The organism is Pseudomonas sp. GM78, assembly GCF_000282475.1.
In the GTDB taxonomy this organism is placed as follows: domain Bacteria; phylum Pseudomonadota; class Gammaproteobacteria; order Pseudomonadales; family Pseudomonadaceae; genus Aquipseudomonas.
In genome coordinates this window covers 1-57,542 of the sequence record NZ_AKJF01000137.1, presented here as the reverse complement: position 1 = coordinate 57,542, position 57,542 = coordinate 1, and the positions used below count along the sequence as shown (strand labels likewise).

Sequence of the window (57,542 nt, the reverse complement as noted above, 5' to 3'; positions counted from 1 at the left end):
GCGTACTGCAATCCTGGGCTGATGGCGAATGGTTCGTTAAGCGCCCTACCCTGGCCGACAAGATCAGCCTGCGCGTGTTCAAGGTGACTGGCGAGACCAACACCGACGACCTGTCCCCTGCGCCTGATGCCTGGATTTCCAACCAGATCCCAAAGCATCTTTTTTTGAAAATCAGCATCCATCACCCTCTGGACTGGGACCGTCAGAGGTCGGGGCGACGAGGCTAAGGACGGCGGGGAAAACTAAGTCTATGAACATCAATCGATGAACAATCGCGCTAATTTCGAAAACATTGAGTTAGCAATCTCCGACCCGTGAGCTGCTTATGAACATCTAACATCGCCCATAAGTTAAATTGCATATCCTCTCCGTTTCCCTACCGTCCACTTTTCCCTTGTCATACATTGCGCCAGTCCTGCGAACTAAAGCGGCAGTCGCTATTTGATGCGACTCCAGACGTCTCTTCGCTGAACCCGTTGAACACCTTTGCCAAGGCTGCCTGAATCCGACTCCAAAGTGCCTATGGGCGCACCGTTCGAGGGTTCTGATGACGATCAGACACTTGATGCCAAAAAGAGGCGGAGAATTGATTCTGGCAAGCGATGAGCAGACATTTTATTTGCGATTTACTCTGATACGCTGCCGAAACACTCGTTTACAGGAGTTGCTCGCATGATTGGCAAGTTGATTTCGACGGGTTTCAGTTTGGCCACCTTGCCCGCCCGCCTGACTTTTCGCAGTGTCCGCGCCTTGGCCATGACGCCTGCCGAAGCCAGCCGTCTGCTCGCGGACATGCGTCAGGCATCGGATCAGGCGGTGCAGGAACTCCAGGGGCTGTTGGCCAACGTCGATGCGGACATGACCCACAAAACGGCGCACCTCAGTGCTGCCGACAAGCGCCTGGCAGCCGAACTGGCCCTGCACGCCGCCGAACAACACCTGAATATGGCCGCGATCAACATTCTGCGGGCCGTCTGGCTGACGCTTCACTCGACGCCGCACTTGCCGCCAAGCAAGCCTGATAAGCGGCTTGAACAGACACGTAACGACTAACAGACCGTCCGGCGGATCGGTCGATCCGAGCGAGAAATGGAAGCTCAGCATCCTTGAATCGGCGCTTCATGTGCAGGCCGGGTCAACAAGCTTTGGAGTCCACCATTACGCTGACGCCTCACTCGATGCGACGCGTTCGGCTACATGCCGTAAAGAGTCGAAATTGATATTGGCACCGGAGTCGATCGCGATCAGCGTCTGATCCCGCACACCCGTTCGCGCCACGTATTTCTTGATGCCAGCAACGGCCAGAGCGCCAGAAGGCTCAGTGATAGAGCGCGTATCGTCGTAGATATTCTTCATCGCAATGCAAAGCTCATCGTTACTAACAGTCAGTACCTCGTCGACGCAAAACCTGCACACCTCAAAACCGTGTGCGCCGATCTGTGCGACCGCTACACCATCAGCAAAGGTGCCCACACTTGGCAGCACCACTCGATCATCGGCCTGTAGGGCTGCGTACAAACAGGCTGAATGTTCCGACTCGACCCCAATGATGCGCACCTCTGGCCGCAAGTATTTGACGTAAGCCGCGATGCCGGCGATCAAACCGCCACCGCCTACCGGAACAAAAATGGAATCCAGTGCCCCTTGATGCTGACGCAGAATTTCCATGGCGACCGTGCCCTGCCCGGCAATGACATCCGGATCATCGAAAGGTGAAACAAACGTTTTGCCGGTTTGGCTTGCCAGGTCTAGCGCATGAGATAAGGCAAACGGAAAACTTTCTCCGTGCAGCAGCGTCTCGGCACCGCGACTGCGCACGCCGCCCACCTTCAACTCTGGCGTCGTAGCGGGCATTACGATGGTTGCCTCGATGCCCAACTCCCGAGCCGCCAGTGCCACGCCCTGGGCGTGGTTGCCGGCGGACGCGGTAATCACGCCGCGAGTTTTTTGCTCATCGCTCAGGTTAACCAGCTTGTTGTAGGCGCCACGAATCTTGAAGGAAAAGGTCGGTTGCAGATCTTCGCGCTTGAGCAGGATCTGGTTACCCAATGCCAAGGATAATGCGGGTGCCGGCTGCAGGGGCGTATGCACGGCCAGTTCGTACACCGGCGCGGCGAGGATCTTTTTGACGTACTGCTCAAGTAGGGTTTGTTGGTCGAGTGTACTGGGCATGATCGTCTCCTGACATTGATCAGAGCCCCGAGACAGAAAATGAAAACCCGCCTCTAGGGCGGGTTGGGTGCTGCAGTCGTGAGCTAGCCCGCCAAATGAGGAATGGCGGTAATAATGCTTGGCTGGCAGCGCAATACGATGGAAGTCATGTTCAGAAATTAGCTGGCGGCTGATTGCAAGTCAACAGCCAAACTCCACAAGCCTCGGCTGTCATACGCCCGGTTTGTTGTCCCGGGAAAAGAAACATTAGATCCGTCGCCCAGATAATTGACGCCTGGCTCACAATCAGTGCATCGAGGAAACCGTTATGGCGTGTTTACCATGGACGCCGTTTCAACAGGAGGACTGCAAATGGATCTGAAATTCAGTCACGTAGATGTACTGGTCAAGAATCTCGACGAAGCCTGTGCTTACTACGCGCAGGTACTTAACGCCAGGATCTCCAAAACCCTCGTCTGGAAACGAGGTGGTCTGCATGTGCGCTACGCGATTGCGCTGATGGGCCAAGAGCGTTTCATGCTGGTACAGCCGTTGGCGGGGAATCTGAAAGAGCTATTGGATACGTCCGGTGAAGGGATGATTTACCGCCACTGCTACTCGACACCGGACATTGAGAAAGCCTATGACGAATTGATGGCCGCCGGTGTTCAGCCAGAAGACGAAAATGGAAAGCCATTGGCTCGTGCGAACCTGCAATCCCCGTCTGGCGCACGCATCATTTGGTTGCCCAAACGCTTCGGGCACTTCTCTATTGAGATACTGGAAGATAAAGCGCTAGAGGCATTTATCGAGGCTGCGTTTTCCTAAAATTGGAGCTCCGATCAACTGGCCGTTTTGCCATGGAGATCGCGGGAAGCTCCTTCGAGGGTTTTCCACAAGCTGCGCATCGTAGGGTTCTCATTCGTAATGGAGCAGTAGGAGCGTATCTCCAGTCGCGTGCTCCATTCATCACCACCCGCTTTTACCAACTGTCCTCGCTGAAGCTCGTCCATGACAGCGCTTTGTGGCAACCATGCCACCCCATAACCCTCGACTGCCATTCGCATCAGTAGCATCGTCATATCCGCCTCGTAGCACCGCTCCAACATGCATGCAGTCGGGCCATTCTTTATGACGATGTCGGCAACGCGACCTAGAAAAGTCGTGGCTGTATAAGCGAGGTGAGGAACTGTTTTGCTGGAGGTACCCGGTAAGGGATACAGCGGATTCCCTTCGCTGTCAGGTGCGCACACAGGAATGAACGCGTCATGACCCAAGGTCAAACTTCCGAACTTTTCCGAATCGAGAAGAATTGGCGCCAAGGGGTGATGATAGACAATCATCAGATCACAACTCCCCTCCTCCAGAGATATGACCGCGTCGTGGATGTTGGCGGCAACGACCCGCGCATTGAATTGCTCATTGTGCTGCTGAAATTGCTTCAGCCATTTCGGCAGGAATGTCATCGACAGACTGTGGCCGGCAGTGACCTGGATGGATCGCCCTGGCATCCGCTCTACCTCGCGAAGGCTTGAGCGCAGCCTCATTAACCCCGCCAATGCCTCGCGACTTTCTTCACAAAATGTGCGGCCAGCAGAGGTCAGTTGGACAGGATAGGTGCCACGATCGACCAACTCCGCACCTACCCATTCTTCAAGTGACTTTATACGCCTCGACAAAGCCGACTGGGTCACACAACGAACCTCCGCAGCCCGAGAAAAATTCTTCCACTCCGCGACCGCCAGAAGGTCATCCAGCCATTTGATTTGCATACCGACACCTCATGTCCCGAATGGGCAGTTTACTGCGCCCCAGTGAGGAACAAGCAGCAGATTCGAAAACTATTCCAAAAGCGCATGAGGCTATCGGGATTACTCATCACGCCCTTCCAAGCCCGACCCTAGAATCGAAAACGTTGGAGCGAGGCCACAGAGCTTCGACCGAATGACACTTGTCTCCTGCCAAGTAAAAAAAGCAAAAAAACCACTTGAGGAAAGCTCCGTGAAGAAAAATAAACTTCCGCGTCGGATCGCAATTGGCATCGCCTTAGGCGTGCTTGTCGGTTGGGCGTGCCACCACTTCGCAGGGAGCGAACAAAGCGCCAAAGAGATCGCGTCTTACTTCTCGATGGTCACCGATATATTTTTACGCATGATCAAGATGATCATCGCGCCTCTCGTGTTCGCCACCTTGGTCGGCGGCATTGCCAGCATGGGAAACTCTCGCTCCGTTGGGCGCATTGGCCTGCGAGCCATGGCCTGGTTCGTTACCGCTTCGGTGATATCGTTGGCAATCGGCATGGGACTGGTGAACCTGTTCCAACCCGGTGCAGGACTGAACATGGAGGTCGTCCAGCACGCGGCGAGCCCCGTGGTGAACACCGGGGATTTCAGCCTCAAGGTTTTCATCAGTCACGTGTTTCCCCGCAGCATTGCTGAAGCAATGGCCAACAATGAAATCCTGCAAATCGTGGTGTTCTCGTTGTTCTTCGGGTTTGCCTTGGCGGGTGTGAAGCGGGCCGGTTACACAACGATTGTCGATGGCATCGAAGAGCTGGCCAAGGTGATGTTCAAGGTCACGGACTTCGTTATGGCTTTCGCGCCAATAGGCGTCTTCGCAGCCATCGCATCGGCCATCACTACTCAAGGCCTCGGTTTGATAGTCGATTACGGAAAATTGATTGCCGAGTTTTACCTGGGCATCGTGATTCTGTGGTGCGTGTTGTTCGCTGCCGGCTACCTGTTCCTGGGGCGCTCAGTGTTTACCCTGGGCAAGCTCATCCGCGAACCGGTTCTGTTGGCATTTTCCACTGCCAGTAGCGAGTCCGCGTATCCAAAAACCATGGAAGCATTGGAGAAATTTGGCGCACCGAAGCGCGTATCCAGTTTCGTCCTTCCGTTGGGGTATTCATTCAACCTTGATGGCTCGATGATGTACCAAGCGTTCGCCATCATGTTCATTGCTCAGGCCTACAACGTCGACTTGAGCTTCACACAGCAACTACTCATTTTGCTGACGCTGATGATCACCAGCAAGGGAATGGCAGGTGTAGCCCGAGCATCGGTGGTTGTGGTGGCGGCTACGTTACCCATGTTCAATCTTCCCGAAGCCGGCATTTTATTGATCCTCGGCATTGACCAATTCCTTGACATGGCCAGGACTGCCACCAACGTGGTTGGCAATAGCATCGCGACGGCTGTGGTTGCCAAGTCAGAACCCCATGAAGAGGCTGAAGACGCGCCAGGCACCATATCTGCGCTCCCAACCCCCACTGTAGCCACCGCTTGAGAGCATAGACATGAAAGGTCAATCGAAGCCGTCCAGCAAGTCATCGTTTGCTCGCAAACTAGGTATCGTCGGCGGACTTGGTTCACTGGCCGGCGGCGATCTTTTCTACAAGCTGGTGAAGTCCCGAGCGGTTTTGGAGGATCAAGGCCGCTATCACTTCCTGTTTGAGCAACACCCCTTCAAGGACGTCCTGATGCCCCTGGATCGGGGAACCAGCATGACCTCCAGAAAGTTCTATGTTTTCCAGGTTTGTCAGACATTCGAGGCCAGCGAGGTCAATGCAGTTGTACTGCCTTGTTTTGCCAGTCACACCTTTCGTGAGGAGATCCAGGAGGAAATTGGCATACCCGTTCTGGATATGATGGCGGCGCTACGAAAGCACGTGGATCATGTCGCTGAACGCGGCAGTACGTTGGGAATCATCGCGTCTGACTATGTTCGGCACTCAGGACTGTTTGAGCGCTATTTCGGCAATGACTTCAAGCTCGTTTATCCAAACGATAACAAGCAATCCGGGTTGATGGGCGCCATGTACGGGATTAACGGCATCAAGGATGGATACCTTGACGGTGTGCCGCTCGAATGTGTCTATCAGGCCTGCCTGTCGCTTCAGGATCAGGGAGCCACAATCATCTTGCCTGGCATGACTGAGCTTTCATTGGTTTGTGGTGATCTGCAACGGCGTGGTCTCACTGTACTGGATATCAACGAGATCTATGCCGCTTTCGCCACCTTGGAGAAAGGCCAATCGACCCGCCCACCTTTCAAGCTTGGGATAGTGGGCGGCGTTGGGCCGGCGGCAACTGTCGACTTCATGGGCAAGGTCGTTGCGCATACACCGGCAGGTCGCGATCAGGAACACATCAAAATGGTGGTGGAACAGAATCCCCAAATCCCTGATCGCACCGCCAACCTGCTGTATGACGAAACCGATCCGACGATGGCGATGTACGCAACATGCAAGCGACTTGAAAGCTCGGGTGCCAATGCCATTGCGATTCCATGCAATACCGCTCACGCATTTGTAGAGCGCATCCAGGCGCATTTACGTGTACCCATTGTGAATATGCTGACAGAGACCATTGAAGCCATCGTGCAGCGTTACGGTGCTGGTAAAACCGTCGGGCTGCTCGCTACGTCCGGCACAATCAAAAGTCAGGTTTACCATGAGGCAGCGAGGCTAGCTGGGCTTAAAATAATTACCCCTGGTGTTGACTACCAAGCGTTGGTGATGGAATCGATATACGGAGATCACGGCATCAAAGCAGGTTTCACAGAGGGTATATGCAAAGACCAGCTCCTGATCGCCGCAGAGCACTTATGTGAACTGGGCGCTGATGTGCTGATCCTGGGATGCACGGAGCTACCTCTGGTGCTGGAGCATAGCGAATCCTGCATGATCAAAAATCATGAGGTCGCATTGGTTGACCCGACAACCATTTTGGCATTGAAGTGCATTGAGCTTGCCCGAGAAAATACGCTAAAGCCTGGTCAGCCAGCTGGCTTGCCGATTACTTCTACCTCTGAACCCCTCCCGAAGCGATAGGTCTGCTCTTATATGACCTTCGGGAATAAATCCAATGTCCACTCAACACACCCTTGTCATGCTCGCTCGAGGCGGATATGCCGCTCGGGGCATTCTGTATCTGATCATAGGTATCTTCGCTCTGCTGGCGGCTCAAGACTCGACAAAACCGAAGGACAGTCAAAAAAGCCTGGAGGCGTTGTTAACCCAGCCATTCGGATATGTCCTGGTTGGGCTAGTGGTGGCTGGTCTACTCGCCTTCGCAGGGTGGCGTCTGGTGCAAGCGATTCGCGACGTCGATCATCACGGTACGAAACTCAAAGGGTTGGTTATTCGCGCAGGTTTGTTAGTGGGAGGTTTGATCAACGGCGCTCTTGCGTTTTTTGCATTGGGGCTGCTCATTAGCGGCGTCAGAAGCTCGGGCAGTTCCGCAGGTGGGGAGACGAAGGATTTACTGGCGCATCTTTTGTCTTGGGATCACTCAAACGTGCTGGTTTACCTCGTGGCGCTCGTCCCTCTAGGCGTAGGAATCGCTCACATCATCAAGGGATGGAAGGCGTCGTTCGAGAAGTACTTTGAGGCTGACGAAGACGTGATGCGCTATGTACGCCCGGTGTCTCGGTTTGGACTCATAGCCCGAGGAGTGGTGTTTATCGAGATAGCCCTGCTCCTGGTGATCAGCGGCTCCCGTTATCAAACCACTGATCCACCAGGCATGAAGGAAGCCCTCGATGCTCTGCAGAATCTGCCCGTTGGCGGTTTGATCTTGATGGTGATGGCGTTGGGGTTGATCGCCTTTTCGGCTTACAGTTTTTCAGAAGCCGCTTGGCGCAAAATCAATATGGATGTGCCGGGAGTACCGAGATCATAGTCGCCAGGTGCCCCTGATGGATGCAGTCCGCGAGAAATTGTGAATTTTTCGCCCTGGGCACTCTCTCTATTTCGAGTGCTTTGGCGACTGCAGTATGGCAATCAGATGTTCTGAAGCCAGTGCTTACTTATCGGGATTCATACGCCTTCACAACTCAAGATCACTGACCCTAGACAAGGAATGATCATGACCTTTTATATTTTCCTTTTGGCCTGCGCAGCGGCGGCAAGCACAGGCATCTTTTTTAAACCCGGTCAGTGGTACGAATCTCTCGCTAAACCCGGCTTCACGCCACCCAATTGGTTATTTCCAGTCGCTTGGACGACGATTTATCTGTTACTCGCCTGGGCCGGATATCGGTTGACCCAGATACCTGGTAGCCAGGTAGTGCTGGCTTTATGGGCTGCGCAGATTGCGCTTAATACGCTATGGACACCGGTGTTTTTCGGTGCGCAACGCATTCTCGCCAGCATGTTGATCCTGACGCTGCTCTGGCTGGTGGTCGCTGTAATGGTAGTGATGGCTTTGCGGCTTGACGTGATCACCGGCTTGATCCTGTTTCCTTACCTGGCTTGGCTTTGTTTAGCCGGTGCGTTGAATTTTTCCATATTGAGCAAAAACCGATGAGTTGATCTGGACCTGTCATAAATCCGCTCTCCCCTGACAAAAACGAGCCTTTTGTTTACGTTCGACGATCCCTGCAATCCTTGAGGCGCGCCGCTCCTCGATCAGGCGCGTAATTGAGCAGTGAAATACGCTTCATTCCGAATTAATGATTTAACTAGATAGTTAGCTATCTATATAATGCACAGATCATATCAACGGGACACTTAACGTGAAGCAGAGTCAACGCCTCTCGGGCATATCAAAATTCATTCTGGTCGGGTTGGGCGTGATCATCGCCCTCCTCGGCTTGGCACTGGCTACTGGTGGCATGAAATTGGTCAGCCTGGGAGGGTCCTGGTACTTCCTGGTGGGTGGGCTGGTGATGGCCATTTCCGGTCTGCTGATCGCTCGCTTCAAAACGGCCGGTGCCTGGTTGTTCGCCGCGTTTCTGGTGGGCACGGCGATCTGGGCTGTGTGTGATGCCGGGCTGGTTTTCTGGCCGGTATTCTCACGCCTGTTCATGTTCAGCGCCGTTGGCCTGGCGGTCACGCTGGTCTACCCGCTGCTCAAGCGTGCCAATGGTAGCGTCCCAGGTCGCGGTGCCTATGGCATCGCGGCTGTGTTGGCGATTGCGCTGGCGGTGGCCGCTGGCAACATGTTCGTTGCGCACCCGACTGTTGCCGCCACGGGCACTGGCCCGGGCCTGACGCCGGTTGAGCCGGACAAGGCGCAAAAGGACTGGGCTCACTACGGTAATACCGAAGGCGGCAGCCGCTTCGCAGCACTGGATCAGATCAATCGCACTAACGTCGACAAGCTGAAAGTCGCGTGGACGTACCACACCGGTGACGTCGCCGAGAGCGATGGCAATGGCGCCGAAGACCAGCTCACTCCGCTGCAGATCGGCAACAAGGTGTTCATCTGCACCCCACACAACAACCTGATCGCACTGGATGCCGACACCGGTAAGGAACTCTGGAAAAACGCGATCAACGCGAAGTCGAAAGTCTGGCAGCGTTGCCGTGGCATGGCTTATTTCGACGCCACCTCCGCAATCGCTCAGCCGAGCAATTCGGCGATCATCGAAGCCAAACCGGCGCCAGCTGCCAATTGCCAGCGTCGTCTGCTGACCAACACCATTGATGCCCGCCTGATCGCAGTTGATGCTGACACCGGCGAGTTCTGCCAGGGTTTCGGCAACAACGGTCAGGTTGATCTGAAGGCAGGCCTGGGTGAAGTTCCGGACAGCTATTACCAGTTGTCTTCCGCACCGCTGATGGCCGGCACCACCGTGGTGGTTGGCGGTCGCGTGGCCGACAACGTGCAAACCGACATGCCGGGCGGCGTGATCCGTGGGTTCGATGTGATCACCGGCGCCATGCGTTGGGCATTCGACCCGGGCAACCCGCAGGATCGCAACGCGCCGGCCGACGGCAGTACTTACGTGCGCAGCACGCCGAACAGCTGGGCGCCGATGTCCTATGACCCGGCGACCAACACGGTTTTCTTGCCAATGGGCAGTTCGTCCACCGACATCTATGGTGTCGAGCGCAGCAAACTCGATCACACCTACGGCGCCTCGATCCTGGCGCTGGACGCCAGCAGCGGTGAAGAACGCTGGGTCTATCAGACCGTTCACAACGACCTCTGGGACTTCGACCTGCCGATGCAGCCGAGCCTGATCGACTTCACCAAGGACGGCAAAACCGTCCCGGCGCTGGTCATCGGCACCAAGGCCGGGCAGATCTATGTGCTTGACCGTGCCACCGGCAAACCGCTGACCGAGGTTGAAGAAGTGCCGGTCAAAGCGGCAAACATCCCTGACGAACCGTACTCGCCCACCCAGCCGAAATCGGTGGGCATGCCGCAAATCGGTGCTCAGCACCTGAGCGAATCCGACATGTGGGGCGCGACCCCGTACGATCAGTTGCTCTGCCGTATCGACTTCAAGAGCATGCGTTACGACGGTTTGTACACTGCGCCGGGCCTGGACAAATCGCTGAGTTTCCCAGGCTCACTGGGCGGCATGAACTGGGGCAGCATCTCCACTGACCCGGTGCACGGTTTCATTTTCGTCAACGACATGCGTCTGGGTCTGTGGATTCAGATGATCCCATCGCAGAACAAAGGTCAGGCCACTTCCGGTGGCGAAGCGTTGAACACCGGGATGGGCGCGGTTCCACTCAAGGGTACGCCTTACGCAGTGAACAAAAACCGCTTCCTGTCGGTGGCCGGCATTCCTTGCCAGGCGCCACCGTTCGGCACGCTGACCGCCATCGACATGAAGACGCAGAAAGTCGCCTGGCAGGTTCCGGTCGGCACCGTTGAAGATACAGGGCCGCTGGGCATCCGCATGCACCTGCCGATCAAGATCGGTCTGCCAACCCTTGGCGGTACCCTGTCGACTCAAGGTGGCTTGATCTTTATCGCCGGCACTCAGGACTTCTACCTGCGCGCGTTCAACAGCGGCAACGGTGAGGAAGTGTGGAAAGCGCGTCTGCCCGTCGGCAGCCAAGGTGGCCCGATGACCTACGTTTCGCCGAAAACCGGCAAGCAATACATCGTCATCACCGCCGGTGGTGCGCGCCAGTCGACCGATCGCGGCGACTACGTGATGGCTTACGCCCTGCCGTAAGCCGCTGTGCCCGCCTCACTGGCGGGCAAGCTCTCTGTGCGCGGCACCTTCGGGTGCCGCGCCGCTCTGCGAAATCATTCAAGATTCCACCTGGAAGACTCACATGTTTTTGGCTGTTCGCTTTTCTCATGCAGGCTGGCTCCACGGCTTGCTGCTGGGCCTGACCTGTAGCGCCACCCTGCCCGCCTTCGCCGATACCGATTCGAACCTTTCGACCCGCAATACCCTGACCGGCGATTGGGGTGGTCTACGCCACCAGATGGACGAAAACGGCATCAAGTTCACCGGCGACTACAGTGGCGAAACCGCTTACAACGCCGATGGCGGCCTGCACCGTTCGGCTCGTTACTCGCAGAACATCAAGCTCGGCGCGCAGTTCGACCTGAGCAAACTGTATGGCGTGGATAACGCCGGCAAGATTCAGCTGGCTATCAACGACCGACGCGGCAATAGCGCCTCCGAGGATCTGGTCGGCAACCGCCTGCCCATCCAGGAAAACTACGGCGGTCTCTACACTCGCCTGACTGAACTCAGTTACGAGCGCAGCCTGTTCACCCCGGCGCTCAACGTGAAGCTGGGTTACATGGCCATGGGCAACGACCTCGGTGGCCTCGACAGTGGCATTCTCTGCAACTTCATGAACGCCGGTTTCTGCGGCCATCCGCTGAACATGTCTGGCGGTAGTGGCTGGACCAACTACCCCAACGCCCACTTGGGCGTGCGCATGAAGTACGACCTGTCCTCGTCTTGGCAACTACGTGTGGCGGCCTTCAATGTCGATCCTGAGAGTAACGGCAATTCCAGCCGTGCCTGGCATCTGGGCCCGAAACATACGACCGGCACTGTGGTACCGATCGAACTGGTGTACAAGCACGCGGGTGAGTTGCCCAGCGAGTACAAGGTTGGCTACTACTACGACAGTTCCGACGTGAAACGCATCGGCAGCGATAAAGAAGTGTCCGGCCGCAGCGGTCATTACCTGCTGATTGATCAGGCTGTGTGGAGCTCGCAATCGTCCGAGGGCCGCAGTCTGCACGCCTTCGGCCAATACTCGGCGGCCAGCGAAGCGGCTTCGCCGTTCAGCAAGTGGTACGGCACCGGCGTGGTTCTGTACAAACCGTTCGAGGGTCGCCCGCGTGACACCGTCGCTCTGGGCTATGGCCGGGCTGTACCTAACCCGCGCAGCCGCGATGTGCAGGAGGACGCCGCGCTGGCCAATGGCACAACGTTCCCGAATCTGGACAGTGCCGAACAACTGATCGAGCTTGGCTACGGCTACCAAGCCACTCCTTGGTTGACGCTGCGCCCGAATGTGCAATACATCATCGAACCCGGCGCGTTTTCCGGCCAAGACATTGACAATGCGCTGGTGCTCGGTTTGCAGGTGAAAGCTGCGCTCTGAACTTTCGATCAGGGAACCTCAAAGAAACAGCCCTGTCGACCGTCTCCCTGCGATTGACGCCAGGGTCTTTTACTCATTCCCGTTCAACTACTCACGGTTTCGTTCGCTAATCGCACGACATTACATGCCAGGACACCCTCCTTGCCCCATTGTTTGGCACGCTATGCACACCTTAGCCGTCACGATGATCCAATCGAGTTTTTTCCATCAGATCATTCTGTTCAGCCACACAAAAACGGGAGTACGTCTTGATCAACAAAACATTTGAATCCGTCGCTGCAGCACTGGACGGCATTGCCGACGGTTCGGTCATCATGGTGGGTGGCTTCGGCACTGCCGGCATGCCGTCGGAGTTGGTCGATGGTGTCATTGCTTCGGGCGCTCGCGAGCTGACCATCATCAGCAACAATGCCGGCAACGGTGAGATCGGTCTGGCCGCATTGCTCAAGGCCGGGCGCGTTGCCAAGGTCATCTGTTCGTTTCCGCGCCAATCCGATTCCTATGTATTCGACGAACTCTACCTGGCAGGCAAGGTGCAGCTTGAGGTTGTGCCACAAGGCAATCTGGCCGAACGCATTCGCGCGGCTGGCTCTGGAATCGGTGCGTTTTATTCGCCAACTGGATATGGCACGTTGCTGGCCGAAGGCAAGGAAACCCGAGTGATCGACGGTCGCAATTATGTGCTGGAAATGCCGTTGCATGCCGATGTCGCACTGATCAAGGCTGAAAATGGCGATCGCTGGGGCAATCTCACCTATCGCAAAGCCGCGCGTAATTTTGGTCCGATCATGGCGATGGCAGCGAAAACGACAATCGCCCAGGTCAAGCGGATCGTCGAGTTGGGAGAGTTGGACCCCGAACACATTGTCACGCCGGGGATCTTCGTTCAGCGCGTGGTCGCAGTGCCGCACGCCCCTATTTCGAATGCCAACGTCAACTGAGGCCCGCCATGACTGTTATGAAAAAACTATCGCGTAGCGAAATGGCCCAACGTGTGGCCGACGATATTCTCGAGGGCTCTTACGTGAACCTGGGCATTGGCGTGCCCACGCTGGTGGCCAACTACCTCGGTGATAAGGAAGTGTTCCTGCACAGTGAAAACGGTGTACTGGGCATGGGCCCGAGTCCTGCACCGGGGGAAGAAGACGATGACCTGATCAACGCGGGCAAACAGCATGTGACGTTGCTGGCCGGTGGTGCCTATTTTCACCACGCCGACTCGTTCTCGATGATGCGCGGTGGGCACATCGATATTGCCGTGCTTGGCGCCTTCCAGGTTTCGGTCAACGGCGACCTTGCCAACTGGCACACCGGCGCCGAAGGTTCCATTCCCGCAGTGGGTGGCGCGATGGACCTCGCGACAGGCGCGCGTCAGGTGTTCGTCATGATGGATCACCTGACCAAGACTGGCGAAAGCAAATTGGTGCCGCAATGCACCTACCCGCTGACCGGCATTGGCTGCGTGACTCGGATTTATACCGACCTGGCTATTCTGGACGTCACTGCGAAAGGCTTGAAGGTCCGGGAGATTGTCGCTGATATCAGCTTTGAGGACTTGCAAGCGCTCAGTGGCGTGCCGTTGATTCGATAACGGATCAAGTTTGCGTGGTCACGCAGCAATGTGCCGGACGGTTTCAAGCTCGTCCGGCAACGGGTGTTCACAGGCTCAAACGAGCATCAACATGGCGCTGTATTGGCTGCAAGCAATAATAAAAGTAGCGGGGCAAGGAAGGTAATATATTTAAACTCCATTTTTGAGGTTGAACCAGATAATAACTCAAGGCTTTAAGGTGAAGCCCAGGTATCATAAAGCTAATGCAATTGGCATAAAAATTCGCTTGTTCGATTTCCTTCACTCCCGCCACGACAATAAAAACGAATCCCGAAAAAACCAAAAATAAGTACGACCCAATTATGTCGTTAAATACGTTATTCGTTTCTTGTACGCAAAACTCTACAAGTCACTTTCTGCCAAAAGACTGGCGCCAAAAAAACTTAATGTTTTTGCCGGCGCATTTGAACTATGGGCAGTCGCTACCAGTGCCGGCTAGCACTCTCAATACCTTTTCGTAATAAGCGTAACTCACTTTTAATAGAAGCAGCCTCATTTTGCGTGGCTAAACTTCTGTTCAAGGCCCTTCACAAGTGGATTCAACGGATTGTAGGTGTAATTGGTTTGCGCAAAAATACTTTAGCGCAAGTTCAGTTTTCAACTATGAACTGGATCTCCCTCTGGCTCTAGACTTTAACTCTAAATAGGTGGACCACTCTTGCTCCAGTAGAAGTTACCGGCTAGCTGATGCAGTTGAAGATTTATCGGCGGTTGGACCAGGGTGAAATAGCGTTTATTCCTCCTTTTCGCCAACGAGGACCGAAACGATGACGGATATCCAGCAGCTGGTTCCACGGGTGCCAAAGCCTCCCATGAGGCGGCTGCGCGTATACGCTTTCGATCCACAGTCTTCGGTCGAACTGAAGACTGCGATCATTAATGACGCGGTCATTGAGCTTCCATGGGAAACACGTTGGGAAGACCAGTTGGAGCCAGGGCCCATTAACGACTATCTCGAGGTGATCGATTACGATCCCAGTTCAGACCTTTTTTACGCCCCTGTCGATCTCAACGCGCCCTTTCTGCTGGCTCAAGATGGGTTACCACCGTCCGAAGGTTGCCCACAGTTCCATCAGCAGATGGTGTTCGCGGTTGCGATGCGCACGATCCGTAATTTCGAGCGGGCGCTTGGGCGAGTGGTCTTGTGGGCTGGCGACAGGAATGCATCTAAAGACACTCCGGATCGGAGCTTCACACGTCGGTTGCGGATCTATCCCCACGGCCTTCGCGAAAAGAATGCCTATTACAGCCCCAGCAAGCGCGCGCTGCTTTTCGGGTACTTCAAGCATCCAGAAGGCGATACCGCTTCCAGTAGCTGGGTCTTCACTTGTCTGTCGCAAGACATCGTTGCCCATGAGACAACACATGCGATTCTTCACGGAATGCGGCAGCGCTCGATCGAATCCACCAATCTCGACTCACTGGCCTTTCATGAGGCTTTTGCCGATATCATCGCGCTGCTCCAGCATTTCAGTTTGACGAATGTCGTACGGCATCAGCTGGCACAGAGTAAAGGTTCGCTGCGCGAGCCGGGCCTGTTGAATGGACTTGCACTTCAGTTTGGTCACGCTACGGGACGCCGCGGGGCGTTGCGCTATGCACTGCAGTATCTAGGGTCTCCCGTAACATCGGCCGGTGCTACATCCCGGGCCGATAAGAAAGGCAGTGGCGAAATCAAGCCACCCAAGAAACTCTCTGAAACGTTCGAAGCGCACGAGCGTGGTGGCTTTCTCGTTGCTGCCATCTTTGATGCATTCGTCACCATTTACGAGTATAAGACTGCTGATCTCTTTCGCCTCGCGCGGTCGAGTGCCGCACCCAATCAGGATTATCTCTCTGCAGAACTCGTTGACCGTTTGGCTGTTGAGGCCGGAAGAGCCGCGGACCAGGTGCTTCGCATGTGCGTGCGTGCGCTGGACTATACCCCCCCTGTTGACCTGCACTTTGGCGAATATTTGCGGGCAATTATCACGGCCGATACTGATCTGGTGGCTAACGACCCGATGCGTTATCGCATCGCTTTCGTCGAAGCCTTTAGAAAGCGTGGCATCACCGTGCCCGGTTGCATCTCGATGGCACCTGACAGCTTGCTATGGGATGAGCCGGATCTTTCTGAGACCCCCGAGTTTGGTGAAGCCGGCGGGAATCCCGAAGAGGGGCTCAGCAACGTCTTCTCCGAACTGTTGGCCACACTCAAACTGTCCATTTCACTCGGGCCCATGCACACGTCTAGTGTGCATGGAGCCTCTGGCGGGGGGCGACGCAACCTCCGCGAAGCCGCTGTCGGCGTAATCCAGCGTAACCAGTTACTCATTCACGAGTGGTTCAAGGAAGACAGTGCGTTCGACGAGGGGTGGGAGAAGCTGGTCGGCATGCGTCTGCTTGCCTTCGATGATCCTCGTCGCAAGGCACCGCTGACCAACGTCCCTACATTGTGGACAGGCAAAGCGAATGAGAATGGCGAATTTTCCAAGGTTCCGAAGTTCGAGGTGCATTCAGCGCGGATCGCTCGGCGAGCCGGACCCGAAGGGCAAGAGACGCATCAACTCATCATCCAGATGACGCAGAAACGACGTGGGTACGACGATTCGATCGACCAAGAGAAGGCGGATGCCGGTGACACTGCTGTCCTCGCGCGTGACCCTGACTTCTGGTTCCGCGGCGGCGCGACCATTCATATTGACCTGCGCGATGGCAAGCTGATTCGGATCATCAGAAAGAATGTTTGCGACGACAAACGCTTGGCTGCCCAGCGTGACTTCCGTACAGGCAAAACGTCGGGACAGGCGATTGGCTCACGTGTAAGCGCCAATCTTGAGCCATTTGCCTTCCTGCACAGGAGCTTCGAATGACTCGACAAAAGAAAGGCGCCCCCGCTAACGCGAAGAGCCAGATAATCGTACGCATGTACCGGGCGTTGGGTGCTCAAGGGCGCGAATATGCCGGCTTTCTGGGCGATTGTTTCCTTATCCGCGTGCTCAACGGCAATGAACCACCTGCACATATCCTGATCGACTTTGGCATTCTGATGGGCAGTGCGCAGGCCGAAGCACGTATGCGGCAAATTGCTACCGATATCGTCAAGACGACAGGTGGCACCTTCGCGGCGGATGGCAGCGTACTGACAAAAGGTTCGCTCGATTTGCTGGTCATCACACACGAACACTGGGACCACATCTCTGGTTTTTCGCAGGCGCAAGACATCATCTTCGGCGGCCTTGCCATCAATAAACTCTGGATGGCCTGGACCGAGGATGACAACGATGCCTTTGCCAATCAGCTACGCCAGGATCGCGACAAGCGCGGGGTTGCATTGGCGGCTCTTTCCGAAATCATTCAGCAGGCTGCGGCGAGTCCAACCCCATCGCTGTTTGCCGCCGATCGGCAGGTTGCACTTTCCGGCCTCGACGCTTTTTTAGGGCCACTTGTTGCAAACAGTGGGGCCGAGCCGGTCGATGCCGCGCTCGGTGCCGCGCCGGTCAAAACCAAGCGGCTTAAAGGCCGCGACATCATGGAAAAGGTCAAAGCTGAGGCGCTCTCCAGGGAATTCCTGTCACCCGGTCAGGTTATCGCCGCTCCTGGAGCACTGAAGGCCTTTGTTCTCGGCCCTCCGCGCGATTGGGAGAAGCTGAAAAAGGACAAACCTTCGTCGGGTCCGGCGAAAGAGACGTATCTGGATAACAGGGCCTTTGAGGATCTTCTGTTTCGCTTGGTCGACGGTGAGTCCCACGACCCCGATAACGACTTGCCGTTCGCAAACCGATCACATCGCATCCGTACAGACCAGGTTCGCGCGGCGGACAGTGCGTCGAGCGCCATCGATGTAAACACCGACACCGGTATTCTCCGATGGCTCAATCAGCACTACTGTGCTGGGTCCGACAGAGACGGACGCGATCAATCGCGTCGGGCAATCGATTCCGATTGGCTCGGTGCCGCCGGCCCGCTTGCTATGCAACTCGACTCTGACACCAACAATACGAGCCTGGTGCTTGCGTTTGAGCTTCCCGACGAAACCTTCATGCTTTTTCCTGGCGATGCACAGGTTGGCAATTGGTTGTCTTGGCACGATCAGAACTACAAGGACGACACCCGTGAGCTCTCGGCGACTCAGATTCTCGGGCTTGTGCGCTTTTACAAGGTCGGGCACCACGGCAGTCACAACGCAACGCTGAAGGACAAAGGCCTCGACCTGATGACTCACCGAGAGCTGGTGGCAGCTATTTCCACTGACGAGGCTTTCGGCAACCAGCAAGGCGCCAAAGGTTGGCAGATGCCTAATCCTCATCTGAAGGAGGCCATCCTGGCCGCCACCAAAGGGCGAACGTTTCGCAACGATGACTCCCTCAATGCGGACTACACGCCGTTCAAACACTCTCTGAATTCCACAGATCTCTATCTTGAGTACACCGTGTTTTAATCCGACGGAGCAAGCACCATGGTTTTCGATCTGGAGCACGCCAAACAATTTCTTGCCACCGCCAGCTTACCGCCGCAAATCGCGAGCGTTGAACTCGGCGCCCTCTGGCGGGAGAGATAGATCATGGCCAAATGCCCCTTTGCCGAACAGCGCCCCATTACCGGTACCAGCGGGAGCTACACGGGCGGCGTGTTCAAAATTGTCCATCACACGACGGAGGGTGGTAGCGCAGAGGGCGCCTTTACCGCGTTCAAGTCCAACCGGTCGGACCCGCACTTCACGGTGGACGCCAGCAAAATTTACCAGCATATCGACACCGACACAGCGGCGCGCTCGCTACGCAATGCAGAAGGCGGTGTACAAACCAACCGAGATCGAGCCCTGCAGATAGAAGTTGTCGGTTTCGCCGGTAAACCCAAAAACAAAGCGACGCTGAAGAACCTGGCCCGCCTCTGCCGTTGGCTCGAGCAGATTCATGACGTCCCGTTGGTTTGGCCGGCGGGGCTGCCCAAGCCCGCAAAAAACGGCAAGGATCCGGGCGGTCATTTGCGCAGTACGGAGAACTGGGCCAAAGGCGGACATTTCGGACACTGCCATGTACCCGAAAACACACACTGGGATCCCGCATATACAAAGACCGAGGTCGAGTACCTGATGGCGGCAAAATTTGATGCCGCCGGCAAGTTAACCAATGCCCAGGATCCTGCCGTTGTAGCACTGGAAAATCAGCCGATGGCAATAGACGGCGATACGACGTTCGAGATCATGGCGGATCATGCCGATGTTGGGGAGGCACCAACGAGGAATGTACAGCCCGTCAATGTCGCACTGAGTGAGCAACCGGAACCTGCAGCGCGTCGCCCGGAGTCAGGCGCGGGACTGTGTCTATCCGGCGGTGGTTACCGCGCAATGCTGTTTCACGTGGGAAGCCTTTGGCGCCTCTATGAAAGCGGTCAGCTCTTTGGGCTGCAGCGTATTTCGAGCGTGTCGGGCGGCTCGATCACCAGCGCGGTTCTCGCACTGGCCTGGAAGCATCTACCTTTTGATGGTGCTCGGGCGCCCTTCGAGGCCCGTGTGGTCGGGCCCATTCGTGAGCTTGCAAGACGCACGCTTGACGCCGAAGCGATCATCGGCGGCATTCTGCTTCCCGGCAGTATTGGGGATAAAGTCGCTGCGGCCTATGACAAGTACCTCTTCCACGGGGAAACATTGCAGGCCCTGCCTGATACCCCTCGCTTTGTAATCAATGCCACCAACGTGCAATCCGGCGTGCTGTGGCGTTTCTCCAAACCTTATATGGGTGACTATCGCGTTGGCCGCATCGAAAATCCTGATTTTTCGATCGCCCGGGCGGTCGCAGCCTCTTCAGCCTTTCCACCAGTGCTATCACCGCTGACCATCGAACTTCATCCGGCCGCATTTAAACCTGGCTCGGGCGACGACATGCAACGTCCACCTTTTACCTCTGATGTCGTACTGGCCGACGGCGGCGTTTATGACAACCTGGGCCTGGAGACCGTTTGGAAACGCTACGAAACGGTGCTTGTCAGCGACGCTGGCGCCAAAATAAAACCAGAGGAAGAGCCTAAACACGATTGGCCACGCCACGCCTATCGCGTCCTGGATCTGATCGACAATCAGGTGCGTAGTCTTCGCAAACACGCGCTCATAGCGAGCTATCAAGCCAAACCTGATGATGCCGGCAAACGCCTGGGAACGTATTGGGGAATAGGCACCCCGTACGATCACTATTCGGGTCGCGCACTCACTCTCAGCTGCAAACCTGCGCGCACTCAGGAGCTGGCCGGCATCGCTACGCGTCTGAAGCGGCTGGATGAGGAGTTGCAGGAACGATTGATCAATTGGGGATACGCGGTTACGGATGCGGCTTTACGCACATACGTCGATCCCCAGCTGAATAAACCCAACGCGTTTCCCTATCCCGATAGCGGTGTCTGATACGAGACATCGAATGTTGTCCCCTCCCGCATTTCGTAAGGAGACCAGGCATGCCTTCTTTACGTCTCATCCTGCTTTTTGATGGCACCGACAACACGCCCAAGGATCGCACCAACGTCTGGCGTACCTATGGGTTGCTCGCGGAAAAAGACGTGAATGGTGTTCCCCAGAAAAAGGAATACATCACGGGAGTCGGTACCGACGTTGGCGAATTCGTCCGAGGCAGCATCTTTGGCCAGGGCGTTGCCCGCAAAATTCGTGAAGGCTACGAATGGCTGGTCGAGAATTATCAGGACGACACGGAGATTTACGTCTTCGGCTTCAGCCGCGGCGCGTTCGCCGCTCGCAGCCTCGTGCAGATGATCGCCATCTGCGGACTTGCACGCCCGGACACGCTCAAGGAATGGAGCACCAAGGAAATTTTCGACCGCTATGCAGATATTTCGCAGCAGGATAGCGAGGTCATCCGCCCCATGTGGCGATTGCGCTACTGGCAGGGCCACCCGGCGGAGGCGCCTCCCGGCTGGCATCCCGACCGTTTGGAGGCCCGCCTCATCGATGACGTCTACGTGCGTGCGGTGAAGATCCGTATGGCCGGCCTGTGGGACACCGTTGGCGCCATCGATGCCGACGCCCTGCAAAACAAAGACGCACACCGCGGCAAATCCGCCGCTCACAACGTGCGACCCACACGTGCTCAGGGATACGGCTACCATGCCCTCGCCATCGACGAACACCGCCCAATGTTCGAGGCCTCCCTGTGGCGCGCCTTCGCCGAGACGGGAAAGGAAGCGCAAACACTTGACGATTTCACTGAATGCTACGAGCAACGCTGGTTTATCGGTGCGCACTCCGACGTTGGTGGCGGCTACCAGGACGATGATCTACCCAATATCACCCTGCAGTGGATGATGCAGAAGGCCACTGCGCTCGGCCTTGCGTTCACTCACACCATCGAGCCCCGCCCTGGCGCGTGGCACGACCCCATTCACGACAGTTTCAAAGCCTTCGCAGGTCAAATCCTCAACATCTGGGACGAAATCAAAAACGGCGACCAGCGTAATTACCGGGATATCGGCAGGCTACCCCGCAGTATCGTCACGTCTGGAGGTACGGCCGGCTCCCTGTGCACCATTAACGAAACCATTGATGATTCCGTGCTACGCCGCTGGCAGGAGGACCCGACCTACCGCCCGCCCAAGCTGGTGGAGTACTTTGTTCGAAACCCCGGTAAGCTTCCCCACGGTACAACCACGGCGCAACGCACTCAGCGCATCTACGCCGAAAAATACTGGAACCCGACCGGTGTGTTCCTGCGCGCCGGCGTCCGTTACCGAGCCCACGTCGTGCCCGGGGTTGGCGAACCCTTACGCGATCTCAAGTACATCGCGCGCAGTATCGACGGCGAGGACTGGGACAGCGTCGCCCACAGGGCTGCCTCACTCGTCCATGGCAAACGCAAGGATGACGCCAAATGGTTCGCCCTCATTGGCACCGTGGACAAGTACCACCCTTGGGTAATGAAAGACGGTGGTGAGTTCACCGTGCCCGTCAGCGGCCAGATGCTCTGCTACTTCAACGATGTGCAGATCGAACTAGGGTTTTACGATAATAATTCTGGCTGGGTTATGTTGGAAATTGAGCGGACTCTAGCCATCGGCGCGCTCCGCGAGGGGGGATCCTGTGGCTCTTGTCGTTAAGCCATGCGAGGAGCACCCATGCGCAATTGCGAAATCTTCGAGATCAGAAACTGGTTCTGCCGAAAGAGAAAGGCTCATGGAAGGCACATAAAGCGAATATCACTTGAGATCTGATCTTTATGATTATTCCAGAATTTCAGACAATGAATTTGAATGAGTGCCATTTTTGTTGTTGTACGCATCAATCATTGCCTTCGCCAACTTTTGCGTATCGATCTTTTGATTAATCGGCATTATTTCCCCACCCCTCAAGCCAAGCAACTCCAAGTAGTAGTAGTTAATTTTATCCAAATCAACTCCATCTTTGGCCAGGCGCCTGTTTCCAACAAGCACCAGGCACCCTTCCGCTAATCGATGATAGTGCCGATCCGAATCACTCAGCCATTCAAGCATTGTATTATCACCGCCACTGACACTATTGCGTATGTTTGCTTTTTGGAGCGCCTGCAAAAGCTCCTTTGATGAGGTTAGAGTCGAAATAGGCGGTAACAACGATCCCTCTCTTGTGTCCGATTCGTTGTCTGGCACTTGGCTGCCAGGAGTGCTCTGACTGATCGGCGTCGCCTCAGTGGGACTGGAAGGCTTCCTTGCTCCCAAGAGGTCATTTTGAGAAAGCGTCACTATCAAGGCCGTCAGGGCAGCGATGACAGCAGCGATTCCAGAAAGAATGCCTGGAAGGGTTTTCCACCATGTACCTTTTTCGTTTCCTTCATCCATTGTTCGGCTCATCGAATGAGTGCCACTTGGAACACTTACGCCCGTTGTCGGTTGCACACCGAAGTATCTTTAACCTGGTGCAGGTTGAAATTTCCACTCCACGTTCGGCTGGTCTACACAATCCCACTGCGTGATGGCATCTCCGTTTCCTTGAGTTGCGCCATGCTGATGAACACATTTCCCGCTATGCTGAAACTTCAAGAAAAAATATCCGTCACTTGCTGGTATCTGTTTCAATTTCACGTTCGGCTGGTCTACACAATCCCACTGCGTGATGGCACCTCCGTTTACTTGAGTTGCGCCCTGTTGATGAACACATTTTCCGCTATGCTGAAACTTCAAGAAAAAATATCCGTCGCCTGCTGGTATTTTCTCCAGTTTCACGTTTGGCTGGTTCACGCAGCTCCATTGCGTGATGGCATCTCCATTTCCTTGAGTCGCGCCCTGCTGATGAAGGCACTTACCACTATGTTTCGCCACAACAAAAAAATACTCTGTGGCATTAGCTTGTGAGTAATTAGCCAAAAAGCAAAAAGCCAATAAGATGATTTTCTTCATGCTAAAGGCCCTCTCAGCCTAAAGATTAAGTATCGATCCTTTGCAGAGGCTTTCGCAAATCACCTGACTACTAAGTGACATGGACTACAAGCCCATTGACCTCTATCAGCATAGATAGCGATCCCAAGAAGTCCAGTATCTGGTCGCGGTAAGGTGGGCGTTCTCATTTGAGGTAAGTCGAGTCGTTTCCGGAGCAGGACCGCCGTAATCACCTCGCGAGCCTCCTCGCCCGCTTCGAACTGTCCGGCGGCACCATCGTCAACGTGGTCCAGTTCGCCGCAATCGAAGCGATCGCGGCAAGTCGCCGGTCGATCCGCCTGAGTGACGCGGTGACCGGTGTGCAGCGGGAGTTCGAAAAAGAAGGCAAGGTGTTTCGCAATCTTGTCGAGGAAGCCCCGGAATGACAGCGGTATCAATCAGCTAGCCCGGATGCAACTGAACACGTGTCTAGACGAGCAACATCGACCTTTAATCGTAGGCTACCCATCAAGGACTCTATAGATCTGCGAAATCACCTGCATCGTTGCGTCTTCAATCGTTCCTTCATTACGGCATAAAACCCAGTCGTGATCTGCAATCGCACGCTCGAACGCCTTGGTACAAGCGACATGTTCTTCCAGCTTATGGATCACAGTACTGCTCAGCCCACGCCGTCGAGCCGCTGCCCTTGCCCATGAAACTTCAGGGTTGGTGACAACCCCGACATGCAAGTCTGGCACTCGCACGTTCCGATGAATGTTCAACTGTAGAATCTCTGCAAACGGGACTATCCGGCGAAACGCGGCATCAGATGGGTACCAGCGATCGATCAAGATGATGCTGCCTGGTGGCTGTTTAGCCAGCACGTTGTGGGAAATCCAGGCACGGCTATCAGCAAAGCGCTCACAAACCTCCAACTCCAGATCCCGGGAGGGATTTCTGACGAATTTGTTAACGAGGGCCATTGTTTCACCCCTGAAGGGATCGCTTTTTCTCTCGCAAAGTCGGATCACCTTTTGGTTGTCGGCCCTCAGTGCTTTCGTAACGGCCTCCAACAGCGTGGTTTTGCCGGCTCCCTTGGGCCCATCCAGAGAAACAAACAGCGGACGATTCATTCTTCACATAACGATTGATATACGGTTTTTTTGCCCGGTTCGTTCGCTGGAACCGCTTGGTGCGACTATGCGAATCGAGTAGAGGGTTCTTATGAACTGACGAACACTCTAACATCGCGGATCCAAGGTTGCTTCCAGCATCAGCGCCCTCTCCTGCTCGACCTCCATCGCCTCAGTTCAAGTCCACAGAGGCAGGGAGCGCGACGATGTCATCCTGCATTCAACCAGGTCGCGAAATACCGTGATGACGCAGTTTGCGATAAAGCGTATTTCGGCTGATCCCCAGGCGCGCGGCAACACGAGCGATATGCCAATGTTCCGCCTCAATCAACGTCAGCAGCGTCTGCCGTTCGGATACCCCCAGCGGATTTTCGGCCAACGCAACTGACGCTGCCGGCAGCAACTCCGCCAGGTCGTCCAGAGTGACACGCCCCTCCAACGACAACGCTACCAGCGTGCGGAGGCACGTACGCAGCTGCCGGACATTGCCCGGCCACGGTTGCTTCAGCAAGCGCTCCCTGACGCCCGCCTCCAGTCGAATCCTTGTACCTTTTGATTCTTCGCGCAGCAGGAGGTCGAGCAAACGGCCCTTGTCTGATCGTTCGCGCAATGGCGGGAGCTGCACGGTAAACCCGGCAATGCGATAAAACAGATCTTCACGAAAGCGCCCTTCGGCTACACAGGCGTGCAGATCCTGGTGGCTGGCACTGACAAGTCGTACGTCGAGGGGACGAGCCGTCGCGCCACCCAGCGGCACCACTTGACGTTCCTCCAGCACACGCAGCAGGCGAGTCTGCAGCGCCAGTGGCATATCGGCGATTTCATCGAGAAACAGAATGCCGCCATGGGCCTGCTCGAGCTTGCCGATCATCCCGTCCTTGCGTGCGCCGGTGAAGCTGCCGCCGCGATAACCGAACAGTTCGCTCTCGATCAGCGTCTCTGGAATGGCTGCGCAATTGATTGCCACAAACGGCTGGCCCGCCCTGGCGCTGGCGCGGTGCAGCGCCGCCGCAAACGCTTCTTTGCCGGTACCGGTTTCGCCCTGTAGAAACACCGGAACGTCACGCTCCAGAACACGCAATGCGCGAGCAAAACCGCGTTGCAGGCGCGGATCTTCCAGGCACACGTGCACGTCGTTGATGATGGGCGTTGGGGGAATGATCAAGGGCGCCTGGTGCACGGGTTCGCGCAGCTGTCCGTAGAGCAGGCGCCCGTCCACCAGCCGCATGGGCCAACAGACACTCGGCTGGGCGCTGGCCTGACTCATCACCTGGTCGATAGGTGTTTCCAGCAGCATCGTCAGCGATTGCCCAATCACCTGGTCACGGCTGAGGCCCAGCAGGTCCAGCGCAGCCTGATTGATTGAACAGATACGGGCACTCTCGTCGAAACTGAGCAGACCTTCACCCAACAAGCCAACGAAGCCCGACTCAGGGTGGAAGCGCAGCAAGTATCGCTGCGGATCCTGCCCCAGGAAAAAACAGCTCTCGATCAACCGGGCTGACAGGTTGGTCAATGCCATGGCCTGGAAGTGTTGCTGAAGACTGTGGTCATCCCTCACCGAGGAGAGGTTGAGCACGGCCAGCAACTCTCCACGCGCATCGAATATCGGGCTCGCCGAACAAGTCAGGCCGACGTGCTTGCCTCGAAAATGCTCATCACGGCGGATGGTTACGTGCTGTCGCTCGACCAGGCAGGTGCCGACACCGTTGGTGCCCTCACAATCCTCGCTCCATACCGAGCCGAGCCACAGCCCGGAACGCTGGAACTCCGCGCGTTCGGATTCGTTGAACACACTGTCGATCGCCACACCGCGCGCATCGGTGAGTAGCACCACGTGGCCGTCACGACCGAGTTGCTGGTGCAAATTGCCCATCTGCCAATGCGCCACAGCGATGATGTGTTCCAGTGGCCCGCGGTGATCCTGCAAGCGTGCTTGTTCAACCACATTAGGTGCGCGGCGGCTGGCCGGATCGAGCTGATACTGATCCAGGCACCGGCGCCAGGATCGTGTGATGGCCAGGTCAGCGGTAGGGCTGTGGCTGGCGATGGTGCCCTGCACGGCTTGTAGCACCTGCTGTGCATGGGCGTTGATCAAGGCCGGCTTCATTGTTCTTGTTCTCCGTTACGGTCAGGACACGGGGCTGCTTGCAGCTTATATGAAAAGACGGCAACGAGCGTTTTTTGCACCGAGTGACACTCTGTCACCCCCCATTCCCGGATTCGTGACATAGATCCGCATCAAAGCCTGCCCAATACTGCGCCAGCCGCTCTGCAACGAGGCTTTCATGAAGATGGCCCGGGCCTTGCTCTAATGCAAGTCGTACAAAAACAACAAGATCGGAGATGCCCCATGAACATCGCTGTTGAAACACCTCTGCACACGCCCACTGCTCAGCTCGCGGCCTGGGTCGAAACCCTCGGCGAGCGCCTCGCCCAACGTGATCTGGACGGCACGCTGGAACTGTTTGCCGACGAGTGTCACTGGCGTGACCTGCTACTGTTCAGCTGGAACCTGGTGACCCTGGAAGGCAAGCCTGCCATCCGCGACATGCTCGAAACACGCCTTGAGCAGACGCGTCCCGGGCGATGGAAAGTGGAAGGTGAGGCGGCGCTGAATAACGGTGTGCTCGAAGGCTGGATCAGCCTGGAAACCGATGCGGCGCGAGGTAAAGGCTACGTGCGCCTGAAGGACGGCCTGTGCTGGACGCTGCTGACGACCATGCGCGAGCTCAAAGGTTATGAAGAACCTAGCGGCCGCCGTCGTCCAATGGGTGCCAGCCATGGTCACGCCCATGCCGACAAACGCAACTGGCTGGAGCGCCGTCGCGATGAAGAAGCTGCGCTAGGCTTCATCACCCAACCTTACTGCCTGATCGTGGGCGGCGGCCAGGGCGGGCTGGGGCTAGCGGCGCGGCTCAAGCGACTGGGCGTACCAACCCTGATCGTCGACAAGGCTGATCGGCCTGGCGATCAGTGGCGCGGTCGCTACAAGTCGCTGTGCCTGCACGACCCCGTCTGGTACGACCACATGCCTTACCTGCCCTTCCCCGATCACTGGCCGGTCTTCACCCCAAAGGACCAGATTGGCGACTGGCTGGAAATGTACACCAAAGTCATGGAGCTCAATTATTGGCCGCGTACAGAGTGCGTGAGCGCCAGTTTTGACGAGCAAAGTGGCACCTGGAAGGTTGAAGTGCAGCGCGATGGCGAGCGTGTGACGTTACAGCCTGCCCAGTTGATCCTCGCCACCGGCATGTCTGGCGTACCCAATGTTCCGGTTTATCCAGGTGCCGAGGTTTTCAAAGGCCAGCAGCACCATTCCAGCCGCCATCCCGGCGGAGACGCCTGGAGCGGCAAGCGCGCGGTGGTCATCGGTGCGAACAATTCGGCTCACGACATCTGCGCCGACCTGGTGGAGAACGGCGCCGAGGTGACCATGGTGCAACGCTCCAGCACCCACATCGTGCGTTCCGACAGTTTGATGGAACTGGTCTTCGGCGGGCTCTACTCTGAAGACGCCCTGGAGACGGGGTTGACCACGGACAAGGCTGACATGCTGTTCGCCTCGATCCCCTACAAGGTGATGCCAAGCTTTCATCAACCCGTCTTTGACGCGATCAAGGAGCGTGACAAGGACTTCTACGAACGCTTGGCCAAGGCCGGCTTCATGCTCGATTTCGGTGACGACGAGTCTGGCCTGTTCATGAAGTACGTACGCCGTGGTTCGGGTTACTACATCGACGTCGGCGCCTCTGAACTGATCGCCAATGGCACCATCAAGCTCAAGAGCGCGCCTGGCCTGGGTGTCGAGCGCATCGAAGCGGATGCCGTCGTACTCAACGATGGCAGCCGGCTACCGGCAGACCTGATCGTCTACGCCACGGGCTATGGCTCAATGAATGGGTGGGCTGCGAAGCTGATTTCCCAGGAAGTGGCTGACAAGGTCGGCCGCTGCTGGGGCCTGGGTTCTGGAACCACGAATGACCCTGGCCCCTACGAGGGCGAACTGCGCAACATGTGGAAGCCAACCCAGCAGCAGAACCTCTGGTTCCACGGTGGCAACCTGCACCAGTCACGGCATTATTCGCTGTACCTGGCGCTGCAGTTGAAAGCGCGTTTCGAAGGGATCAGCACGTCCGTCTACGGCCTGGCCAAGAGTCATCACACAGGCTGAGTCAAATGGCGCCCAGCCGTGGCTGGGCGCCATCCTGGCCCTCTCGTTCTTCATCGAACGCCATCGAGTCGTGCGTATAATGCGTTTCCTTTCAACTGCTTAAGCTGTCCAATGAAAAAACTGCTCGCCATAGTAGCGCTGTCGCTCTCGGTCATTACCCCCGCCTTTTCAAGCCCTCCATCGACCTTTTCCGAAGCCAAGGTCATCGCAAAACAGAAGATCTACCTCGACCAGGCGAACAGCCCCATGGGCGAGCTGTATTGCGGCTGCAAATGGACGTGGGTAGGTAAGTCCGGTGGCCGTATCGATGCCGAGTCATGCGGTCTCAAGGCCAGGAAACAAGAGAATCGCGCGGAACGGACCGAGTGGGAACACATCGTTCCAGCCTGGACGTTCGGTAACCAACGCCAATGCTGGAAGAACGGGGGGCGCGAGCACTGTGTGGACGATGATCCTGTGTTTCGAGCCATGGAGGCAGACCTGTTCAACCTCTACCCCTCTGTTGGGGAGGTGAACGGCGACCGCAGTAATTTCAACTACGGCATGGCCTCCGGAATAGCGCCGCAGTATGGGCAATGCAAGACGCGGGTTGATTTCGACCAACGTGCTGCGGAACCGCGCGACGAAGTCAAGGGGCTGGTCGCAAGGACAACCTTCTACATGTTCGACCGATACAAACTGAGCATGTCACGTCAGCAGCAACAGCTACTGATGGCCTGGGACAAGCAGTACCCGGTTTCGTCGTGGGAAAAAGAGCGCGATCGTCGCATTGCCGCAATCATGGGGCACTCCAATCCGTTTGTAACGGGCGAGCGTCATTGGTCGCAAGGATACAAGGCCGTTGGTGAGGGGGTGGTGAGCGCCGTTCCAGTCAACCCTCCACGGGCAGCAGTCCAGCCAACCCTTGCGAGTGCAGCGAGCGCAGCCGCAGTGGGTTCGATCGTGGGTAACCGGAAAAGCCAGGTCTACCACCTGTCCACAGGGTGCCCTGGGTATGGTCAGGTGTCTGAAAAAAACCAGATATCCTTCACCTCGGAATCCGAGGCCCAGGCTGCAGGATATCGAAAGGCAGGCAACTGCAAGTAGTTGCTGCCTGTTGAAAGTCGGCCTCGCGAAACCGGGGCCGATACCTGAAATGAGGAGACCCCCTGTGAGAAAGCCCCCTATGAAAATCATCATCGAAGAATGGGATGGTGACGGTGCAATCCGGATTCCTGATGAAGCGTTGCAGGAGCTGGAGCTGGATGTCGGCGACGCTGTTTACATGATTGAAGAATTTGTCGGCAACACGCGATGCCTGGTCCTGTCAAAAAAGGCTCAAATCGCAGATCGAATAGACGAGCTCACTGAGGCCTGGGGTAGCGAACAGCACATCAGCTCCAAGGACAAATAAGGAAGCTGCTCTTCGGTGTGACTACCTTTTGCGCCGGAATCGAGGAATCTCCAAACCCAGGCTTTCACGCAAGGTAGTCCCTTCATACGCCCTGCGGTATACACCCCGCTCTTGCAACAGCGGTATGACCTCGCTTGTAAAGCGGTTGAACTGCTCCGGGTGCCCGATGTAGATGTTGAAACCATCCACCGCTCGGGCTTCGAACCAGTCAGCCATCTTCTGCGCAACAGTATCAGCCGTTCCGACGAAGGCACCCGGACGCAGCTGTCGGCCAAACTCTACGGCCTGGCGCAACGTGAAACCTTTCTCACGTGCCTGATCGGCGATACGTTTGGCTGCGGTGAAAAAGCTGCTGCGTGCAGACTCCAGACTCTCCTGGGGGAACGGCGCATCGAGGTCGTACTGGCTGAAGTCATGCCAACCGAAGTTGCGGCCAAATTCCTTCAGTGCGAGTTCAAAGCTATGGTCGGCCTGATGGTAATACTGCTCGATTTCACGCGCATGCTCATCGGTGTCACCCACATGGATTTCGGCACCGGGCATTACCAGTAATTGCTCAGGATCGCGGCCAAGTCGCTCTGCCCTGCCCTTGATATCGCGGTAGAAAGCCTGGCCCTGTTCGATGCTGGCGGCATGGGTGAAGACCACATCTGCAGTGGCCGCGCCGAGATCCCGGCCTTGCTCCGAATCGCCGGCCTGGAAGATCACCGGCTGGCCTTGATGAGAGCGTTGAATGTTCAGCGGGCCGACCACGGAGAAGTGTTCACCCTTGTGATTCAGACTGTGCAGTTTGCCTGGGTCGAGAAACTGGCCCGTCGCCCTGTCGCGCACGAACGCATCCTCTTCATAAGAGTTCCACAGGCCCTGGACAACCTGGACGTGTTCGGCCGCCCTGCCGTAACGGGTGTCGTAATCGTAATGCTCGTCGCGACTGTAATTGCCGGCGGTGCCGGCATCTCCACTGGTGACGACGTTCCAGCCCGCACGGCCTTTGCTGATCAGGTCGAGTGAGGCCAAGCGCCGCGCTACGTTATAGGGAGAGTTGTAGGAAGTCGTCAGCGTACCGACCAAACCTATATGTCGAGTGCTCACGGCAATCGCTGACAGCAGCGTCAGTGGCTCCAGGCGATTGAGGTAGTGGGACGGCGACCCGGGTGTGATGAACTGGCTGTCGACGATAAACATCAAGTCGAACAGTGCCGACTCGGCCTGGCGCGCAATGTCGATGTACCAGTCGACATTGACGCTGGCGTCGGCTGGCAACTTCGGATCAAGCCACAGGTTATGGCGGCCTGGCCCACCACAGCCCATTGTCAGGGCGCCCAGTTTGAGTTGTCTTTTGGTCATTTCAAAAATATTCCTTTCAGGGCCGGGCTTTGGCTGAGGCTGGCTGCAAGGACGCAGCGAATGAGTTGTCGAACAGGTTGGCTGCAGGGTAGGACTTTACAAAACCCAGGCTTGCGAAAAAGTCCACGGTCTTCTGCGCCTCCACAGGCACCTGAGGATTCAGCGGCTCGACGGTTGTTCGCGCTCGGGCAAACCAGGCACGCGCGATTTCGGCGTCAGCTCGAGTGCGTTTGGCCCATGCATCGGCATAAGCGTCAGTATTGGCGGGGTTCTGTAGAGTCCATTCACGCGCTTTCCTCAGACGCTGGAGAAAATCACTGATCTGCCCGCGCTTGGCGTCGACTGAATTGGCGTTGGCGGCAATGAAGCTCTGGGCCGGGATCAATCCATCAGCAGTGGCCAGGATCCGCGCACCCTGCCGTTCCTGCTGCGTGACGTAGGGTTCCCAAGTGGCGATGACGTCAACGGACCCACCGTCCAGCGCGTGGGAAGCATCCAGCGCGCTGAGGTAGCGCAGATCCAGCGAATCTCGTGGGACGCCCGCGTTATCCAGCGCGGTCAACAGTAGTTGCTGACTCCAGGAGCCTTTCCAGATGGCGGCGCGCTTGCCCTTCAGGTCCGCAAGGCTGTGGATCGACGAGTCCTTTCTTACCAGAATCGCCACACCGTCGAGATTTTGCCGGCTCGCTGCAATGACCTTGATCGGTGCGCCCAATGCACCGAGGAACAGCGCTGGCGCATCACCCAGCAACCCGATATCCAGGCTGCCGACATTGAGCGCCTCGGCCACAGGCGACCCTGCAGTGAATTGCTTCCACTCAAGGGTATAAGGCAAATCGTCCAGCACCCCCGCCGCTTCCATCACGGCCTGGGCGTTGTAACTTTGGTCCCCCACCACCAGCGTTTGCGCGTTCGCAGCAAGGCACAGCAAGGCAGCGGCCATCCCGGCCGCCAGTTTCGTCAGGTAACGCACGTTCGTCTCCAGATGCCTTCTCAGGCAATTCAGGTCGATCCGCGCGCGCGGTCTCGGTACTATTCGTAGGAAGGGACGAGCCGATAACGGCTCTACAGGCATGCCGAAGCTTTATGCCGCTGCTTATACGATGAGGCCATAACCCCTAATCGTAAAATACTCATTACGCATAACGTAATTCCATATAAATGCAGTAGTTGCATGAAGATTTCACGCCGCCCTGGTTCTAGACAAGCAGCGATTGGCACAACTCCCGAACATGTCCGCCCACGACCCTGGCCGCTTTCGACAACGGATGCTGGTGAGTGAATGCCAGGGCAATCGTTCTTTTGATCTGCGGCTTGTCGATCATCACCGCATCCAGCAATCCGCGTTCGACATCGTCCTGTACTGCAAAAAACGGCAGGATCGTGAACGCTCCCCCGACAGCCGCGACATCCTTCATTGCATTCAAGGTGTCGACCTCGATCGCCACGTTCAAAGCGACCTGATGTTTACGCGCCAGTTGATCGAGTGTTGTGCGCAAGCCATTTGGCCGTGAGGGCAAAATCAACGGAAAACCCGACAATGCGGTGAACGCAATCGGCTCGCCATTTCCAGCAAGGCTTCCGGCCTTGCCCACCAGATAAGTATCCACGACGCCCAATGTCTCTTCGTCACGGGCGGTGGATATGCCATAGCGGTTCACGACAATCAGGTCCAGGGAACCTGCCGCCAGTTGTTCATCCAGGTCACCACTGAACCCTTCCACCACATGCAGGCGCACCCCTGGAGCATGGGTTTTCAACTCGGTGAAAAGCAACGGCAGCAACTTGCGCGACATCGACGGCAGGACGCCGATGTGCACGGTTCCCGCCGGCACGCCCGAGGACTCCCTGACCAAGGTTTCCAGGCGCTCGGCCTGGGCCAGCAACAAACGGATTTCCGGCAGCACCAGCCGCCCGAAGTCCGACAGCACCAGGCCTCGCCCGGTGCGCACAAATAACTGGTCGCCCCACTCGCCCTCCAATTGCGCCAGCTGGCGACTGACCAGCGACTGGGCAGTGCCTAGCGCAACCGCGGTTCGCGAAATAGACCCGAGTTCCTCCATCAGCAGCACGCTTTGCAGTTGTTTGAGGTTCATCCGCCTCGTCCTCGTCGCCCTGGTTCCAGAGGTCGAAACATAAACCACACACAGGGCTTGAGCCATCACTTTTTGATGTATCTGATATCGCCTGTATGACTCTTCCGCATGTACCCCCCTCTCCCTAGACTTGATTCCAGACCTGAAGCCAACCCTCAGAATCGAGAGCCCCCCATGGCCCATAACAAGAAAATCGGTTCAACAGCGCTGTCGCTGTTCGACCCTTCCAGCGTCGCGATCATTGGCGCGTCGGACGATCCCAACAAAGTGGGTGGCCGGCCCATTCACTACCTGCGCAAGTTCGGTTACGCCGGCCGCATCCTGCCCATCAATCCCAAGCGCGAGTCGGTTCAAGGCTTGCCCTGCCATGCCGATCTGGCCGCGCTCGACGTTGTCCCGCAGGCGGCCATTATCGCCGTGTCGGGTCTGGCGGCCGTAGAAGCCATCAAGGCCTGTGCGAAGCTCGGCGTCGAAACCGTGGTGGTCATGGCCTCAGGCTTTGCCGAGACGGGCGAGAGCGGTCGCCAATTGCAAAATGAACTGGTGGAATTTGCCCGCCTGCATGGCATGCGCCTGATGGGGCCCAACGCTCAGGGCTTCGCCAACTTTGCCAACGGTGCGGTGCTGAATTTCAGCACCATGTTCATGGAAGTGCCCCCGGCGGACGGGCCTATCGCAATTGTCAGTCAAAGTGGTGCGGCGAGTGTCATGCCTTACGCGATGCTGCGTGAACAGGGTTACGGCGTACGCTACCTGGCCGCCACCGGCAATGACGCGGACCTGGGTGTTTCGGAGCTGACCCGGCTGCTGGTGGACGACCCGCACATTCGCCTGATCCTGGTCTACGTGGAAACCGTTTCCAATCCGCAGCTGCTGGCCGAGGCAGCCCGGATTGCCCGAGAGAACGGCACTCACATCGTGCTGCTCAAAGGCGGCGTGAGCAACAAGGGCGCTGCCGCCGCCGCTTCCCACACCGGAGCCATGGTGGGCCAGGATGGCGCCCTCGATGCCTACCTCGAGAAGCACGGCATCTGGCGTGCCCACGACATTCACGAACTGGTCAACGCAGCCCCCCTGTACCTGAGCGGCTTTGCTCCCGGTGCCGGGCGGACCGTGGTGATGAGTCACAGCGGCGCAGTGGGGGTGCTGTGCGCCGATGCCGCTGAACGTGTCGGACTGCCACTGGCCGAACTGGCCCTGCCAACCACTGAGCGCTTGAAAGGCTTGATTCCCGACTTTGCCAGCGCGGCAAACCCGCTGGATCTCACCGCGGCGCTGCTCGGCAATGGGGCCATGTTTCCTGCCGTCCTGAAAACGCTTGGCGATGACCCGCAGGCGGACATGTTTCTCATCGGGATTCCCGTGGCCGGCCCGGGCTACGACGTGCCGGGACTGGCACACACCACCGCCCGGTTCATGCACCAGACTGGCAAGCCCGTGGTGATGACTGCGCCGCAGGCCGATGTTCGCGCACATTTCCAGCAAGCGGGTGTACCGAGCTTTCGCAATGAAAGCGATGCGGTAGCCGCACTTCGTCAGTATGCCCGGCATTGCCAATGGCAAGGTTCTCCCCTGCCCGCTCCGCCAGCCGCGACACCCGGCACGCATAACGGCCTGCTTGATGAGGCTGTCAGCCTGAAACTGCTGGCGGATGCTGGCGTGCCGGTCGTCGAGCACCAGGTGTGCCATGACCCGGAAAGCGCCGCGCGCATCGCCGCCAGCTTCGGTGGTCGTGTCGTCATCAAGGGGTGCGCCGCGCAGGTCCCGCACAAGAGCGAACATGGCCTCGTGCATCTGAACCTCGCCGACCCGCAAGCGGCGCAAGAGGCGGCGCGTCTGTGCCTGGGTGCACTGGACAAACTGGGTGTCCCCCATGGGCAGTTGATCGTGGCCCGCTCGGTCAATGGCTTGCATGAATTCATGCTTGGCGTCGTCGTTGATCCCCTGTTCGGCCCACTGGTGGTGATTGGTGAAGGTGGAACCCTGGTCGAGATTCGCCAGGACAGCGTTTCGTTGCTCGCCCCCTTCACGCAATCGCAGGCTCAAGAGGCGATCAGTCGTCTGCGCATCGCCCCGGTGCTCAAGGGCGTTCGCGGTCAGCCGGCACTCGATGTCGAGGCCCTGGCCCGGGCGGCTGTGGCACTGGGTGATTTCGCCCTGCAACACCAGGCAAACCTGCTGAGCGTCGACGTCAATCCGGTCATGGTGCTGGCCGAAGGTGTGGTCGCCGTCGACGCCGTTATCGAATATCGGGAGGCGCCATGAACATCAGTCAACTCGATAACCCGCGCAGCGTCCTGGTGGAGATCAAGGATCAGGTTGCACGGGTCACACTCAATCGCCCGGCCAATCTGAATGCCGTCAATCAAACCCTGCGCAATGCATTGATCGATACGCTGGAGCAGCTTAATCGCGATTCGGGCGTCAAGGCGCTCGTCCTGACCGGTGCCGGTGACCGGGCGTTTTGTGCTGGCCAGGATCTAGAAGAGGCCAGCGCCGTCGACTGGAAGCAGATTGCGCCGTGGCTGAACGCGCAACGCGCCATGTACCAGGCCGTGCGCGACCTGGACAAACCCTGTGTGGTCGCCATCAACGGCGTTGCCGCCGGTGCCGGTATGCAACTGGCGCTCTGTGGCGACTGGCGGATTGCCGCGCCGGATGCCCGGATCGGTCAACCGGAAGTCAAAGCCGGCCTGGCCAGCATCGTCGGCTCCTATTTGCTGTCATTGCACGTTGGCCTGACCCACAACACACAGCTGTCTGTGTCCGGTGAACTGGTCAGCGGGCAACGTGCTTATGAGATGGGCCTGGTCACCGAGCTTGATGGCTCGGATGTGCTTGGCGCGGCCTTGGCACGTGCTCGCGCGTTGGCACAACTCCCCGAAACCGCCATCCGTTTATCCAAACAACGCTTTCGCGCGCTGACTCAGCCGGGTTTTGACGATGCCTGCACGGCAGGTATCCGCGCCCAGCTTGAATGCTACGCCAGCGGCGAACCACAAACCGTGATGAGCGCGTTTCTGGACGCGCGTGCACGCAAAGGAACCCAATAATGACTGCCTATCAAAATCACCTGATCGATGGAACCTGGACGGCGGCGCAATCAGCCGAAAGCACCACCCTCCACGATTCCGCCAGCGCAGCTGAAATGGGCCACGTCGCCCATGGCACCAGCGAAGAAATCCACCTCGCCGTTCGGGCGGCAAAAAACGCCTTTGCGTCCTGGTCGACATTGCCCGTCAGTACTCGCGCGGACTACCTGCGCGGTATCGCCAATCAATTGGAAGAACAGGTCGATCAGCTTGCGCAAGGCGTCGCCGCGGAAGTTGGCATGCCACTCAAGCTCTCGCAGCGGATACAGGTGCAGGCGCCGATCCTGGCCTGGCGCGCAACGGCTGACCTTGCAGGCGAGTGTCTGGCGGACACCCCGCTCGGACACTCCATCATCAACCACGCCCCGGTAGGCGTCGTCGGTGCGATCACGCCGTGGAACTACCCGTTGCACCAGATTACCGCCAAGGTCGCCGCTGCCTTGGTCGCCGGTTGCACCCTGGTACTCAAACCTTCCGAGCTGGCACCCTGTACCGCTCGCGCATTGGGTGAAGCTGCACTGGCCGCAGGCTTGCCCAAAGGCGTACTGAACATCGTCATGGGGGATGCCAAAACCGGTCAGGCACTGGTCGATCACCCGGATGTCGCCTTGTTGTCGTTCACTGGTTCAACCGCAGTGGGCCGGCGTATTGCCGCCTCGGCAGGCCAGGCCTTGAAGCGTGTGTCCCTGGAACTGGGGGGTAAATCAGCCTGCATCGCCACCGCCGATGCCCCCGCTGAAAGCGTGGTGCGCCAGGTGGTCGGGTCGTGCTTCCTGAACTCGGGCCAATCGTGCAACTCGCTGACCCGCCTACTCGTACCGATCGAGTTGTACGCCACCTATCGCGCCTTGCTCGCTGACGCCGTGACGCGCCTGACGTTAGGCGACCCGCGGGATCCAGCCACGCGCATGGGCCCTTTGGTGTCAGCGGCGCATCGCGATCGCGTTCACGCGATGATCGCCCTGGGTGAATCTCAAGGCCTGGACCTGATTGCCGGTGGCAGCCAGGCACAGGTGCCTGCCAATGGTTTTTTCATTGCCCCGACGATTTTCGGTCGTGTCCCACCGCAGTCAACGCTGGCGCAACAGGAAGTGTTCGGTCCGGTACTCAGTGTCATCACCTACGAAAACGAACAGCAAGCCATCGAAATCGCTAATGGCACGGCCTATGGCCTGGCCGCTGCCGTATGGGCAGGTCAGATCGATCATGCAGTGAAGCTCGCCCGTCAATTGCGCGCAGGACAGGTCGACGTCAATGGTGCGCCGTACAACCCGGCAGCCCCCTTCGGAGGCTTCGGTGACTCCGGTCTGGGCCGTGAAGGAGGGAAGTACGGCATCGAGGAGTTTATCGAGATACGCGCCATTCAAATGCCCGTGAGCAGTGCGAGGGAAAAATCATGAGCTTCAAGCAAATCGAACTCAGCCGCTTCGGTGCCCGCGAGCACGTTGCGGTGGTGACACTGATGCGCCCGGATAAAATGAATGCGCTGACCAAGGTGATGGAGGCTGAACTGCGTGAAGCCTTCGCCGAACTGGATCGCGACGACAGCGTTCGGGTCATCGTGCTGACCGGCAACGGTCGGGCATTTTGCGCCGGCATGGACATTGATGAACTGGAGGTGCTGCCACCGGACGACATCAGTGAAATGGCCTGGATGCGTGCCTACGACATGAACCGTCGCGCCGATTACCAAAGCCGCTATTCGTATTTTCCTGGCGTACGAAAACCCATCATCAGTGCGATCAACGGCGCAGCTGCCGGGCTGGGGTTGGTCCTGGCCCTGTACAGCGACATGCGGTTTGCCAGTGAAACGGCGGTGTTTTCCACGGCTTTCGCCAAGCGTGGGCTGATTGCCGAACACGGCATTGCCTGGCTGCTGCCGCGTATTGTCGGGCCAGGCCACGCCGCGGACTTGCTGCTCTCTTCACGCAAGGTATCGGCCCAGGAGGCATTGGGCATGGGGCTGGTCAACCGGCTGTTTTCGCCAGACAGCTTGCTGGAGCAAACATTGGCATACGCCGAAGACCTGGCAATCAATGTCTCGCCCCGCTCTGTGCGGGTCATCAAGCAGCAGCTGGGCGAATCCCCTTTTCAGACACTCACCGAATCCATCGCACAGGCTAACCGGGAGATGTTCCTGAGCATCCAGAGCGACGACTTCAAAGAAGGCGTGGCGCACTTCATGGAGCGACGACCGGCGCGTTTCAGCGGCACCTGATCAGCCCGAAACACTGCAGAGCTGCGACAATCGTCAGCGGAACAAAGCCTGGACTGTTGCGCTGACGATGACACGGCCTTTGATATCACGAGCACTCCATAACAATAACAAGGAGTCAGCGATGACTACTCTCAATACAGCGCAGCAACACACCGGCGAGCACGTCCCTGCCCTCGCCGACTCAACGTTCAAGAAGGTCATGTGGCGATTCATGCCATTGCTGTTCCTTTGCTACGTCGTCAGTTACCTGGACCGGATCAACGTCGGCTTCGCCAAGTTGACCATGCTCAACGACCTGTCCTTCAGCAACGCGGTGTATGGCCTGGGTGCCGGTGTGTTCTTCATTGGCTATTTCTTCGCCGAAGTGCCCAGCAACATGATCCTGCACCGGGTCGGGGCGCGGCGCTGGATCGCTCGCATCATGATCACCTGGTCGCTGATCTCGGCGGCGACTGCGCTGGTGCAGACACCGATGCAGTTCTACATCGCGCGCTTCTTCCTGGGTATTGCCGAAGCAGGCTTTTTCCCAGGCATCGTGCTCTATCTCACCCTGTGGTTCCCTGCTCATCGCCGGGGCAAGATGGTTGCGTTCCTGATGGCGGGCAATCCGGTCTCCGGCATCCTCAGCGGCCTGGTATCGGGCTATATCCTGCACACCATGAACGATGTGCACGGCCTGGCGGGTTGGCAGTGGCTGTTCATCATCGAAGCTGCGCCGGCGCTGATACTGGGTTTCGTGGTGATGTTCTTCCTGACCGATAAAGTCGCCGATGCCAAATGGCTGAGCGACGAGGAAAGAACACTGGTAGCCGGGGAAATCAGCAACGACAACAGCACCAAGACACACAGTACGGTGCGCCAGGGCCTGCTTGGCGGCAGAGTGTGGCTGATGTGCGCGATCCTGTTTTTACTGGTCATGGGGACGAGCACCATCGGCTTCTGGCAGCCCAGCATCATCAGCAACTCGGGGATCACCGATCCCAGGATGATCGGCATCATTTCGGCAGTGCCCTATCTGGCAGCCCTGCTGGGCATGTACCTGGCCGGCAAAAGCTCTGACCGCCACCGCGAGCGTCGGTGGCACGCAGTGATTCCATTGCTGGTGGCAGTACCGGGCTTTCTGATCTGCGCGTTCTTCCCGTTGACCCCTTGGCTGGCCATTACCGGCCTGGTCATCGCAACGGCCGGGATCATCACCTCGCTGCCCATGTTCTGGGCATTGCCAACGTCCTTCCTGGGGGGTGCAGGCGCAGCCGCCGGCATTGCGCTGATCAACTCCACCGGCAACCTGGCAAGTTTCGCCGGCCCCGCGTTGCTCGGCGCCCTCAGGGACCTGACGCAATCGATGACGACGGGGCTGGTGATCGTAGCCGTCTGCGTGTTCCTGTCGGCCATGATCATCCTGGTGTTCGTGCCCCGCCAAAATGGTCAACCGATAAGCCCCTATAAGAAACCCGTCGCAGCTTCCAGGAATGAATCCAGCACAAGCGGCGCTCCCTTCACATCCCGCACGGGCGTTGTTGCCCGTGCGGACCTTCAACCAGAGATGACCATGAACAGCCCACTCAACCGCGACGCAGCTGACGCAATGCAGGCAAACGAACGGGAAGCCGAGTACTTCGAGTACAGCAAGGCGGCGAACCCGATCAGCGCCAACCTCATCAGCCGAATTCCATACCACAGCTTTGCGGCGACACTCTATGACAGCGGGCCATCGCGGGTCGTACCGCTGGACCTGAGCGATGCCCTGGGCTGTGAAGGCCCCGCAACAGGGCCGGGCCTGTGCGCAAACTTCATCCGTCTCAATGCGGGTGACAGCCTTGCACTCCAGCCCAATGCGACCTCACAGGTTTTTTATGTGATTGCCGGCGCAGGCCAGGTGATTCAGGGTGAACACCTCATTGAATGGTCCAAAGGCTGCTTCATTGCGCTGCCAGGTCTTCTGGGCGCCCGCTTCAGTGCCACTGAGGATGCTCGCCTCTACTATGTGCATGACGAGCCCCTGCTGCGTTACCTGGGTGTCACTGGCAGCATCGATCGGTTCGCGCCAACCTTGTATCCGGCGCAGACCGCCAACGCGAAGCTGCGTGAAGCGGCGAATGACCCGCGCGCTCAAGATCGTAGCCGTATCAGCATCTTGCTGGGTAATCGTAATTTTCCGCAAACCAGGACCGTGACCCACGTGCTCTGGGCCATGTACGGCATTCTCCCTGCGGGTTCGATCCAGAAGCCGCATCGGCACCAGTCCATTGCACTGGATTTCATCATCGACTGCCCAGCGGGTTGCTACTCACTGGTCGGGACTGAACTGGAGGCTGACGGCCAGATACGCAATCCTGTTCGGGTGGACTGGGCACCCGGGTTGGCATTCGTGACCCCTCCGGGCTACTGGCACGCGCATTTCAACGAGTCGGATCAACAAGCATTTTTGATCCCCATCCAGGATGCCGGGTTGCAGACCCATCTTCGCTCGCTGGACATTCGTTTCAGCTGAGTCTGGCAAAAGTCGGGCTGACCGGTAACACAGCCCCGTCAGCTACACTCATTCGATACATTTGTGCCCCGAGACTTCGACCATGGCCAACAAGACCGCAATCGTATTCGCTGGCGGCGGCAGCCTGGGTGCAGTGCAGGTGGGCATGTTGCGGGCCCTGGTCGAGGCCAATGTCCGATTCGACATGGTGGTCGGCGCTTCGGTAGGCGCCATCAACGGGGCCTACTTTGCCGCACGGCCCGATTCCGATGGTGTCGAGGCTCTCGCCGGGTTCTGGCGCAGGCTGTGTAAAAACGACATCTTTCCCCTCTCCTGGCTCGATACCTGTAGAGGACTGATCAAACGGCGTGGCTTTCTGTTGCAGCCGGCGGCCTTGCACCGATTGCTCGGTCAGGCACTGCCCATTCATCGCATCGAGGACGCAGCGCTACCCCTGCACATCGTCACCACCGACCTGCTCAGTGGTGCCGAGGCCGTTCTGTCCAGTGGCGAACTCGAGCAGGCGCTACTGGCCAGCGCGGCCATCCCGCTGGTGTTCCCCTGCGTGCAAATCGCCGACCGGTTCCTGATAGACGGCGGCGTGGCCAGCAATACACCCATTTCGACTGCCGTCGCCCTGGGCGCCACCAACGTCGTGGTCATCCCCACCGGCGTGAGTTGCGCCCTGACACAACCGCCCCGAGGCCTGGTCGCCCTGGCCTTGCACACCGTCAATCTGATGAGCATGCGCCAACTGGTGAGCGACATCGAACACTTCCGCACGCTCACCAGCCTGCACATCGTCCCGCCCTTGTGCCCTGTGGATGTCTCGGTATTCAACTTTGACCAGACCGAGTCCTTGCTGCAGCGCGCCTATGAGCAAACCCTGCGGTGGCTGGAACGTGGGGGGCTCGAACGCACCAAGGTACCCGGTGCGCTGACCCTCCACTCACATGCCCATGAGCATTGATCGGATCGGGATCAAACCTGGCCCAGCTTGATAAGCCAGGAGAAATGCTCGACCGCCAACCGATATCCCTGGGTACCAAAGCCTGCGAGTACGGCTTTTGCCGCCTTGGACACATAGGATAAATGACGAAACGATTCGCGCTGATGCACGTTGGAGATATGCACCTCGATCACCGGCACCTCGGCGGCAATCAAGGCGTCATGGATGGCAACTGAAGTGTGCGTCCAAGCCCCGGGATTGATGACGATGCCGCTGACGCGCCCACGTGCCTGGTGGATCCAGTCAATCATTTGGCCTTCATGGTTGGTCTGCTGGAACTCGATAGCCAATTCCAGATCAGCTCCGATTTCGCGGCAACGCAGCTCCACATCCGCCAGCGTTTCATGCCCGTATACAGCCGGTTCCCTGAGGCCCAGCATGTTCAGGTTAGGGCCGTTGAGGATCAAAATCGTCTTCATTGCAAATCCTTGATGTGGTTTCAGTGGTTGCTGGCGCGAATCGCTGTGAGCCGTGCCTGATGGTATTCATTGGCTTGCGTGGGCCTTGCATCTGGCTTGCCGAGGTCGGCCATGGGAATTCGGGAGGTCTCTGGCGCGCTCCACGCGGCAATAGCTGCGAGCAGCGCACAGACGCAGGCGATAGAGCCCACGATCAACGGGATGTTTTCGGTGCCCGGCCCGGCGACCCATGCGAACAGCGCCGGAAGCATGGCGGTGATGAACAGACCGGAGTTTTGTGCGATGGCCATGGCCGACACGCGATAACGGGTTTCGAACTGCTCGGGGAAGAAAGACGGGAAGACCGCGTTGTAGCCCTGGTAAACCATTCCCCACATCAACAGGGAAGTCGCGAATGCCAAAGGCAGGCTGTGGATGCTGATCGCATACAGGTAGGCGAACGACATCAAACCGCAACCCAACGCACTGGCCATGATCAATGGACGGCGGCCAATTTTGTCGGACAGGCTACCGACGAAAGGAATGCACAACACCGCGACCAGGTTGCCCGCGACCGGGATCCACAGGTAGACGCTCTTGTCGAAGCCGATGCCATAGGCAGGTTGCACCGCATAGGCCGCACCGAAAACGGTGGTCACGACCGGGATCACGTTCATCAGCGAGACACCGACCACCACCAGCATGCCGCGCCAACTGTGTTTGAAGGCGGCAACCACGGGCGACTCTACAGCTGTTTGTTTGTCGTTTTGCGCCACGAATGCCGGGGGCTCCTCCACTTCACGACGGATGATGAAGCCTGCAATCAAGACGCCGGCGCTCATGAGGAACGGGATACGCCAGCCCCAGGTACTGAATGCCTCACTCGACATGAAGTAAGCCAGCGGAAGAAAAATGGCGGCGGCGAGTACTTGCCCGGCTTGCACGCCCTGGAGTGTGAAGCTGCCGAAATACCCTCGTCGTCCTTGCGGCGCGTGTTCGAGAATCATCGAACTGGCACCGGAGATTTCACCGGCAACGGCAAACCCTTGAACCAGTCTTAACAGCACGAGCAGGATCGGCGCCCAGATACCGATGTGCTGATATGTCGGCAGCAGGCCCACGGCCATGGTGGCGAACCCCATCAGGAACATGCACAGCAGGAGAACGTTTTTCCGCCCCCGGGTATCGCCCCAATGCCCAAGAAAAAACGCGCCGACGGGACGTGCGATATAGCCCACGCCATAGGTGGCCATGGAAGCCACGATGGCGATCTTCGGATCTGTGGAAGGGAAAAACAGTTGCGGAAAGATAAGCGCGGCCGCCTGGGCGTAAATGAAGAAATCGTAGTATTCCAGCGCCGAGCCAATCCAGCCGCTGGCCGTTGCCTTCTTCGCCTGACGCGAACGATGCTGTTCGCTCTCTAATGACGTTGTCATTGGATGCCTCCGGTTATTGTTTTTATTGGTTGGTCAGGGCGCCGCGAACAGCCCCTTTTTGCACACAACATCAGGCAGGGTTCAGGCCTGCCTGATGTTCATGTCGGGTCGATTTGAACAATGCTGCCGGTGCGCGCCGCTTCGGCAATCGCCTCGGTGATGATCAGGTTCCGCAGGCCGTCACGTACCGTAACCAGCGGTTCCTCAATACCTCGGATGACATTGCAGAAATGCTCAAGCTGGCGCTCCAGCGGATCCTGGCGAATGACTTGCGCCGTGGCTGACTGGAAAGGTTTCCACCATGAACGGTCTTCGGGCTGCGCGTAGTACTTGAGGCGCATGGTCGGCACCGATAGCGAGCCGCCCTTGCCACAAATCACGTAGCAGTCTTCATCGTCGTACGAGGGGTAGCTGGCGTTCTCCTGGGAAGTCTGCTCCCAGCTGCGAGCACTGCCCGCACTGTCGCAGAGCATGAACGAGCCCAGGGCGCCGTTCTCGAACCGCAGGCCGATGCACACGGTGTCTTCGACGGGGAAGCCACGCGCCGCGTTGGACTGCATGGCCTGTACGGCAACAATCTCGCCGCACAACGAACGCAGGTTGCCGATCTCGTGGATCATATTGATCAGGATGGGGCCACCGCCCGCCTCGCGTCGCCAGGCAGCGGCATCGAAATAGTCGTCCGGCTTGTAGAACAGCGCGCTCCCCTGCACCGCCACCAGATCGCCGAGCATACCTTCTCGAACCAACTCCCGGGCCTTGGCGAGAATCGGGCTGTGCGCGCGATGATGGCCTACCAGTAACCTGGCATTTGCAGCGTCGGCGACAGCGAGCAATCGCTTGCCCTCATCGACGCTGTGGGCCACGGGTTTTTCGATCAGTGCCGCGATTCCGGCATCGATACACTGCAATGACTGTTCGACGTGAAGTGCATTGGGCGTTGCGAGGATGACGCCGTCAGGTTTTTCTGCGGCGAAACAGGTCTGCAAGTCGGGGTATTGCGCCACGCCCAGTGTTGCCAGGTAGTCGGCTGAAACCGGCATGGGATCGATGATGGCGGCGAGTGTGCAGGATGGGTTGGCTTGCACGAGTTCGATATGACGGCGACCGATGAGCCCGGCGCCGGCGACGGCAATTCTGACTTTGGACATGGTTTGATCTTCGCAAGCATTGTTTTTGTATTCGCGCCAGGGCGATGAAGCCGCGACACGATCTGCTAGGATCAAGCCTACTATCAACGTTGAAGACCATAATTCGCCAGTATGGAAAATCAGAATTCTCCCCTAGTGAACAATGATCCCTTTTTACGGGACTTGCTCCTCTTCTCGACAATCGCCAAGCGCGCCAGCTTCATCGCCGCAGGTAACGAACTGGGTATCTCCCCGGCCCACGTCAGCAAGCGCATCGCCGCACTGGAAGAGACGTTGGGATGCAAGCTGTTCAATCGCACAACCCGCCGTGTTTCCATTACCTCGGATGGCGAAGTGATGCTGGTCTGGGCCCAGACCATCATGGACAACGTCAACGGCATGCTCGAAACCTCGCTGGGCGACCGGGTCGAGCCCAGGGGCACGTTGAGGATCAGCACCAGCCATCGCCTGGGTAGATTCCATATCGCCCCGATCCTGGCGCTGCTGCGAAAGCGCTATCCGAAGCTGGAGGTCTGGCTGGAACTCGTGGATCGTCGCACCGATCTGATCGCGGAGAAATTCGACATCGACATACGCATCGGAGAGGTCAACGAGCAGAACCTCATTGCGCACAAGATCGCCGATAGCCATCGCATACTCTGTGCGGCGCCAGGCTACCTGGAAGACAGGGGTCATCCCGCAACGCTGTCTGAGCTTGCGCTGCACGATTGCCTGTTGTTCCGGGGTCGCGACCAGAGCTTTGGCGTCTGGCGCCTGGAAGGGCCAAGTGGCATGGAAAGCGTAAAGGTGACCGGGCCGATGGCCTCCAATCACAGTGATGTGGTTCGTGAGTGGTCGCATGAAGGATTCGGCATCATCATGGCCTCTACCTGGGACGTTGCGCCCAGCATCGAAGAGGGGAAACTGGTGCGTATCCTCCCCTCCTATCGACAGACAGCCAACGTGTCCGCAGTGACAACCGTTCGCGCATCGGGGTCGGCGAAGATCAATGCGTGCCTGGAGTTTCTGACTGCACAGCTCAATGCGGGTGCTTACGCATTGAAGCGTTTGTAGCGGCGTGCCGCTCTAATGCATGGTTTTGCACGCCTCAAGCTACAGAGGCAACGGTCTATCTTGCACGACCCGCTTCATCACCAGCGTTGAAGTCAGGCGCTGGACGTTGGGCAACGTCGAAAGGCTCTCATCGTAGAGGCGCTGAAACGCCGGCAAGTCTTGTGTAATGACGTGCAGCAGGTAGTCCGGCTCGCCAAACAACCGCTGGGCATCGACCACCTGTGGGATGTCCACCAGGGCCGTCTCGAATGCCTCGACAGCCCGCCTGTCTCCCTCGCGCAACGTAGCGAATACCATCGCGGAAAAATTCAGGCCCAATGCGCCAGGATCCAGTTGCGCTCTATAGCCAAGCAACACCCCCGACTCTTCCAGTGCCCGTACTCGACGATGACAAGGGGAAAGACTCAGCCCCACGCGCTCGGCGAGTTCGGTGACTGAAAGTCGACCATCCTTTTGCAGCTCAGAAAGAATCTTTCGATCAATCCTGTCCATCTGGAAATTCCTTCTAATCGTGCGCATCTGCACGACAATCTTTGGAAGTAAATTCTAACAGGATTTCATTATTCTTCCTTGCATCCAAATCTCCCGGAGCAAGACGATGCAGAGTGCCCTTCATCAGCAGCCCAAGTGGCTCGCGCCATGACCTTGAGTGTTTTCGTTGCCTTCTGGGCGGTATCTATCCTGTTCGTCATCACACCGGGTGCCGATTGGGCCTATGCGATTTCCGCCGGGCTCAGGGGCCGGGTCGTCATCCCTGCCGTGGGCGGGTTGTTGTCCGGCCACTTGCTAGCCACGGTGATTGTGGCCGCCGGCGTCGGGACGCTGGTGACCAACCACCCCTTTGCCTTATCGGTGCTTACCATTGCAGGGGCGGGTTATCTGCTGTGGCTGGGCATTAACATGCTTTCCCGCCCTGCTACACCGCACGCTGATGGCATTCAGGCGTCGAGTTCCTGGAAGCGCTGGGCGATCAAGGGGCTATGCGTAAGCGGGCTGAATCCAAAAGTGTTCCTGCTGTTCCTGGCACTGCTGCCTCAATTCACTGACGCGACGGCTGCCTGGCCGGTGCCCCTGCAGATGATTGCGCTGGGGCTCATCCACACCGTCAGTTGTGGCGTTATCTACCTGCTGGTGGGATTTGGCTCGCAGGTTGTGCTCACGGCCCGTCCAGCCGCGGCGCGCCGGGTCAGCCGTTTTTCCGGGGGGGCCATGATCATCATCGCAATCATTTTGCTCAGGGAGCAGATGCTGGGTTAACTCACTTTTTTCGGCGAGGCGATCCCGATGCCTGGTCTTGTCATCTCAGGACGTTTGGGTCAAAGTCCTGCGTCGTCCGCAAGCGCTGCTTCCCTACGAAATGACCACCCACACCGGTCCAGCGATGACAGCCCGGCCAGCAAGATTGTGCGATAAGAGGATCATCAATGCAGGTTTGCATCACCCAGGAAGACCATTGGGTCAACACGCCGTATGGGCAGGTGTTCGCACGCTGCTGGTATCCGGGCAATCACGGGGTGGCCGAGCCAACAGCCCCCATTGTTTTGTTCCACGACTCTCTGGGATGCGTGGAGCTATGGCGCGACTTTCCTTCCCTGCTGGCGAAGGCAACCAACAGGAATGTCGTCGCTTATGACCGCTTGGGCTTTGGTCGTTCAGACCCTCATCCAGGCGATTGGTCCAACGACTTCATTCGTGAAGAAGCGCAGCGTTACTTCCCATTCGTGCGCGCAAGCCTGGGCATCGAGCGCTTTATCGCCTTCGGCCATAGCGTCGGCGGTGCAATGGCCACACACTGCGCCGCGTTGTTTTCCGAGCACTGCCAGGCCCTGGTCACCGAGTCTGCCCAAGCCTTTGTTGAAGAGCGGACACTGGGCGGCATCCGAATCGCCAAAGAGCAGTTTCAACAGCCAGGGCAGATCGAGCGTTTGCACAAGTACCACGGTGAAAAGGCGCAATGGGTCCTGAATGCCTGGACTCAAACCTGGCTTTCCCCCACCTACGCAGACTGGACCATCGAGAAGGATCTTGCGACGATCCAGTGCCCTATGCTGGTTATCCACGGCGCCGAAGATGAGTTCGGCTCAACGTTGCATCCCCAGCGTTACGCCAACCTGGCCCGAGGGGAGATCGAGATGCTTGTCATCAGCGATTGCCAACACGTTCCGCACAGGGAAAAAACCCAGGACGTGATTGATGCGGTTTGCCGTCTGCTGTAGATCGGCATCTCACTTTCCAGGCGCTCTCCCCCGACCCACTCCGCTGCGCCTCCTCTACCTCTACTTGTGCCCCACGCTACCCATGGCAGACGTTGATCCCTTCCAACAAGGGAGGTGTGTGCCACAGGGCTCGCGCGCAACCATGACTGCAATGCGCGAGTTGCGCAGGTCCAGCAGTCAGTTGCCCCTGTAAACAGGCTGCTCACCGAACGTGTTGATTTGGTCATCATGCTATTGGAGGGAACAAGCCTTGAAACAACTGACACCGTTGGACGCCCAGTTCTTCTATTCCGACGCCACCCATCAACCCATGGTGGGGGGCAGTCTGTGGATTTGCGACTAACGCACCGCACCCAACGGGCTGGTTCGGCACAAGGACATCATCCGCTACATCAACAATCGCCTGGGCAGCACCTCATTGTTTCGCCGACGGCTGCAACACGCGCCCTTCTGCCTGGACGATCCCTACTGGGTGGAGGACAAAAGTTTCGACCTCGAATACCACATCCGCCACGTCGGCCTGCCGCAACCTGGCGACTGGCGGCAACTGTGCATCTTCGCGGCGCGGTCCATGTCGCGCACCCTTGACATGGACCGCGCGCCCTGGGAGCTCACCATCATCGAGGGGCTGAACAACGTAGAAGGCGTGGCACCCGGCAGCTTCGCCCTGCTACTGCGTTTTCATCACGCCTACATCGATGGCAAGGCTGGCATCGAGATCAACAATCTGCTGATGAGTGATCAACCTGAACCCGATGAGCGTCCTTACCGCCAACCTTACAATGATCGCCTGCCCAGTCGCGCGCACATGTGGAGCAAAACCGTTCCCCGCTTGTTGACCCAGCCTCTGCGCAGCTTGCGCGCCAGCTACAGTGCGTCCAGGGCAGGACTGAATTTGCTGACCCGGCTGCGCGCAGAGAACCGGCCCGCCCAGAAGAGCATTCCCAGCACCGTGTTCAACGCCCAGGTCTCGCCGCACCGGACCTTTGGCGGATTGTCCTGGAAGCTCGACGAGATCAAGCAGGTCCGCCGCTGCGCCAAGGGCGCCACACTCAACGACGTCATCCTGGCCATTATCGCCGGGGGGCTGCGGCGCTACCTGATACGCCGCGAGGCTCTGCCCACCGAGCAGTCGCTGGTCGCAATGTGTCCGGTCGCGATTCTCTCCGAGCAAGCCCAGCGGACCGGGAACCTGGTGTCCGGCATGCTGATCGGCATAGGCACGGATATCGAGGATCCCGTCGAACGGCTGCAGTCGATCCTCGAGCGCACGCAGTCGGGGGCCGAGCTGGCCCGCGATGTGGTGTATGAGCTGATCGTTTCAATGGGTGACCTGGTCCCTGCGCCGATGCGCATGCTGGGTGGCTGGATGGGCAGTCACTGGCGTCATGTCGGCAAATACCATCTGTGCAACACCCTGATCACCAACTTCCCGGGTCCCGTGGGCAAGGCACGCAAGTACTTCGCCGGCGCCGAGGTGCAAGCGGTCTATTTCGTCCCGCCAATCGCCGACGGCATGGCGCTCAGCCATGCCGTCACCAGCCTCTACGACCAGATCATTCTCGGGGTGGGCAGCGATCGCGACGTCTTGCCTGATATGGACGTTTACATCGACTGCCTGCACAAATCCACCGAGGAATATCTGGCCCTGGGCCGGCAGCCGATGGAAGCGGCTGCCAAGGAGCCTCCTGCAACGCCACCACGCAAGCGAGCCAGCCCCGCAGCTGCCGACGTCGAGCAACCGTGCGAGTGACGAGTGCCCTGCAGGGATTGCCCCTCGCCCATGACCGTTGGAGAGAACAAACATGTTAAGGCACAAGACGCCGAGCGCTCGGCCGCATGAAAAAATGCAGCACTCGCGCAGCTATAAGGAGTGGGTCAACCACGCCTGCGCATTGGATGAACAGAGCGCAATGGACGACTGGCGCAGAAATGAAGTGTCCAGGGACTATGACCACCGCACCGTGCGCCAACGACTGGAGCGCTTGAGCGTCCTGCGCCATTCAGGCGCCTGCGCCGACCTGATGTTCGCGCTCAACGAGGGCATCCATGGCAACCTCGCCGGGATGGGCAAGGCAGAGCTTTACAGCCACGCCCGCATGGGCACCAAGCATTTGATCCACCAGTACATCGAAGAAGTCTGCCGGTCACTGCAAGCCATCGATGGCGTTGACGAGCAGGTGATGTCACTGGACGAGCGTCGGGATTTCTTCCTCCGTGCCAGCCAATGCTTTGGGCGTTCGGCCTTGATGCTCAGCGGGGGTGCGATGCTCGGTTACTTCCACGTCGGGGTACTCAAGACCCTTATCGAGGAGGGCCTGCTGCCGAAGATCATTTCCGGTTCGAGTGCCGGTTCACTGATCGCAGCCATCGTCTGCACTCACCAGGATGATGAGTTGCTCGAGCACCTGCTGCCCGAGCGCCTGACCATGACGTACGCCAGGTCCGAGGCCAAGCGAAGCTCGCGCCTGAATGCCATGGTGCAGGCGCAGGACGTCACAAACCATGTGCAGGGATTGATTCCCGACCTGACGTTCGCCGAGGCCTATCAGGTCAGCGGGCGCCATCTGAACATCACGGTCACAGGGCTTGAGCCGCAACAGGCGCCCCGCCTGTTGAACGCAATCACGGCGCCCAATGTCTTGATCCGTTCGGCGATCCAGGCCTCTACCGCCGTCATGGGCATTATCGCGCCGGTGACCCTGCAGGCCAAAGATGCCGCTGGCCATCAAGTGCCGTATCTTCCAGGGCAGCGATGGATCGACGGCTCCTTTACCGATGACTTGCCCGCCAAACGCCTGGGCCGGCTCTATGGTTTCAATCACTTCATTTCCAGCATGGCCAACCCAGCGGCACTGCTTTTCACACCCAATCCCAATGCCCGGCACGGTTTACTAAAAGGCGCATTGGAGCAACACATCCGACTCGGCAAATCCCTGGCAACAAGCCTGTTGCGCGTGAGCAAAAATCATCTGCGTCTGCGTAACCCCGCGCTGGCACGCTGGCAGCATCTGGGTTACAGCATGCTGGTGCAGGACTACACCGCTGATATCAACATCTTTGTGGCCAAGCGTTGGCACAACCCGCTCAAGTTACTGACGCCGTTGCCTGTCCATCAGGTCAGGCAACTTGTCAAAGAGGGTGAGCATGCCACCTGGGAGCGCATGGAGATGGTGCGCAATTGCACGGCCATCAGTAGAACCCTCGATCAAATCCTGATTCGCCGCGGGTGGCACACCAGGTGCTGATCCTGGCTCCTACCGGGTAAATCCGCACGACCCCGTTCCATGCGAGACAGGGTCGTCGGTATGCAAACGCCTCAATCCGTCAGGGTGCGCAACTCGTTTCGAACCAATGGGGGAATGGCGACCGGCTTGTTACTGGCTCGATCCACGTAGACGTAGACCACGTAGCCGAGGGCGCAAATCGTCGGTTCGTCATTGCGGAAAATGCCGAGCTCGTAACGCGCACTGCTGGTGCCCAAATGGGCGATGCGCAGGCCAACGGTCACTCGATCGGGAAAAGTGATCGGCGAGAAGAAGGTGCAGCTGGATTCAACGATCAATCCGATGACCGGACTGCTGTCGATGTCCAGTGTGCCCTGCTCCACCAGAAAATGGCTGATTGCCGAATCGAAGAATGAGTAGTAGACAACGTTCTGCACATGGCCGTAGGAATCATGGTCCCCCCAGCGTGTGCCGAGGGTGTAGAAGCGGCGAAAATCGTCGCGGCTGGGACGGTAGGCCTTCTCGCTCATGGCACCGCCTTGTTGATGGCTTTCACGTTCATTCGCAAATCCTCGGACAAATGGCTTCGACAACCCCAGGGTGCGTATGCTCGGGGTTGGATTGCGAGGGTACAGGCTGGTTTTACATCGCTCGCCTCCCCCTTCGGAGGGGGGTAGCTGATGGGACAGTTGGCAATAAATACTTGGCCGGGCGCGGTCAGGAGCCGCACGCGCAGGTCTTCAATCCGATAAAGGAATGACCAGGGTCAACCAGGTGTTCCAGCCCTCTGCCCGGTTCTGCGCGTCAAATTCGTAGTAGCCCTTGAGGTTGGTGTACCAGAGGTCTTTACCGACCTCCGCCAACCGCTTTGGCTTGCTGCACTCCTCCGTTCCCGATGTAATCGTGCGCACCAACGTCAGCCGCAGCCGTCTCGACCTGCTGCAGAAAGGTCCGGATGCCGCGCTGAGCTTCCTGCGCCAGCAAATCGCCCACTTGCGCAGCCTGGGGCAGATCCGTCCGGTGGCCCAATTGCTGGGCGAACAGGTGCGCGTGAGCCTGATCAAGGGCCAGCGCAACCAAGCGGTGGAATTACTGCAATCGCTCGAAGACTTTGTCCGCGACCACGGCAGCGAGCGCGGTGGCCGGGCGGAACTGCCAGCGATCGCCGCATTGGCCCGCGCACGAGTACTCATCAGCGAGGACTCACAGGCAGCTCTGCAGGCGTTGAAAACGGTGGGCGACCACGCCGCACGCTTCCAGCGCCATCGCCTGGCCGTGCTGGTCGACCTGCTGTCAGCCGGCGTGCTGCAAGACCTCGATCGTGCCGAAGAATCCCTCGAGTGCCTGCGTCGGGCCGTGGAAGCCGGACAGCGCCTTGGGCTGATCCGCACCTTGCTCGACGAAGGCGCATTGAGCGAGAAACTGCTTGGCCGTCTTGCCCAAACCCCTCTTGAAGACCCCGTGCGCCAGTACGTGGACCAACTGATCGATAAACTGACCGGTCCTTGCGCGCAGGCGCAGGCAACAACACCGGCGCGGCGCAAGGCATCCACGGGGCAAGAGCCACAGTTGACACCCCGGGAGCGCGAGATCCTCAGCCTTGTGGCCCAGGCCATGTCCAGCAAGCGTATCGCCCATACGCTGGACATCACCCTGGACACCGTGAAGTGGAACCTGCGTAACATCTACGCCAAGCTCGGGGTCTCGAGCCGCTACGATGCGATGGTCTGGGCGCGCAACCACAAGCTGATCGACTGACCACCAGCGACTCCCCTCCCGTCGAGAGGGGAAGTCGTACCCTGAGATGACTCAGAACGCGAAGTGGCTCTCCGGCATGGCCATCAGGCACCCGGCACCTGCGAGCAACGCCTCGCGATGGGCACCGGCCCGTGGCAGCACCCGGCGCAGGTAGAAGTCGGCTGATTGCAGCTTGGCCTGATAGAACGCCGCTTCCCCGCTGCCGGCCTGCAGCACTTCACAGGCACGTACAGCCGCCTGCAACCACAAGGCCGCCAACATCGCGTAGGCCGAATAGGCCAGGAAGTCCACCGACACCGCGCCAATCTCTTCGGGGTCGCGGCGACAGGCCTGCAACACCGAGTCGGCCAGCGCCCGCCACTCCTGCAGGCGTTGTGCGACCCGCTCGGCCATGTCGGCCACCTGCGAATGAGCCGTGGCCAATGCTGCCTGGGTGGCCAGTTCGTCAATCAATGCATTGAGTTCGCTGCCGCCGTCGCCGAGCAACTTGCGGCGGATCAGGTCCAGTGCCTGGATACCGTTGGTACCCTCATAGAGCTGGGTGATGCGGCTGTCGCGCATCAGTTGCTCCATGCCCCACTCGCGGATGAACCCATGGCCGCCGTACAACTGCACGCCGAGGCTGGCCACTTCCTGCCCGCAGTCGGTGAAGAACGCCTTGATCATGGGAATGAGCAACGCGGCGCGGCGGGTGGCGGCATCACGTTGCGCCGGGTCGGTGGCGCCGTGTTCGAGGTCCAGTTGCCGGGCGGCGTAGGCGGCCAGCATGCGGCAACCTTCGCTGAGGGTCTTCTGGGTGAGCAACATGCGCCGCACATCCGGGTGCACGATGATCGGGTCGGCAGCTTTCTCCGGTGCCACGGGCCCTGTGAACGCCCGCGACTGCAAACGCTCGCGGGCATAGGCCAGGCCGCCCTGGAAAGCCGCTTCGGCGATGCCCAGGCCCTGCAGCCCGACCTGGAAACGAGCATCGTTCATCATGGTGAACATGCAGGCCAGGCCCTGGTTCGGTTGACCCACCAGCCAGCCGGTGGCGCCGTCGAAATTCATCACGCAGGTGGAAGCGCCCTTGATGCCCATCTTGTGTTCCAGCGCGCCACAGCCCAGCGAGTTGCGTTCGCCAAGCGAGCCATCGGCGTTGACCAGCCGCTTGGGCACCAGGAACAGGCTGATGCCCTTGATTCCCGGTGGTGCGTCGGGCAACCGGGCGAGCACCAGGTGAATGATGTTGTCAGTGAAGTCCTGCTCGCCGCCGCTGATGAAGATCTTGCTGCCGCTGAGCTGGTAGCTGCCGTCGGCCTGGGGCTGGGCGCGGGTGCGCAACAGCGCCAGGTCGGTGCCGGCCTGGGGCTCGGTGAGGCACATGGTGCCGGCCCACTCGCCGCTGACCAAAGGCCCCAGATAGCGCTGTTTGAGCGCGTCGCTGCCGTGGCGATGCAGGGCCAGGACCGTGCCTTCGGTCAGCCCGGAATAGACGCGGAACGACAGCGAGGCGCTCATCAGCATCTCGTGGAAGCTCGCCGAAACCATCTGCGGGAAGCCCTGGCCGCCAAAGTCCAACGGCCCGGTCATGCTGGCCCATCCTTGCTCGACAAAGAGCTTATAAGCCTGGGCAAAACCGTCCGGCGTGGTGACTTTGCCGTTCTCCAGGCGACAACCCTGCTCGTCACTGTTGCGATTGAGCGGCGCCACCACCTCGGCGGCGAACCGCGCGGCCTCTTCGAGCACGCCGTCGATGGTTTCGCGATCCAGGCCATTGTCCAGTTGTTGGCAATGCGCGGTGACGTCAAACAGTTCGTGCAGGACAAACCGCATATCGCGCAGCGGTGCTTGATAGCTCATGCCCGCCCCTCCCCATCGCCCTGGCCCATTGTCACGACCCCTGCAAACGTTGCCTGCCGTACGTCAAATCTTTTGCTCACACCGACACTCCCCAAAGCTGAAAAGAAGGATTGCCGACACCCTAAGCAGCTGCCTACTATTTGAGAAATTTCATTTTCATATGCGTGATATTTGCAGAATGAATACAACCAACTTCGACTTAAACCTGCTGCGCATCCTCGACGTGCTGCTGCGCGAACAGAACGTCTCCCGAGCCGCCGAGCGCCTGGCCCTCAGCCAGCCGACCGTGAGTAACGCCCTGGCCCGCCTGCGCGAACAGCTCGATGATCCGTTGCTGGTGCGTATCGGCCGGCGCATGCAACCGACGCCCAAGGCCCTGGCACTGGAAGGCCCGATTCGCGCAGCGTTGCAGCAGATTGAGCAGACCCTCAACGTCGACGAAAGCTTCGACCCGATGTCCAGCCGGCAGACCTTTCGCATTGCCATGACCGACTTTGTCGAACAGGTGTGCATGCCAAGCCTGCTGCGGCATTTGCAGGACAGCGCGCCCAACCTGCGCCTGGACATCGCCCCACTGGCGCCCAGCCTGCCGATCGATGCCCTGGATCGCGGACAACTCGACATGGTGCTGGGCCGCTTTGACGAAATTCCGGCACGCTTCGCCCGTCACCACTGGCGCAGCGAAACGCTTCAGGTCGCGTTGCGCCAGGACCATCCGCTGGTCAATGGCGCGCTGGACCTGCAGACCTTTCTGCGCTTGCGCCACCTCTGGGTACATGGCGGCCAGACCCGTGGCATGGTCGATCAATGGCTGGGGGAACAGGGTCTGTCACGGCAAATCGTCTACACCACCCCCAACTACCTGCAGGCGGCGCATCTGGTCGCGGCCTCGGACCTGTGCGTCGTGCTGCCGACCCAATTGGCGCGCAACTTCGCGACACTGCTGCCTTTGCAGCTGCATGATTTGCCTTTTGCACTGGACGCCTTCGAGCTGGACCTGGTGTACCTGGCACAACGTGGACAGGATCGAGCGGTGAGTTGGTTGGTGGGGGAAATTCTGCAGGCTGGCAAAGCTCCAGGGACATGAGTGCGGTGGCGCCCCTGGCTGTTTAACCGGCATCAGCCCGGAAGGTTTACCGCGAATCTTCGACCTGTTTGTACCTGGCGCGTGTGATGGAATGTATCCATTACAATTATTTGATTGTCGTGCCTGTCACTCCTAGCATGCATTCACACCTGCGGCCGGCTTTGTCGGACGCAGGCCAGGTATCAATCACCCATCCGGGTCAATACCTGCCCTCGCGGCACAATGAACGTCTGCCCCACTTGCACCGGAAGAAGCCATCATGCACATCGCAATCCTGACTTTTGAAGGCTACAACGAACTCGACTCGCTGATTGCCCTGGGCATCCTGAATCGAATCAGGAAGCCAGGCTGGCGTGTATCGATTGCCAGCCCGACCGCCAGAGTTCGCTCCATGAACGGGGTTGTCATCGAATCCCACGTGTCGCTACGAGAAGCGAGCGAGGCCGATGCCGTCATCATTGGTAGTGGCATGCTGACCCGGGAAGTGGTTGCTGACCCTGTGCTCATGAAGCAATTGCAGCTGGACCCTTCCCGGCAACTATTGGGTGCGCAGTGCTCTGGCACCTTGATCCTGGCAAAACTCGGATTGCTCAAGGACGTGCCAGCGTGCACCGACCTGACGACGAAACCCTGGGTTCAGGAAGCAGGTGTCGACGTCCTCAATCAGGCTTTTTTTGCCAATGGCAACATCGCTACCGCGGGTGGTTGCCTCGCCTCGCAATACCTGGCCACCTGGATTATCGCAAGGCTCGAAGGCATTGATGCCGCGCAAAGCGCACTTCATTACGTCGCACCCGTCGGAGAGAAAGAAGACTACGTTTCCCGCGCCATGGGCAATATCACGCCTTATCTGCCATCTGAAAAAATCGCCGTCTAACCCGAACACGCTCTTTGGGCTGACGCTGTTCACTTTAGCGAGGTGGGTATTTGGATTGGGGGCATATCCGTTGCTGCGGTAACAGCGTCTGGCGGTTTCGCTCTTACAGCGAGTCACTTGGAAAAGCCCCAAGTAACCAAGGGCTCTTGCCCCT

Annotated in this window: 47 protein-coding genes and 2 pseudogenes; 34 read left to right on the top strand and 15 right to left on the bottom strand. The window is 58.2% G+C overall.

Translation table 11 applies throughout. The features are described 5' to 3' along the window. Positions 1–158 (top strand): annotated as a pseudogene (locus tag PMI35_RS35470) (hypothetical protein); the annotation flags it as partial. 514 nt (positions 159–672) lie between these two features. Further along, positions 673–1,053, top strand: coding sequence for a hypothetical protein (locus PMI35_RS09410; protein WP_008062681.1), 381 nt, complete (start codon positions 673–675; stop codon positions 1,051–1,053). A gap of 105 nt (positions 1,054–1,158) precedes the next feature. Here the strand turns inward: PMI35_RS09410 and ilvA are convergent, their stop codons facing one another. Next, on the bottom strand, positions 1,159–2,172 hold the full coding sequence (gene ilvA, locus PMI35_RS09415) for a threonine ammonia-lyase, biosynthetic (RefSeq protein ID WP_008062680.1): 1,014 nt from the start codon (positions 2,170–2,172) through the stop codon (positions 1,159–1,161). A 351-nt stretch (positions 2,173–2,523) separates the two neighbouring features. Here ilvA and PMI35_RS09420 point away from each other — a divergent pair, with 351 nt between their 5' ends. Then, the gene (locus PMI35_RS09420) at positions 2,524–2,979 is read left to right on the top strand and encodes a VOC family protein (protein ID WP_008062679.1); all 456 of its coding nucleotides are present in this window, start codon (positions 2,524–2,526) and stop codon (positions 2,977–2,979) included. A 14-nt stretch (positions 2,980–2,993) separates the two neighbouring features. Here the strand turns inward: PMI35_RS09420 and PMI35_RS09425 are convergent, their stop codons facing one another. After that, entirely contained in the window at positions 2,994–3,923 is a 930-nt protein-coding gene (locus tag PMI35_RS09425; RefSeq protein WP_008062678.1) for a LysR substrate-binding domain-containing protein, read from the bottom strand. Positions 3,924–4,152: 229 nt separating this feature from the next. Between PMI35_RS09425 and PMI35_RS09430 the strand changes: the two genes are divergently transcribed. The 12 genes from PMI35_RS09430 (at position 4,153) to PMI35_RS09485 (ending at position 22,169) form a co-directional block, all read left to right on the top strand. Beyond that, on the top strand, positions 4,153–5,439 hold the full coding sequence (locus tag PMI35_RS09430; protein ID WP_008062677.1) for a dicarboxylate/amino acid:cation symporter: 1,287 nt from the start codon (positions 4,153–4,155) through the stop codon (positions 5,437–5,439). Between the two features lie 10 nt (positions 5,440–5,449). Next, complete coding sequence (locus tag PMI35_RS09435) at positions 5,450–6,985, top strand: amino acid racemase (protein ID WP_008062675.1); 1,536 nt, start codon at positions 5,450–5,452, stop codon at positions 6,983–6,985. Between the two features lie 34 nt (positions 6,986–7,019). Further along, a complete protein-coding gene (locus tag PMI35_RS09440) occupies positions 7,020–7,835 on the top strand; it encodes a DUF1206 domain-containing protein (protein WP_008062667.1) in 816 nt (271 codons plus the stop codon). 186 nt (positions 7,836–8,021) lie between these two features. After that, positions 8,022–8,462, top strand: a complete 441-nt coding sequence (gene tspO / locus PMI35_RS09445; RefSeq protein WP_008062666.1) for a tryptophan-rich sensory protein TspO — start codon at positions 8,022–8,024, stop codon at positions 8,460–8,462. 208 nt (positions 8,463–8,670) lie between these two features. Continuing rightward, positions 8,671–11,076 carry a glucose/quinate/shikimate family membrane-bound PQQ-dependent dehydrogenase gene (locus tag PMI35_RS09450; protein WP_008062665.1) on the top strand — a complete coding sequence of 802 codons (2,406 nt, stop codon included), beginning with the start codon at positions 8,671–8,673 and terminating at the stop codon, positions 11,074–11,076. Positions 11,077–11,335: 259 nt separating this feature from the next. Continuing rightward, the gene (locus tag PMI35_RS09455; protein WP_238543193.1) at positions 11,336–12,478 is read left to right on the top strand and encodes a carbohydrate porin; all 1,143 of its coding nucleotides are present in this window, start codon (positions 11,336–11,338) and stop codon (positions 12,476–12,478) included. Between the two features lie 248 nt (positions 12,479–12,726). After that, positions 12,727–13,419 (top strand): 3-oxoacid CoA-transferase subunit A, encoded by a 693-nt coding sequence (locus PMI35_RS09460; protein ID WP_008062661.1) that lies wholly within the window; start codon positions 12,727–12,729, stop codon positions 13,417–13,419. Positions 13,420–13,427: 8 nt separating this feature from the next. Next, the gene (locus tag PMI35_RS09465; RefSeq protein ID WP_008062660.1) at positions 13,428–14,069 is read left to right on the top strand and encodes a 3-oxoacid CoA-transferase subunit B; all 642 of its coding nucleotides are present in this window, start codon (positions 13,428–13,430) and stop codon (positions 14,067–14,069) included. 788 nt (positions 14,070–14,857) lie between these two features. Further along, the gene (locus PMI35_RS09470) at positions 14,858–16,942 is read left to right on the top strand and encodes a hypothetical protein (RefSeq protein WP_008062659.1); all 2,085 of its coding nucleotides are present in this window, start codon (positions 14,858–14,860) and stop codon (positions 16,940–16,942) included. Continuing rightward, positions 16,939–18,510, top strand: a complete 1,572-nt coding sequence (locus PMI35_RS09475; protein WP_008062658.1) for a hypothetical protein — start codon at positions 16,939–16,941, stop codon at positions 18,508–18,510. The genes PMI35_RS09470 and PMI35_RS09475 overlap by 4 nt, the downstream gene beginning before the upstream one ends. A 123-nt stretch (positions 18,511–18,633) precedes the next feature. Further along, complete coding sequence (locus tag PMI35_RS09480) at positions 18,634–20,469, top strand: patatin-like phospholipase family protein (protein ID WP_008062656.1); 1,836 nt, start codon at positions 18,634–18,636, stop codon at positions 20,467–20,469. Positions 20,470–20,519: 50 nt separating this feature from the next. After that, complete coding sequence (locus PMI35_RS09485) at positions 20,520–22,169, top strand: phospholipase effector Tle1 domain-containing protein (RefSeq protein WP_008062655.1); 1,650 nt, start codon at positions 20,520–20,522, stop codon at positions 22,167–22,169. 123 nt (positions 22,170–22,292) lie between these two features. Here the strand turns inward: PMI35_RS09485 and PMI35_RS09490 are convergent, their stop codons facing one another. Together PMI35_RS09490 and PMI35_RS34165 are read right to left on the bottom strand one after the other, a co-directional pair. Beyond that, entirely contained in the window at positions 22,293–22,886 is a 594-nt protein-coding gene (locus tag PMI35_RS09490) for a hypothetical protein (RefSeq protein ID WP_008062654.1), read from the bottom strand. Between the two features lie 69 nt (positions 22,887–22,955). Further along, positions 22,956–23,444 (bottom strand): RICIN domain-containing protein, encoded by a 489-nt coding sequence (locus tag PMI35_RS34165; protein ID WP_081504853.1) that lies wholly within the window; start codon positions 23,442–23,444, stop codon positions 22,956–22,958. 263 nt (positions 23,445–23,707) lie between these two features. Here PMI35_RS34165 and PMI35_RS34735 point away from each other — a divergent pair, with 263 nt between their 5' ends. Next, complete coding sequence (locus PMI35_RS34735; RefSeq protein ID WP_157295766.1) at positions 23,708–23,848, top strand: hypothetical protein; 141 nt, start codon at positions 23,708–23,710, stop codon at positions 23,846–23,848. A gap of 75 nt (positions 23,849–23,923) precedes the next feature. Here PMI35_RS34735 and PMI35_RS09500 read toward each other — a convergent pair whose 3' ends face one another. Both PMI35_RS09500 and PMI35_RS09505 read right to left on the bottom strand, forming a co-directional pair. Next, on the bottom strand, positions 23,924–24,538 hold the full coding sequence (locus PMI35_RS09500; protein WP_008062652.1) for a dTMP kinase: 615 nt from the start codon (positions 24,536–24,538) through the stop codon (positions 23,924–23,926). 220 nt (positions 24,539–24,758) lie between these two features. Beyond that, the gene (locus tag PMI35_RS09505; RefSeq protein ID WP_008062651.1) at positions 24,759–26,648 is read right to left on the bottom strand and encodes a sigma-54-dependent Fis family transcriptional regulator; all 1,890 of its coding nucleotides are present in this window, start codon (positions 26,646–26,648) and stop codon (positions 24,759–24,761) included. A 243-nt stretch (positions 26,649–26,891) separates the two neighbouring features. Between PMI35_RS09505 and PMI35_RS09510 the strand changes: the two genes are divergently transcribed. From PMI35_RS09510 to PMI35_RS09520, 3 genes are all read left to right on the top strand, one after another. Beyond that, positions 26,892–28,715 carry an NAD(P)/FAD-dependent oxidoreductase gene (locus PMI35_RS09510; protein WP_008062650.1) on the top strand — a complete coding sequence of 608 codons (1,824 nt, stop codon included), beginning with the start codon at positions 26,892–26,894 and terminating at the stop codon, positions 28,713–28,715. A gap of 111 nt (positions 28,716–28,826) precedes the next feature. After that, a complete protein-coding gene (locus PMI35_RS09515; RefSeq protein WP_008062649.1) occupies positions 28,827–29,801 on the top strand; it encodes an endonuclease in 975 nt (324 codons plus the stop codon). Positions 29,802–29,880: 79 nt separating this feature from the next. Next, complete coding sequence (locus PMI35_RS09520) at positions 29,881–30,108, top strand: AbrB/MazE/SpoVT family DNA-binding domain-containing protein (protein WP_157295763.1); 228 nt, start codon at positions 29,881–29,883, stop codon at positions 30,106–30,108. Between the two features lie 21 nt (positions 30,109–30,129). Here the strand turns inward: PMI35_RS09520 and PMI35_RS09525 are convergent, their stop codons facing one another. The 3 genes from PMI35_RS09525 to PMI35_RS09535 all read right to left on the bottom strand — a co-directional run bounded on the left by PMI35_RS09525 (position 30,130) and on the right by PMI35_RS09535 (position 33,551). Then, on the bottom strand, positions 30,130–31,455 hold the full coding sequence (locus PMI35_RS09525; RefSeq protein WP_008062647.1) for an LLM class flavin-dependent oxidoreductase: 1,326 nt from the start codon (positions 31,453–31,455) through the stop codon (positions 30,130–30,132). A gap of 16 nt (positions 31,456–31,471) precedes the next feature. After that, the gene (locus tag PMI35_RS09530; protein WP_008062645.1) at positions 31,472–32,428 is read right to left on the bottom strand and encodes an ABC transporter substrate-binding protein; all 957 of its coding nucleotides are present in this window, start codon (positions 32,426–32,428) and stop codon (positions 31,472–31,474) included. Positions 32,429–32,654: 226 nt separating this feature from the next. Beyond that, complete coding sequence (locus PMI35_RS09535) at positions 32,655–33,551, bottom strand: LysR family transcriptional regulator (RefSeq protein ID WP_008062644.1); 897 nt, start codon at positions 33,549–33,551, stop codon at positions 32,655–32,657. Positions 33,552–33,725: 174 nt separating this feature from the next. Here PMI35_RS09535 and PMI35_RS09540 point away from each other — a divergent pair, with 174 nt between their 5' ends. From PMI35_RS09540 to PMI35_RS09560, 7 genes and pseudogenes are all read left to right on the top strand, one after another. Then, the gene (locus PMI35_RS09540) at positions 33,726–35,816 is read left to right on the top strand and encodes an acetate--CoA ligase family protein (protein WP_008062642.1); all 2,091 of its coding nucleotides are present in this window, start codon (positions 33,726–33,728) and stop codon (positions 35,814–35,816) included. After that, positions 35,813–36,604 (top strand): enoyl-CoA hydratase/isomerase family protein, encoded by a 792-nt coding sequence (locus tag PMI35_RS09545; RefSeq protein WP_008062635.1) that lies wholly within the window; start codon positions 35,813–35,815, stop codon positions 36,602–36,604. Before PMI35_RS09540 ends, PMI35_RS09545 begins: the two co-directional genes overlap by 4 nt. After that, complete coding sequence (locus PMI35_RS09550) at positions 36,604–38,043, top strand: aldehyde dehydrogenase family protein (RefSeq protein ID WP_008062633.1); 1,440 nt, start codon at positions 36,604–36,606, stop codon at positions 38,041–38,043. The genes PMI35_RS09545 and PMI35_RS09550 overlap by 1 nt, the downstream gene beginning before the upstream one ends. Next, positions 38,040–38,861: an enoyl-CoA hydratase gene (locus tag PMI35_RS09555; protein WP_008062631.1), complete on the top strand. Its 822-nt coding sequence runs from the start codon at positions 38,040–38,042 to the stop codon at positions 38,859–38,861. Before PMI35_RS09550 ends, PMI35_RS09555 begins: the two co-directional genes overlap by 4 nt. Positions 38,862–38,928: 67 nt before the next feature. Then, positions 38,929–40,110 (top strand): annotated as a pseudogene (locus tag PMI35_RS35465) (MFS transporter); the annotation flags it as partial. A 303-nt stretch (positions 40,111–40,413) separates the two neighbouring features. Beyond that, positions 40,414–41,355: a cupin gene (locus PMI35_RS35460; protein ID WP_032831846.1), complete on the top strand. Its 942-nt coding sequence runs from the start codon at positions 40,414–40,416 to the stop codon at positions 41,353–41,355. Between the two features lie 82 nt (positions 41,356–41,437). Beyond that, positions 41,438–42,304: a patatin-like phospholipase family protein gene (locus tag PMI35_RS09560; RefSeq protein ID WP_008062626.1), complete on the top strand. Its 867-nt coding sequence runs from the start codon at positions 41,438–41,440 to the stop codon at positions 42,302–42,304. An 11-nt stretch (positions 42,305–42,315) separates the two neighbouring features. Here PMI35_RS09560 and aroQ read toward each other — a convergent pair whose 3' ends face one another. From aroQ to PMI35_RS09575, 3 genes are all read right to left on the bottom strand, one after another. After that, positions 42,316–42,762: a type II 3-dehydroquinate dehydratase gene (aroQ, locus tag PMI35_RS09565; protein ID WP_008062625.1), complete on the bottom strand. Its 447-nt coding sequence runs from the start codon at positions 42,760–42,762 to the stop codon at positions 42,316–42,318. Positions 42,763–42,782: 20 nt separating this feature from the next. Continuing rightward, the gene (locus PMI35_RS09570; RefSeq protein ID WP_008062618.1) at positions 42,783–44,177 is read right to left on the bottom strand and encodes an MFS transporter; all 1,395 of its coding nucleotides are present in this window, start codon (positions 44,175–44,177) and stop codon (positions 42,783–42,785) included. 98 nt (positions 44,178–44,275) lie between these two features. Next, complete coding sequence (locus PMI35_RS09575; protein ID WP_008062616.1) at positions 44,276–45,328, bottom strand: Gfo/Idh/MocA family protein; 1,053 nt, start codon at positions 45,326–45,328, stop codon at positions 44,276–44,278. 111 nt (positions 45,329–45,439) lie between these two features. On the opposite strand from PMI35_RS09575, the gene PMI35_RS09580 reads away from it, so the two are divergent. Continuing rightward, complete coding sequence (locus tag PMI35_RS09580; RefSeq protein ID WP_008062613.1) at positions 45,440–46,381, top strand: LysR family transcriptional regulator; 942 nt, start codon at positions 45,440–45,442, stop codon at positions 46,379–46,381. 39 nt (positions 46,382–46,420) lie between these two features. Here the strand turns inward: PMI35_RS09580 and PMI35_RS09585 are convergent, their stop codons facing one another. Continuing rightward, positions 46,421–46,873 (bottom strand): Lrp/AsnC family transcriptional regulator, encoded by a 453-nt coding sequence (locus tag PMI35_RS09585; RefSeq protein ID WP_008062611.1) that lies wholly within the window; start codon positions 46,871–46,873, stop codon positions 46,421–46,423. Between the two features lie 147 nt (positions 46,874–47,020). Here PMI35_RS09585 and PMI35_RS09590 point away from each other — a divergent pair, with 147 nt between their 5' ends. The 4 genes from PMI35_RS09590 to PMI35_RS09605 all read left to right on the top strand — a co-directional run bounded on the left by PMI35_RS09590 (position 47,021) and on the right by PMI35_RS09605 (position 51,845). Continuing rightward, complete coding sequence (locus tag PMI35_RS09590) at positions 47,021–47,638, top strand: LysE family translocator (RefSeq protein WP_008062609.1); 618 nt, start codon at positions 47,021–47,023, stop codon at positions 47,636–47,638. A 167-nt stretch (positions 47,639–47,805) separates the two neighbouring features. Then, positions 47,806–48,597 carry an alpha/beta fold hydrolase gene (locus PMI35_RS09595; RefSeq protein WP_008062607.1) on the top strand — a complete coding sequence of 264 codons (792 nt, stop codon included), beginning with the start codon at positions 47,806–47,808 and terminating at the stop codon, positions 48,595–48,597. A gap of 361 nt (positions 48,598–48,958) precedes the next feature. Next, complete coding sequence (locus PMI35_RS09600; RefSeq protein WP_081504852.1) at positions 48,959–50,350, top strand: wax ester/triacylglycerol synthase family O-acyltransferase; 1,392 nt, start codon at positions 48,959–48,961, stop codon at positions 50,348–50,350. Positions 50,351–50,402: 52 nt separating this feature from the next. Further along, positions 50,403–51,845 carry a DUF3336 domain-containing protein gene (locus PMI35_RS09605; protein WP_008062605.1) on the top strand — a complete coding sequence of 481 codons (1,443 nt, stop codon included), beginning with the start codon at positions 50,403–50,405 and terminating at the stop codon, positions 51,843–51,845. Positions 51,846–51,916: 71 nt separating this feature from the next. Here the strand turns inward: PMI35_RS09605 and PMI35_RS09610 are convergent, their stop codons facing one another. Then, on the bottom strand, positions 51,917–52,354 hold the full coding sequence (locus PMI35_RS09610; protein ID WP_008062604.1) for an acyl-CoA thioesterase: 438 nt from the start codon (positions 52,352–52,354) through the stop codon (positions 51,917–51,919). Positions 52,355–52,727: 373 nt separating this feature from the next. On the opposite strand from PMI35_RS09610, the gene PMI35_RS09615 reads away from it, so the two are divergent. Further along, positions 52,728–53,582, top strand: coding sequence for a LuxR C-terminal-related transcriptional regulator (locus tag PMI35_RS09615; RefSeq protein WP_032831844.1), 855 nt, complete (start codon positions 52,728–52,730; stop codon positions 53,580–53,582). 51 nt (positions 53,583–53,633) lie between these two features. On the opposite strand, the gene PMI35_RS09620 is transcribed toward PMI35_RS09615, so the two are convergent. Next, complete coding sequence (locus PMI35_RS09620) at positions 53,634–55,424, bottom strand: acyl-CoA dehydrogenase C-terminal domain-containing protein (protein WP_008062602.1); 1,791 nt, start codon at positions 55,422–55,424, stop codon at positions 53,634–53,636. Positions 55,425–55,602: 178 nt separating this feature from the next. Between PMI35_RS09620 and PMI35_RS09625 the strand changes: the two genes are divergently transcribed. Beyond that, the gene (locus PMI35_RS09625) at positions 55,603–56,511 is read left to right on the top strand and encodes a LysR family transcriptional regulator (protein WP_008062601.1); all 909 of its coding nucleotides are present in this window, start codon (positions 55,603–55,605) and stop codon (positions 56,509–56,511) included. Between the two features lie 259 nt (positions 56,512–56,770). Continuing rightward, positions 56,771–57,388, top strand: coding sequence for a DJ-1/PfpI family protein (locus PMI35_RS09630; protein ID WP_008062600.1), 618 nt, complete (start codon positions 56,771–56,773; stop codon positions 57,386–57,388). Positions 57,389–57,542 lie beyond the last annotated feature (154 nt).

Bases quoted from the DNA above. Each gene is read 5' to 3' on its own strand.
- PMI35_RS09570 (WP_008062618.1), bottom strand. From the start codon at position 44,177: ATGACAACGTCATTAGAGAGCGAACAGCATCGTTCGCGTCAGGCGAAG.
- PMI35_RS09500 (WP_008062652.1), bottom strand. From the start codon at position 24,538: ATGAATCGTCCGCTGTTTGTTTCTCTGGATGGGCCCAAGGGAGCCGGC.
- PMI35_RS09595 (WP_008062607.1), top strand. From the start codon at position 47,806: ATGCAGGTTTGCATCACCCAGGAAGACCATTGGGTCAACACGCCGTAT.
- PMI35_RS09505 (WP_008062651.1), bottom strand. From the start codon at position 26,648: ATGAAGCCGGCCTTGATCAACGCCCATGCACAGCAGGTGCTACAAGCC.
- PMI35_RS09620 (WP_008062602.1), bottom strand. From the start codon at position 55,424: ATGAGCTATCAAGCACCGCTGCGCGATATGCGGTTTGTCCTGCACGAA.
- PMI35_RS09510 (WP_008062650.1), top strand. From the start codon at position 26,892: ATGAACATCGCTGTTGAAACACCTCTGCACACGCCCACTGCTCAGCTC.
- PMI35_RS09435 (WP_008062675.1), top strand. From the start codon at position 5,450: ATGAAAGGTCAATCGAAGCCGTCCAGCAAGTCATCGTTTGCTCGCAAA.
- PMI35_RS09485 (WP_008062655.1), top strand. From the start codon at position 20,520: ATGCCTTCTTTACGTCTCATCCTGCTTTTTGATGGCACCGACAACACG.
- PMI35_RS09540 (WP_008062642.1), top strand. From the start codon at position 33,726: ATGGCCCATAACAAGAAAATCGGTTCAACAGCGCTGTCGCTGTTCGAC.
- PMI35_RS09630 (WP_008062600.1), top strand. From the start codon at position 56,771: ATGCACATCGCAATCCTGACTTTTGAAGGCTACAACGAACTCGACTCG.
- PMI35_RS09425 (WP_008062678.1), bottom strand. From the start codon at position 3,923: ATGCAAATCAAATGGCTGGATGACCTTCTGGCGGTCGCGGAGTGGAAG.
- PMI35_RS09605 (WP_008062605.1), top strand. From the start codon at position 50,403: ATGTTAAGGCACAAGACGCCGAGCGCTCGGCCGCATGAAAAAATGCAG.
- PMI35_RS09585 (WP_008062611.1), bottom strand. From the start codon at position 46,873: ATGGACAGGATTGATCGAAAGATTCTTTCTGAGCTGCAAAAGGATGGT.
- PMI35_RS09490 (WP_008062654.1), bottom strand. From the start codon at position 22,886: ATGGATGAAGGAAACGAAAAAGGTACATGGTGGAAAACCCTTCCAGGC.
- PMI35_RS09520 (WP_157295763.1), top strand. From the start codon at position 29,881: ATGAAAATCATCATCGAAGAATGGGATGGTGACGGTGCAATCCGGATT.
- PMI35_RS09455 (WP_238543193.1), top strand. From the start codon at position 11,336: ATGGACGAAAACGGCATCAAGTTCACCGGCGACTACAGTGGCGAAACC.
- PMI35_RS09465 (WP_008062660.1), top strand. From the start codon at position 13,428: ATGACTGTTATGAAAAAACTATCGCGTAGCGAAATGGCCCAACGTGTG.
- PMI35_RS09590 (WP_008062609.1), top strand. From the start codon at position 47,021: ATGACCTTGAGTGTTTTCGTTGCCTTCTGGGCGGTATCTATCCTGTTC.
- ilvA (WP_008062680.1), bottom strand. From the start codon at position 2,172: ATGCCCAGTACACTCGACCAACAAACCCTACTTGAGCAGTACGTCAAA.
- PMI35_RS09475 (WP_008062658.1), top strand. From the start codon at position 16,939: ATGACTCGACAAAAGAAAGGCGCCCCCGCTAACGCGAAGAGCCAGATA.
- PMI35_RS09550 (WP_008062633.1), top strand. From the start codon at position 36,604: ATGACTGCCTATCAAAATCACCTGATCGATGGAACCTGGACGGCGGCG.
- PMI35_RS09560 (WP_008062626.1), top strand. From the start codon at position 41,438: ATGGCCAACAAGACCGCAATCGTATTCGCTGGCGGCGGCAGCCTGGGT.
- tspO (WP_008062666.1), top strand. From the start codon at position 8,022: ATGACCTTTTATATTTTCCTTTTGGCCTGCGCAGCGGCGGCAAGCACA.
- PMI35_RS09480 (WP_008062656.1), top strand. From the start codon at position 18,634: ATGGCCAAATGCCCCTTTGCCGAACAGCGCCCCATTACCGGTACCAGC.
- PMI35_RS09420 (WP_008062679.1), top strand. From the start codon at position 2,524: ATGGATCTGAAATTCAGTCACGTAGATGTACTGGTCAAGAATCTCGAC.
- PMI35_RS09410 (WP_008062681.1), top strand. From the start codon at position 673: ATGATTGGCAAGTTGATTTCGACGGGTTTCAGTTTGGCCACCTTGCCC.
- PMI35_RS09575 (WP_008062616.1), bottom strand. From the start codon at position 45,328: ATGTCCAAAGTCAGAATTGCCGTCGCCGGCGCCGGGCTCATCGGTCGC.
- PMI35_RS09625 (WP_008062601.1), top strand. From the start codon at position 55,603: ATGAATACAACCAACTTCGACTTAAACCTGCTGCGCATCCTCGACGTG.
- PMI35_RS09470 (WP_008062659.1), top strand. From the start codon at position 14,858: ATGACGGATATCCAGCAGCTGGTTCCACGGGTGCCAAAGCCTCCCATG.
- PMI35_RS09535 (WP_008062644.1), bottom strand. From the start codon at position 33,551: ATGAACCTCAAACAACTGCAAAGCGTGCTGCTGATGGAGGAACTCGGG.
- PMI35_RS09525 (WP_008062647.1), bottom strand. From the start codon at position 31,455: ATGACCAAAAGACAACTCAAACTGGGCGCCCTGACAATGGGCTGTGGT.
- PMI35_RS09555 (WP_008062631.1), top strand. From the start codon at position 38,040: ATGAGCTTCAAGCAAATCGAACTCAGCCGCTTCGGTGCCCGCGAGCAC.
- PMI35_RS09545 (WP_008062635.1), top strand. From the start codon at position 35,813: ATGAACATCAGTCAACTCGATAACCCGCGCAGCGTCCTGGTGGAGATC.
- PMI35_RS09515 (WP_008062649.1), top strand. From the start codon at position 28,827: ATGAAAAAACTGCTCGCCATAGTAGCGCTGTCGCTCTCGGTCATTACC.
- PMI35_RS09580 (WP_008062613.1), top strand. From the start codon at position 45,440: ATGGAAAATCAGAATTCTCCCCTAGTGAACAATGATCCCTTTTTACGG.
- PMI35_RS34165 (WP_081504853.1), bottom strand. From the start codon at position 23,444: ATGAAGAAAATCATCTTATTGGCTTTTTGCTTTTTGGCTAATTACTCA.
- PMI35_RS09440 (WP_008062667.1), top strand. From the start codon at position 7,020: ATGTCCACTCAACACACCCTTGTCATGCTCGCTCGAGGCGGATATGCC.
- PMI35_RS09610 (WP_008062604.1), bottom strand. From the start codon at position 52,354: ATGAGCGAGAAGGCCTACCGTCCCAGCCGCGACGATTTTCGCCGCTTC.
- aroQ (WP_008062625.1), bottom strand. From the start codon at position 42,762: ATGAAGACGATTTTGATCCTCAACGGCCCTAACCTGAACATGCTGGGC.
- PMI35_RS35460 (WP_032831846.1), top strand. From the start codon at position 40,414: ATGAACAGCCCACTCAACCGCGACGCAGCTGACGCAATGCAGGCAAAC.